The 54,539-nt window shown below is 64.8% G+C and carries 57 protein-coding genes (2 of these 57 running past the window's edge); 21 read left to right on the top strand and 36 right to left on the bottom strand.

The window, feature by feature from the left end; all coding sequences use genetic code 11:
- On the top strand, positions 1 to 159 hold the 3' end of the coding sequence (locus BM118_RS10975) for a hypothetical protein (protein WP_092185079.1). The gene continues 480 nt to the left of window position 1, outside the view; 159 of the gene's 639 nt are visible here — the last part of the coding sequence; its start codon lies off the left edge, out of view; the stop codon is at positions 157 to 159.
- A 6-nt stretch (positions 160 to 165) separates the two neighbouring features.
- Here the strand turns inward: BM118_RS10975 and BM118_RS10970 are convergent, their stop codons facing one another.
- A complete protein-coding gene (locus BM118_RS10970; protein WP_092185077.1) occupies positions 166 to 651 on the bottom strand; it encodes a molecular chaperone DnaJ in 486 nt (161 codons plus the stop codon).
- A 110-nt stretch (positions 652 to 761) separates the two neighbouring features.
- Between BM118_RS10970 and BM118_RS10965 the strand changes: the two genes are divergently transcribed.
- Both BM118_RS10965 and BM118_RS10960 read left to right on the top strand, forming a co-directional pair.
- Positions 762 to 1,529 (top strand): SDR family NAD(P)-dependent oxidoreductase, encoded by a 768-nt coding sequence (locus tag BM118_RS10965; RefSeq protein ID WP_092185076.1) that lies wholly within the window; start codon positions 762 to 764, stop codon positions 1,527 to 1,529.
- Between the two features lie 341 nt (positions 1,530 to 1,870).
- Positions 1,871 to 2,119 carry a helix-turn-helix domain-containing protein gene (locus tag BM118_RS10960; RefSeq protein ID WP_092185075.1) on the top strand — a complete coding sequence of 83 codons (249 nt, stop codon included), beginning with the start codon at positions 1,871 to 1,873 and terminating at the stop codon, positions 2,117 to 2,119.
- A 21-nt stretch (positions 2,120 to 2,140) separates the two neighbouring features.
- Here the strand turns inward: BM118_RS10960 and BM118_RS10955 are convergent, their stop codons facing one another.
- Positions 2,141 to 2,422 (bottom strand): hypothetical protein, encoded by a 282-nt coding sequence (locus BM118_RS10955; RefSeq protein WP_092185074.1) that lies wholly within the window; start codon positions 2,420 to 2,422, stop codon positions 2,141 to 2,143.
- A 158-nt stretch (positions 2,423 to 2,580) separates the two neighbouring features.
- Here BM118_RS10955 and BM118_RS10950 point away from each other — a divergent pair, with 158 nt between their 5' ends.
- Positions 2,581 to 3,099, top strand: a complete 519-nt coding sequence (locus BM118_RS10950; protein ID WP_092185073.1) for a collagen-like domain-containing protein — start codon at positions 2,581 to 2,583, stop codon at positions 3,097 to 3,099.
- A gap of 145 nt (positions 3,100 to 3,244) precedes the next feature.
- On the opposite strand, the gene BM118_RS10945 is transcribed toward BM118_RS10950, so the two are convergent.
- A complete protein-coding gene (locus BM118_RS10945) occupies positions 3,245 to 3,466 on the bottom strand; it encodes a hypothetical protein (RefSeq protein WP_092186130.1) in 222 nt (73 codons plus the stop codon).
- A 96-nt stretch (positions 3,467 to 3,562) separates the two neighbouring features.
- Positions 3,563 to 3,829, bottom strand: coding sequence for a DUF2277 domain-containing protein (locus tag BM118_RS10940; protein WP_092185072.1), 267 nt, complete (start codon positions 3,827 to 3,829; stop codon positions 3,563 to 3,565).
- Between the two features lie 125 nt (positions 3,830 to 3,954).
- Here BM118_RS10940 and BM118_RS10935 point away from each other — a divergent pair, with 125 nt between their 5' ends.
- The 3 genes from BM118_RS10935 to BM118_RS10925 all read left to right on the top strand — a co-directional run bounded on the left by BM118_RS10935 (position 3,955) and on the right by BM118_RS10925 (position 6,224).
- Entirely contained in the window at positions 3,955 to 5,016 is a 1,062-nt protein-coding gene (locus BM118_RS10935) for an alpha/beta fold hydrolase (protein WP_092185071.1), read from the top strand.
- A gap of 174 nt (positions 5,017 to 5,190) precedes the next feature.
- Positions 5,191 to 5,544 carry a hypothetical protein gene (locus BM118_RS41285; protein ID WP_177234195.1) on the top strand — a complete coding sequence of 118 codons (354 nt, stop codon included), beginning with the start codon at positions 5,191 to 5,193 and terminating at the stop codon, positions 5,542 to 5,544.
- 77 nt (positions 5,545 to 5,621) lie between these two features.
- The gene (locus tag BM118_RS10925) at positions 5,622 to 6,224 is read left to right on the top strand and encodes a pyridoxamine 5'-phosphate oxidase family protein (protein WP_092185070.1); all 603 of its coding nucleotides are present in this window, start codon (positions 5,622 to 5,624) and stop codon (positions 6,222 to 6,224) included.
- Positions 6,225 to 6,354: 130 nt separating this feature from the next.
- Here the strand turns inward: BM118_RS10925 and bfr are convergent, their stop codons facing one another.
- The 3 genes from bfr to BM118_RS10910 form a co-directional block, all read right to left on the bottom strand.
- A complete protein-coding gene (gene bfr, locus BM118_RS10920) occupies positions 6,355 to 6,843 on the bottom strand; it encodes a bacterioferritin (RefSeq protein ID WP_011089420.1) in 489 nt (162 codons plus the stop codon).
- Between the two features lie 133 nt (positions 6,844 to 6,976).
- Positions 6,977 to 7,249 carry a (2Fe-2S)-binding protein gene (locus BM118_RS10915; RefSeq protein WP_092185069.1) on the bottom strand — a complete coding sequence of 91 codons (273 nt, stop codon included), beginning with the start codon at positions 7,247 to 7,249 and terminating at the stop codon, positions 6,977 to 6,979.
- A 161-nt stretch (positions 7,250 to 7,410) separates the two neighbouring features.
- Entirely contained in the window at positions 7,411 to 7,719 is a 309-nt protein-coding gene (locus BM118_RS10910) for a hypothetical protein (RefSeq protein WP_177234289.1), read from the bottom strand.
- Between the two features lie 134 nt (positions 7,720 to 7,853).
- On the opposite strand from BM118_RS10910, the gene BM118_RS10905 reads away from it, so the two are divergent.
- Together BM118_RS10905 and BM118_RS10900 are read left to right on the top strand one after the other, a co-directional pair.
- On the top strand, positions 7,854 to 8,189 hold the full coding sequence (locus tag BM118_RS10905) for a hypothetical protein (RefSeq protein WP_177234288.1): 336 nt from the start codon (positions 7,854 to 7,856) through the stop codon (positions 8,187 to 8,189).
- 211 nt (positions 8,190 to 8,400) lie between these two features.
- Entirely contained in the window at positions 8,401 to 8,682 is a 282-nt protein-coding gene (locus BM118_RS10900) for a hypothetical protein (protein ID WP_092185060.1), read from the top strand.
- Positions 8,683 to 8,764: 82 nt separating this feature from the next.
- On the opposite strand, the gene BM118_RS10895 is transcribed toward BM118_RS10900, so the two are convergent.
- Together BM118_RS10895 and ettA are read right to left on the bottom strand one after the other, a co-directional pair.
- Entirely contained in the window at positions 8,765 to 9,991 is a 1,227-nt protein-coding gene (locus BM118_RS10895; protein WP_092185059.1) for a lytic murein transglycosylase, read from the bottom strand.
- 7 nt (positions 9,992 to 9,998) lie between these two features.
- A complete protein-coding gene (gene ettA, locus BM118_RS10890) occupies positions 9,999 to 11,648 on the bottom strand; it encodes an energy-dependent translational throttle protein EttA (protein ID WP_092185058.1) in 1,650 nt (549 codons plus the stop codon).
- A 234-nt stretch (positions 11,649 to 11,882) separates the two neighbouring features.
- Between ettA and BM118_RS10885 the strand changes: the two genes are divergently transcribed.
- Together BM118_RS10885 and BM118_RS10880 are read left to right on the top strand one after the other, a co-directional pair.
- Positions 11,883 to 12,098: a hypothetical protein gene (locus BM118_RS10885; protein ID WP_092185056.1), complete on the top strand. Its 216-nt coding sequence runs from the start codon at positions 11,883 to 11,885 to the stop codon at positions 12,096 to 12,098.
- Between the two features lie 131 nt (positions 12,099 to 12,229).
- Positions 12,230 to 13,192: a D-2-hydroxyacid dehydrogenase family protein gene (locus BM118_RS10880; RefSeq protein ID WP_092185054.1), complete on the top strand. Its 963-nt coding sequence runs from the start codon at positions 12,230 to 12,232 to the stop codon at positions 13,190 to 13,192.
- 57 nt (positions 13,193 to 13,249) lie between these two features.
- Here BM118_RS10880 and BM118_RS10875 read toward each other — a convergent pair whose 3' ends face one another.
- Positions 13,250 to 14,449 (bottom strand): L,D-transpeptidase, encoded by a 1,200-nt coding sequence (locus BM118_RS10875; RefSeq protein WP_177234194.1) that lies wholly within the window; start codon positions 14,447 to 14,449, stop codon positions 13,250 to 13,252.
- 319 nt (positions 14,450 to 14,768) lie between these two features.
- On the opposite strand from BM118_RS10875, the gene BM118_RS10870 reads away from it, so the two are divergent.
- Positions 14,769 to 15,581, top strand: coding sequence for a hypothetical protein (locus BM118_RS10870; protein ID WP_177234193.1), 813 nt, complete (start codon positions 14,769 to 14,771; stop codon positions 15,579 to 15,581).
- Positions 15,582 to 15,810: 229 nt separating this feature from the next.
- Here the strand turns inward: BM118_RS10870 and sseA are convergent, their stop codons facing one another.
- The 3 genes from sseA to BM118_RS10855 all read right to left on the bottom strand — a co-directional run bounded on the left by sseA (position 15,811) and on the right by BM118_RS10855 (position 18,586).
- A complete protein-coding gene (gene sseA / locus BM118_RS10865) occupies positions 15,811 to 16,662 on the bottom strand; it encodes a 3-mercaptopyruvate sulfurtransferase (protein ID WP_092185050.1) in 852 nt (283 codons plus the stop codon).
- 206 nt (positions 16,663 to 16,868) lie between these two features.
- On the bottom strand, positions 16,869 to 17,282 hold the full coding sequence (locus BM118_RS10860) for a rhodanese-like domain-containing protein (RefSeq protein ID WP_092185048.1): 414 nt from the start codon (positions 17,280 to 17,282) through the stop codon (positions 16,869 to 16,871).
- Positions 17,283 to 17,410: 128 nt separating this feature from the next.
- Positions 17,411 to 18,586 carry a vWA domain-containing protein gene (locus tag BM118_RS10855; RefSeq protein ID WP_092185046.1) on the bottom strand — a complete coding sequence of 392 codons (1,176 nt, stop codon included), beginning with the start codon at positions 18,584 to 18,586 and terminating at the stop codon, positions 17,411 to 17,413.
- A gap of 123 nt (positions 18,587 to 18,709) precedes the next feature.
- On the opposite strand from BM118_RS10855, the gene BM118_RS10850 reads away from it, so the two are divergent.
- Entirely contained in the window at positions 18,710 to 18,955 is a 246-nt protein-coding gene (locus BM118_RS10850; protein ID WP_027548317.1) for a GlsB/YeaQ/YmgE family stress response membrane protein, read from the top strand.
- Positions 18,956 to 19,048: 93 nt separating this feature from the next.
- On the top strand, positions 19,049 to 19,891 hold the full coding sequence (locus BM118_RS10845) for an AAA family ATPase (protein WP_092186127.1): 843 nt from the start codon (positions 19,049 to 19,051) through the stop codon (positions 19,889 to 19,891).
- A 1,132-nt stretch (positions 19,892 to 21,023) separates the two neighbouring features.
- Here BM118_RS10845 and BM118_RS10835 read toward each other — a convergent pair.
- From BM118_RS10835 to BM118_RS10815, 5 genes are all read right to left on the bottom strand, one after another.
- Positions 21,024 to 21,305: a hypothetical protein gene (locus tag BM118_RS10835; protein WP_092185044.1), complete on the bottom strand. Its 282-nt coding sequence runs from the start codon at positions 21,303 to 21,305 to the stop codon at positions 21,024 to 21,026.
- A gap of 1 nt (position 21,306) precedes the next feature.
- Entirely contained in the window at positions 21,307 to 22,953 is a 1,647-nt protein-coding gene (locus tag BM118_RS10830) for a GMC family oxidoreductase (protein ID WP_092185042.1), read from the bottom strand.
- Between the two features lie 14 nt (positions 22,954 to 22,967).
- On the bottom strand, positions 22,968 to 23,561 hold the full coding sequence (locus tag BM118_RS10825) for a GNAT family N-acetyltransferase (protein WP_092185040.1): 594 nt from the start codon (positions 23,559 to 23,561) through the stop codon (positions 22,968 to 22,970).
- A 140-nt stretch (positions 23,562 to 23,701) separates the two neighbouring features.
- A complete protein-coding gene (locus BM118_RS10820; RefSeq protein ID WP_092185038.1) occupies positions 23,702 to 24,628 on the bottom strand; it encodes an SMP-30/gluconolactonase/LRE family protein in 927 nt (308 codons plus the stop codon).
- A 243-nt stretch (positions 24,629 to 24,871) separates the two neighbouring features.
- Positions 24,872 to 25,705 (bottom strand): AraC family transcriptional regulator, encoded by an 834-nt coding sequence (locus BM118_RS10815; RefSeq protein WP_177234192.1) that lies wholly within the window; start codon positions 25,703 to 25,705, stop codon positions 24,872 to 24,874.
- Between the two features lie 182 nt (positions 25,706 to 25,887).
- Here BM118_RS10815 and BM118_RS10810 point away from each other — a divergent pair, with 182 nt between their 5' ends.
- Entirely contained in the window at positions 25,888 to 26,991 is a 1,104-nt protein-coding gene (locus BM118_RS10810; protein ID WP_092185033.1) for a mandelate racemase/muconate lactonizing enzyme family protein, read from the top strand.
- Between the two features lie 9 nt (positions 26,992 to 27,000).
- On the opposite strand, the gene BM118_RS10805 is transcribed toward BM118_RS10810, so the two are convergent.
- A complete protein-coding gene (locus tag BM118_RS10805; RefSeq protein WP_092185031.1) occupies positions 27,001 to 27,357 on the bottom strand; it encodes a hypothetical protein in 357 nt (118 codons plus the stop codon).
- A gap of 184 nt (positions 27,358 to 27,541) precedes the next feature.
- Between BM118_RS10805 and BM118_RS10800 the strand changes: the two genes are divergently transcribed.
- Complete coding sequence (locus tag BM118_RS10800; RefSeq protein ID WP_011089440.1) at positions 27,542 to 27,766, top strand: hypothetical protein; 225 nt, start codon at positions 27,542 to 27,544, stop codon at positions 27,764 to 27,766.
- 280 nt (positions 27,767 to 28,046) lie between these two features.
- Here BM118_RS10800 and BM118_RS10795 read toward each other — a convergent pair whose 3' ends face one another.
- The gene (locus BM118_RS10795; RefSeq protein ID WP_092185029.1) at positions 28,047 to 28,703 is read right to left on the bottom strand and encodes a glutathione S-transferase family protein; all 657 of its coding nucleotides are present in this window, start codon (positions 28,701 to 28,703) and stop codon (positions 28,047 to 28,049) included.
- Positions 28,704 to 28,882: 179 nt separating this feature from the next.
- Between BM118_RS10795 and BM118_RS10790 the strand changes: the two genes are divergently transcribed.
- Positions 28,883 to 30,106, top strand: a complete 1,224-nt coding sequence (locus BM118_RS10790) for a polyhydroxyalkanoate depolymerase (protein ID WP_092185027.1) — start codon at positions 28,883 to 28,885, stop codon at positions 30,104 to 30,106.
- 136 nt (positions 30,107 to 30,242) lie between these two features.
- Here BM118_RS10790 and BM118_RS10785 read toward each other — a convergent pair whose 3' ends face one another.
- From BM118_RS10785 to BM118_RS10745, 9 genes are all read right to left on the bottom strand, one after another.
- A complete protein-coding gene (locus BM118_RS10785) occupies positions 30,243 to 33,572 on the bottom strand; it encodes an adenylate/guanylate cyclase domain-containing protein (RefSeq protein ID WP_177234191.1) in 3,330 nt (1,109 codons plus the stop codon).
- A 317-nt stretch (positions 33,573 to 33,889) separates the two neighbouring features.
- Positions 33,890 to 34,405 carry a hypothetical protein gene (locus tag BM118_RS10780; RefSeq protein ID WP_092185023.1) on the bottom strand — a complete coding sequence of 172 codons (516 nt, stop codon included), beginning with the start codon at positions 34,403 to 34,405 and terminating at the stop codon, positions 33,890 to 33,892.
- A gap of 474 nt (positions 34,406 to 34,879) precedes the next feature.
- Positions 34,880 to 35,485 (bottom strand): DUF1989 domain-containing protein, encoded by a 606-nt coding sequence (locus BM118_RS10775; protein ID WP_092185021.1) that lies wholly within the window; start codon positions 35,483 to 35,485, stop codon positions 34,880 to 34,882.
- An 11-nt stretch (positions 35,486 to 35,496) separates the two neighbouring features.
- A complete protein-coding gene (locus tag BM118_RS10770; RefSeq protein ID WP_092185019.1) occupies positions 35,497 to 36,465 on the bottom strand; it encodes an arginase family protein in 969 nt (322 codons plus the stop codon).
- A 4-nt stretch (positions 36,466 to 36,469) separates the two neighbouring features.
- Entirely contained in the window at positions 36,470 to 37,282 is an 813-nt protein-coding gene (locus BM118_RS10765; protein ID WP_092185016.1) for an amino acid ABC transporter ATP-binding protein, read from the bottom strand.
- Positions 37,279 to 38,001, bottom strand: a complete 723-nt coding sequence (locus tag BM118_RS10760) for an amino acid ABC transporter permease (RefSeq protein WP_092185014.1) — start codon at positions 37,999 to 38,001, stop codon at positions 37,279 to 37,281. The genes BM118_RS10765 and BM118_RS10760 overlap by 4 nt, the downstream gene beginning before the upstream one ends.
- Positions 38,002 to 38,005: 4 nt before the next feature.
- On the bottom strand, positions 38,006 to 38,665 hold the full coding sequence (locus tag BM118_RS10755; protein WP_092185012.1) for an amino acid ABC transporter permease: 660 nt from the start codon (positions 38,663 to 38,665) through the stop codon (positions 38,006 to 38,008).
- A 68-nt stretch (positions 38,666 to 38,733) separates the two neighbouring features.
- Positions 38,734 to 39,591 carry a transporter substrate-binding domain-containing protein gene (locus BM118_RS10750; protein ID WP_092185010.1) on the bottom strand — a complete coding sequence of 286 codons (858 nt, stop codon included), beginning with the start codon at positions 39,589 to 39,591 and terminating at the stop codon, positions 38,734 to 38,736.
- Between the two features lie 44 nt (positions 39,592 to 39,635).
- Positions 39,636 to 40,601: an agmatinase gene (locus BM118_RS10745; RefSeq protein WP_092185008.1), complete on the bottom strand. Its 966-nt coding sequence runs from the start codon at positions 40,599 to 40,601 to the stop codon at positions 39,636 to 39,638.
- A gap of 158 nt (positions 40,602 to 40,759) precedes the next feature.
- On the opposite strand from BM118_RS10745, the gene BM118_RS10740 reads away from it, so the two are divergent.
- Entirely contained in the window at positions 40,760 to 41,674 is a 915-nt protein-coding gene (locus BM118_RS10740) for a LysR family transcriptional regulator (RefSeq protein ID WP_092185006.1), read from the top strand.
- 51 nt (positions 41,675 to 41,725) lie between these two features.
- On the opposite strand, the gene BM118_RS10735 is transcribed toward BM118_RS10740, so the two are convergent.
- From BM118_RS10735 to BM118_RS10710, 6 genes are read right to left on the bottom strand one after another with little or no spacing between them, the layout of a single operon-like run.
- Complete coding sequence (locus BM118_RS10735) at positions 41,726 to 43,594, bottom strand: ABC transporter ATP-binding protein (protein WP_092185004.1); 1,869 nt, start codon at positions 43,592 to 43,594, stop codon at positions 41,726 to 41,728.
- Positions 43,595 to 43,603: 9 nt separating this feature from the next.
- Positions 43,604 to 44,530 carry a 2-hydroxyacid dehydrogenase gene (locus tag BM118_RS10730; RefSeq protein WP_092185002.1) on the bottom strand — a complete coding sequence of 309 codons (927 nt, stop codon included), beginning with the start codon at positions 44,528 to 44,530 and terminating at the stop codon, positions 43,604 to 43,606.
- Between the two features lie 13 nt (positions 44,531 to 44,543).
- Positions 44,544 to 45,872 (bottom strand): NAD(P)/FAD-dependent oxidoreductase, encoded by a 1,329-nt coding sequence (locus BM118_RS10725; protein ID WP_092185000.1) that lies wholly within the window; start codon positions 45,870 to 45,872, stop codon positions 44,544 to 44,546.
- Between the two features lie 43 nt (positions 45,873 to 45,915).
- The gene (locus BM118_RS10720) at positions 45,916 to 46,791 is read right to left on the bottom strand and encodes an ABC transporter permease (protein ID WP_092184998.1); all 876 of its coding nucleotides are present in this window, start codon (positions 46,789 to 46,791) and stop codon (positions 45,916 to 45,918) included.
- Positions 46,792 to 46,794: 3 nt separating this feature from the next.
- Positions 46,795 to 47,745 carry an ABC transporter permease gene (locus tag BM118_RS10715; RefSeq protein WP_092184995.1) on the bottom strand — a complete coding sequence of 317 codons (951 nt, stop codon included), beginning with the start codon at positions 47,743 to 47,745 and terminating at the stop codon, positions 46,795 to 46,797.
- A 27-nt stretch (positions 47,746 to 47,772) separates the two neighbouring features.
- Positions 47,773 to 49,464: a peptide ABC transporter substrate-binding protein gene (locus tag BM118_RS10710; protein ID WP_092184993.1), complete on the bottom strand. Its 1,692-nt coding sequence runs from the start codon at positions 49,462 to 49,464 to the stop codon at positions 47,773 to 47,775.
- Between the two features lie 219 nt (positions 49,465 to 49,683).
- Here BM118_RS10710 and BM118_RS10705 point away from each other — a divergent pair, with 219 nt between their 5' ends.
- Positions 49,684 to 50,316: a cupin domain-containing protein gene (locus BM118_RS10705; RefSeq protein WP_092184991.1), complete on the top strand. Its 633-nt coding sequence runs from the start codon at positions 49,684 to 49,686 to the stop codon at positions 50,314 to 50,316.
- Between the two features lie 165 nt (positions 50,317 to 50,481).
- The gene (locus BM118_RS10700) at positions 50,482 to 52,359 is read left to right on the top strand and encodes an ATP-binding protein (RefSeq protein WP_092184989.1); all 1,878 of its coding nucleotides are present in this window, start codon (positions 50,482 to 50,484) and stop codon (positions 52,357 to 52,359) included.
- A 133-nt stretch (positions 52,360 to 52,492) separates the two neighbouring features.
- Here BM118_RS10700 and BM118_RS10695 read toward each other — a convergent pair whose 3' ends face one another.
- Positions 52,493 to 53,674, bottom strand: a complete 1,182-nt coding sequence (locus BM118_RS10695; protein WP_092184986.1) for an MBL fold metallo-hydrolase — start codon at positions 53,672 to 53,674, stop codon at positions 52,493 to 52,495.
- Between the two features lie 318 nt (positions 53,675 to 53,992).
- Between BM118_RS10695 and BM118_RS10690 the strand changes: the two genes are divergently transcribed.
- A protein-coding gene (locus BM118_RS10690) for an IS5 family transposase (RefSeq protein ID WP_092184984.1) crosses the window boundary here: on the top strand, positions 53,993 to 54,539 show its 5' portion. The gene runs 215 nt beyond the window's last position; 547 of the gene's 762 nt are visible here — the first part of the coding sequence; it begins with the start codon at positions 53,993 to 53,995; its stop codon lies beyond the right edge, outside the window.

Below are 54,539 nucleotides of genomic sequence, written 5' to 3'. Positions count from 1 at the left end.
TACACCATCCAATGGGCAGAGCGCGGCCCCGAGAGCGACGAGCCGCCGGTCAACGACGAACGCTGGCAGGCGCGATTGCGCGAGCTCAGCCCGATCGAGCTCTGCCCGATCGTCTCAGGAGAAGCCGCGCCCTATCCGAGCTGCGTGAACAAGAGCTGAGCGCTCTCACGCGTCCTTGTGCGCGCCGGGATGGATCAGGAGGTCGCGCGCGGCGGCGAGGTCGATGAAGGCTTCCGCGCTGCCGCCCCGGTCGGGATGCATGCCCTTGGCGGCGCGGCGATAGGCCTGGTTGATGTCCTCGCAGGTGAGCTGCACCGCAAGCGGCAGGCCGAGCACCTTGCGGGCGCGGTCCTCGCTCGAGAGTTTCTTCGGCATGGCGTTGCGGCGGCCGAAGCGCGGCGCGGCCAGATCGTGAACGACATCGAGGACCACGCCGAGGCGGCGCTGGGCCGCCAGCGTGACGCTGTGATCGTCATTGTCCGCGGCCTGGCGCAGCACCGGAAGCGCCTGCTCGGCGGCCTGTCGCAGCGTGACATCGGAGCTCATCCGCGCGATCTCGGCGACGAGCCGGCCCGCCTCGGCCCAATCGGCCGGCTCCGCCGACCGCAGGCGCTCAAGCGCCAATTTCCAGGATTCAAGCCGTTCCATCATGCGCGCAACGTTTAGCAATGAAGATCAGTATGCCAAGGCCGCCGTTTCCGACCCCTTAATTTCGAGTTAGCCTTTCATGAAACTTAGAAACGAATCCGGGAGAAAATGTCATGGCATTGCTTGCAAACCACATCGCCGTCGTCACGGGCGCCGGTTCCGGCATCGGCCGGGCGATCGCGGCCGGCTACGCGCGCGAAGGCGCGCAAGTGGTGCTGCTCGACGTCAATGCCGACACGGTCGCGGAAGCCGCGCAGGAGATCCGCAAGGCCGGCGGCAGGGCCGAGAGCTTCGCGCTCGACGTGACCAGGCGCGAGGACTGCTTTGCGCTGGCCAAGCAGGTCGCCGACAAGGTCGGGCAGGTCTCGGTCCTCCTCAACAATGCCGGCATCACCCGCCGCAACGCCTTCACCGCGGAAACGGAGACGGTGGCGAAGGACTGGAACGACATCATCTCGCTCAACCTCAACGGCGTCTTCAACATGACGCAGGCCTTCCTCGCCCCCTTGCGCGCAGCCAAGGGCCGGATCGTCAATATCGGCTCGATCCAGTCCTTCGTGCATCTGCGCACGCCGAGCTCGGCGGCCTACACCACCTCGAAACACGGCGTGCTCGGCTTCACCAAGGCGCTTGCGGCCGAGCTCGGCAAGGAAGGCGTGCGCGTCAACGCGATCGGGCCCGGCTTCATCGAGACCAACATCAACGCCAATGTGCGCGCGACCAATCCGACGCTGGTGCAGGCCTTCGTCGATCACACCCCGCTGGCGCGCACCGGCAAGCCCGAGGACATCGTAGGGCCCGCGATCTTCCTCGCCTCGGACCTGTCGGCCTACGTCACGGGAACGATCGTGATGGTGGACGGCGGGTACCGGACCGTGTGAGGGGAACAACGCTCCGTCTACTTGCTCGGTGTCATCGTCCGCGAAAGCGGACGATCCAGTATTCCAGAGGCGGTCGCGGGAAGCGGAGAAGCCGCGGCGTACTGGATGCCCCGCCTTCGCGGGGCATGACAGCGCAAGCGTATCGGAAGATACGTCCGCATCACCACGCATCCCGCACCAATCGCGGCGGCTTCGCGGCATTCCCAAGGTCAATTGGTGCGATCGGCTGCGGTTAACCTTTCGTTAACCAAACGCGCCCACCGTGGATTTACGGCTTGGGGGTCGTTTGTTCTCGATCCGCTTCCAAAGAGGGAAGCGGGCGTTGGTCGGGGAGTGTATTGATGACCACTGTTCATGTCGCCGCGTCCGAACCGGGCGCGCATTTTTTAGCACCCAACCAGATCGTTCCGCTGCTGATCGGTGCGACCGTCGACGAGGTCGAGCGCGAGCTCGTGCTCCAGACGCTCGCCCGCTGCGACGGCAACCGCACACGCGCCGCGCGCGTGCTCGGCCTGTCGGTGCGTACGCTGCGCAACAAGATCAGGCTCTATGCCGCCTCCGGCATCGACGTGCCGGCCTATCAGGATTAGCGCGCGGCTGCGCGAGGTCGATCAGTCGGCCTGCGACGCCCGGCGCGACGATGTGCTGCGAAACAGGCGGCGCAGCTCCTTCTGCAGGTACGCGCCGGCGAGAACCGCGAGCGCGATGGTCGCGACTGCGGCCGCGATCAGCTCGATCGCGCGGAGAACGAAGGCCGTCATGACAGCCCATGACGCCTGCGGCTCTTCGGCGAAAGCGACCGGCACGATATCGGGCACGAACACGCGGGCAAGGCCGAGCGCAATGCCAAAAGTGACTGCAGACAAGCAGAACATTTTCCACGCTTCGCGCATCGGTCGCTCCTCGTGAGGTTGTGGCCGCGCGCCCTTCAATGACACGCCGTCGCCTGCAGCCGGTTGATGTTGATCAAGCGCGGTGCGATGCGCGGACGGAATTGCTGCTGTCGTCAAACGACGCTAAGTAGCTTGCTTCCGGTCAAGGGAGCAGCGGCGTGGCAGACGAACAGAAACGGCAGGGACCTCAGGGTCCGCGCGGACGGCAGGGCGAGCCGGGACGGCCGGGCCCCCAGGGTCATCCGGGCCGGCGGGGCCCGGACGGCGCGCGCGGCAAGCCGGGACCGCAAGGCAAGCCGGGGCCGATCGGAAAGGCTGGGCCGCTGGGCAAGGCCGGGCCGCAAGGCAAGCAGGGCGAGGCCGGCCCGCGTGGCGCTGCCGGAGCACAGGGACCTGTCGGACCGCAAGGGCCGGTGGGGCCGCAGGGCCCGCGCGGCGAGGCCGGCCCGCCTGGCCAACTGCCGTCGATCGAACAGGTGTTGCCCTGGCTCGAACAGCTGTTCGACGCCTGGGACGAGCGCCGCCGCCAGCGCGAGCGCGAAGCCGCCGAGCGCGAGGCGCTGGAAGCCGCCGTGCAGGAAACCGACGAGCCGATCGCAGATGACGCGAGCGACGACGACGAAGGCGACGACCACAAGAAAAAGAAGAAAAAGAAGAAGCACGGCCACAGGGACTAGCGGCGCGCTCGTGCCCCGGACGCAGCGTGGTGCGCTACTGAGCCGCGGCCCATGTCATCGAGACATGCGTGCGCGACTTCTGGGTCCCGCCTCTGCGGTGCAGCGCTGAAGACGCGCTGCGCCGCGTCCGGGACACCGGCCTCGGTCAAGACGCATGAGAGGAATCATCCTTGCGCGGCAGCATGCCCATGCGCTCGAACTGCCAGCGCATGGCGCGATACCAGAGATAGCCGACTGCCGCGCCGCACATCGCCAGGATGACGACGTTCGCGCTCGAGAACGAACCGCTCCACCACATCATCCACGCGGTCCACAGCAGCGTGAAGATGATGGCACCTGCTTTGAGGGGAAGAAGGGGGTGGCTCATGATCGTGCTCCGGGTTGGCAAAACCCCGGCGAACATCATTGCAAGTCGCGGCGCCCCATACCGTGAGCCAGATCACGGAACGGGTCTGCGGATCCGCTAGCCAAAGCGCAACCGCGAGCGCTCCTTGGCCCTTTCCGCCTCGATCTCGCGGTCGCGCGCCGGCGCATGGGTATGCAGCGAGGTGAGGAGCGTTCGCGCCGCCTCCGAGACCTCGGCCACGGCGCGGTCGAACGCCGCCTCATTGGCCTGCGACGGCTTGTTGAAGCCGGACAGCTTGCGCACGAACTGCAAGGCCGAGGCATGGATCTCGTCCTCCGTCGCCGGCGGCTCGAAGTTGAACAGCGTCTTGATGTTGCGGCACATCCAGTCTCTCCCGATGTTTTCCTCAAGGACGATCGGCGGAACCAAAATCCTACATTGTTCCGGAGAGTTTTGCTAAGCTCCGCCGCAACGCGGCCGCCGGATACGAGCCGCATGGGGAGAGAAACATGAAGGCTTCTTGCGCGGCTCTATCAGCCGTTCTGCTGTTCGTCTCGTTGCCTGCCATGGCCGCCGATTATCCTGCGCCAAAGCAGGGCGACTGGATCGCCAGGGATTTCAAGTTCCACACCGGCGAGACCATGCCGGAGCTGCGGCTGCACTACACCACCGTCGGCGAGCCGAGCGGCCAACCGGTGCTGGTGCTGCATGGAACGGGCGGCTCGGGCGCAAGCATGCTGACGCCAGGCTTTGCCGGCGAGCTGTTCGGTGCCGGACAGCCGCTTGATGCCGCCAAATATTACATCATCATTCCCGACGGCATCGGCCACGGCAAATCGTCAAAACCGTCCGACGGCATGAAGACGGGCTTTCCGAAATACGACTACGACGACATGGTCGAGGCGCAGTACCGCCTGGTGACGGAAGGCCTCGGCGTCAAGCATCTGCGGCTCGTCATCGGCAATTCGATGGGCGGCATGCACACCTGGCTGTGGGGCGAGAAATATCCGAAGGCGATGGACGCGCTGATCCCGATGGCCTCGCAGCCGACCGAGATGGCCTCGCGCAACTGGATGCTGCGGCGGATCATGCTCGACACCATCCGCAACGATCCCGACTACAACAGCGGCAACTACACCAGCCAGCCGCGCATGATGAAATACGCCGTCACCGCCTACGGCATCGCGAGCATCGGCGGAACGCTGGCCTATCAATCGCAGGCGCCGACGGCGGCCAAGGCCGACAAGATCGTCGACGAGCGGCTCGCGACGCCGATCACGGCCGACGCCAACGACTTCGTCTACCAGTGGGAAGCCTCGCACGACTACAATGCCGCCGAGAAGCTGGAGGGCATCGAAGCGTCGCTGCTGCTGATCAATTCCGCCGACGACGAGCGCAACCCGCCGGAGACCGGCCTCACGGATGCGGCGATGAAGCGGATCAAGAACGGGCGCCTGTATCTGATCCCCGCCAGCACCGAGACGCGCGGTCACGGCACCACCGGCAATGCAAAGTTCTACAGCGAGCAGGTCAGGCAATTGCTGCAAACCGCGCCGCAACGGACGATGTAACATCGGCGGACTGCAGATCCTCATATCGCAATGCATCATGTGCGGCGCCTCTCGCGCCGCATATTATTTGAGCATGCAATGCGCCGGCAGCTCGGGCTTAATCGCGTCAACGATACGAATCGACGCGCGGGACAATCGCGCGCCACTGGCACGACACGCGATGAGGAGGATCGCATGCGCAGGCTCGCACTGTGCGTTTGGCTGGCTGCGATGACGGCGCTGACGAGCGCGGCGTTTGCGTTCGACAACGGGCAATATGACCACGTCCCGCCCGACATCCGCGCCTGGTTCAAGAGCGTGATCGCGCCGAACGGCGTGCCCTGCTGCGACATCTCCGACGGCCATCGCACCGACTACGACGTGCGCAACGGCGCCTATTGGGTACCGATCGAGGGACAGTGGATGGCCGTGCCCGAGCGCGCCATCATCCGCGACCGCGGCAATCCGGTCGGCCAGGCCGTGGTGTGGTACGTCCACCACCGCGGCATCATCATCATCAGCTGCTTCGTGCCGGCGGATGCGGTCTAGCGCATCGCGATGGATTTCGTTGGCTGGAGTCGGCCCGATCAGGTAGTTTGGCGCCGAGCTGATGCGGAGGCACACCGTTGACCGATCTTTGCGCCGAAGACCTCGCCACCATCTATGCCAAGCCGAGCCCGCGCGTGATCGCGAAGGCGCGTCCCGCGATCGATGCGCATGCGAAGAAATTCATCGAGATGTCGCCGTTCTGCGTGCTCGCGACGTCAGGCGTGGACGGCAGCGTCGACGCCTCGCCGCGCGGTGGCGGCATCGGCTTCGTCCACGTCGCCGGCCCCAATCAGTTGCTGATGCCCGACCGCTCCGGCAACAACCGGATCGACAGTTTTCGCAACGTCGTCGAAGGCTCGGGCTTCGTGCATCTGCTGTTCTTCGTGCCTGGGATCGACGAGACGCTGCGCGTCGGCGGGCGCGGCACGCTGTCGGCCGATCCGGATCTGCTCGCCTCGATGGTGGAATTCGGCAAGCCACCGCGCGCGGTGCTGAACGTCGCGGTCAGCGAAGTCTATTTCCACTGCGGCAAGGCGCTGATGCGCTCGAAGCTGTGGTCGCCGGAGAAAGTGCAGCGCTCGGTGATGCCGAGCATCGTCGAAGTCATTCACGACCAGACGGGCCTGGGCGAACCGGAGAGTCAGGAGATCGTGGAAGAGCGCTACAAGCAGCAGCTGTAGGCTCGCTTTCGTTCCGCAAACAGATCGTCATGCCCGGGCTTGCCCCGGGCATCCACGTCTTCATTGCGCGCTGCACATGGATGGCCGGGTCAAGCCCGGCCATGACGAATGGAGAGAGCGGGGCCGAAGCTTAATGCCCCTCGCCCTCGAGCCCGCCGACGTGCTTCTGGGTGTAGAGCTCGAGGCCGATGCGGCCGATCAGGTCGAGCTGGGTTTCGAGGAAGTCGATGTGGTGCTCCTCGTCGCTCATCAGCTTCTCGAACAGGTCACGCGTGACGTAGTCCTTGACGCCGTGGCAGTAGGTCGCCGCTTCCTGATAGAGCGCCCGCGCGCTCATCTCGGCGGCGAGATCGCACTCGATGATCTCCTTAACGTTCTGGCCGATGCGCAGGGGATCGAGCACCTGCATGTTCGGGAAGCCGTCGAAGAACAGGATGCGCGCGGTGAGCTTGTCGGCGTGCTCCATCTCCTCGATGGATTCCTTGCGCCAGACCTTGGCCATGTCCAGCAGGCCCCAATTGTCGAGGAAGCGGTAGTGCAGCCAGTACTGGTTGATCGCAGTCAGCTCGTGACGCAGTGCCTTGTTGAGGTAGTCGATGACTTTTGCGTCGCCCTGCATGGTTCACTCCAGCTCTTGCAGTCCAAATCGGTCCTAAACCGAGTTTAGAACGCTTCTAAATGAGTTTACGCACGGGGGCAACCGGCTACGGGGACACAGCCGGGGAAAAGCTCAGCCGGCGGTGCGGGAGATTTCAGCAGGCCGCGAGCGCGAACTGGGCGGACTCGGCCGTCGCGTCATTGGCGGCCACGGTGTGGCTGTGCGGGCAGCCGGAGCAGCAGGACTTGGCGCAGGGGCCAAGCGTTTCGTCGATGATGGTCTTGATCGTCCGCGCGCAGCGGCCGCATTCGGCGCTGCAGCCGAGGCAACCATAGACCTGCTTGGCATGGCGCACGGCGTCGTCGGCCTCGGCCACGGCGGCGCGGATGTCGTCATCGCTCAGCACGTTACAGGAACAAACGATCATGGAAGCGGCAGGCCCTTCGGTGATGCGCCATCATCGATATTTAAGGGGCCGGCCGGATGCAAAAGGAAAAACCGGTATTTGAAGCTATTCCAAACTGGCCCGCAAACAGCCTAGAACGGCTCTAAAATAGGGTGTTGCGCTGGATCAAGATTGCGGCCCACCTAGTCGCCGCCACCGCCTCCCCCACCGTCGCCGCCACCACCACAATCGCCGCCTCCGCCGCTATCGCTACTGGAACAGCTGCCGCCATCGGTCGAGTTCCCCGAGCTGTCGCCCGAAAACCAGCTCCCCAGCGAGAAGCCGTCGCTCGTCCCCGAATAGCTGTCTCCGCCCCCACTGCCGCCATCGCTGCCGGCCCCTGCGCGGGAGCGGCGCTGGCCGCGGTTCTGGAGGTGGGTGATCCAGCCGTAGCCGATCGCAAAGACGATCCCGGCAGCAATCAATCCATTGATCAGCGCGTTGCCCATCATCGCCTCCCTGGCGGAGCTGCGGTCCATACCAATTCGTCGCACCCGGCCAAGGTGCCGTTCATTGATCATTCAAACGAAGTATGGAACTTTGTCCCCCAAAGAGTTCCCGCGTGGTTGTGCGAAAGGTCAAACCAATGAAGAAGTCGCTCCTGGCAGTCGCTGCCCTCGCCGCTGTGGCCCTGGCGGCCGGGACGCCAGCCCATGCGCAGCGCGGCGTCGCTGCCGGCGTGGCGGCCGGGATCATCGGCGGCGCCATTGTCGGTGGCGCGCTCGCCTCTCCGTATTATTACGGACCGGGGCCCGGCTACGCCTATGGTCCGGGTTATGAGCCTGGTTATTACCCGCCCCGCTACTACGCGCCGGGTCCGGGGTATGCCGCCGACGACTATTACGGCGGTTGCGTCTGGCAGAGGCAGCGCTTCTGGGACGGCTATGCCTGGCGCGTCCGCCGCGTCAGGGTCTGTGGCTGAGGCGCCAAGAACCGGTTCACTACGGACGCGCCGTTCATCTCGGGGCCCGAAAAAGACCGCTTTTTCTCGTCACAGCTCTGTGTGCGTTTACCGTGGATTGACCATTTGCGCGCTTCCTAGCTGCAAGGCCAATTCCATCAGAGTGTGCGTGAACCTTTGAACCCCGGACGCTTCTAACAAGGGACGTCCATCTCTCAGGAGAGCCAAGAGCATGAAGAAGACTTTAGTTGCCGCCCTCACGGTTGCGACGGTCGCCGGTTCGCTGGTGACCGCCACTCCGTCCGCGAAGGCCCATGACGGCGTCGGCGCGGGCCTCGCGGCCGGCCTGATCGGCGGAGCCATCGTCGGCGGCGCGATCGCGTCGAGCCGTCCGGCCTATGGCGGCCCTGTCTACGTCGCCGAGCCCCCGCCGCCCGCGCCCTGCTACTGGCAGCGCCAGCGTTACTGGGACGGTTACGGCTGGGTCATCCGCCCGGTTCGCGTCTGCTACTGATTTGATCGCTATGGCGCTCATGAGCGCCACGATCGAAGCCCGGCCGAGACCATCGGCCGGGCTTTTTTCTTTTGGTCGCGCGCTATCGCGCCGCCTGGATCGAACGCAGCACCTCTTCACTCGGCCAGCAATCGACCTTGAGGCCCGCCGACTTCTGGTAGGCGCCGAGCGCTGCGCGCGTCTGCATGCCGGCCTTGCCGTCGATCTTGTCCCTGTAGAGCCCGACGCGGGTGAGCCCGCGCTGCATGGTCTCGACGTCCTTGGTGCGCAATTGCTTCGAGGCCGACCACGGCGTCGCGAACGGCAACGGGCTCGTCATGCGGTCGCTGAGATGACCGACGAACAGCACGTAGAGGTCGGAGAAATTGTATTCCTTGATGACGAAGTAGTTCTTCGTGGTCAGGAATGACGGACCGTAGATTCCCTCCGGCTGAAGCAGGGAGGCGGGCTGTGCCTGCTCGGCCGCGCTCAGGCGTTGTCCACGCACCGGCACGAAGCCTTCGCGCAGCCATTGGCTGATCGGCTTCGTCACCTCCGGCACGCCGGTGGTGCAATCGACCTTCGCCGGCGCCTGCACCTCGTAGGCCCAGCGCACACCACTCTGCCAACCCTTGTTGACGAGCTGCTGCGCGGCGGAGGCCAGCGCATCCGGCACCGAATGCCAGATGTCGATGCGGCCGTCGCGGTCGAAGTCGACGCCGTGCTTGTAATATTCGGATGGCAGGAATTGCGTGAGCCCGGTGGCGCCGGCCCAGGACGAGCGCATGTCCTTGCGCGTTACCACGCCCTCGCCGAGGATCTTCAATGCCAGGATGAACTCGTTGCGATAGGTGTCCTTGCGGCGGCCGACATAGGCCTGCGTCGCCAGCACGCGGACGAGATCGTAAGGCAGCGTGTAGCGGCCGTAGTCGGTCTCGCGTCCCCAGATCGCGAGCATGACGGTCGAGGGGACGCCGGAGCTCTTCTCGATCTCGTTGAGCGCGGGACGATATTTTTGCAGCAGCCGCTGCCCCTCGCCCGCAAGGCGCGCGATCGAGGCGTCCCTGACGTAGTCGGCCGGCACCTGCACGAACTCGGCCTGCGACGGCGCGCCGGTCGCGGGCCGTCCCGGCAGGATCAGGTCCGGCAGCTTGTAATCCGGTTCGAGCCCGCGCGTCTCCCGCTCGAACGTCGCGCGCGACACGCCGGCGGCCTGCGCCTCCGGCCAGAGCGATGCGATGAATTGCGTGAAGGCAGCGTCGGCGGCGCGGGCGGACGACCAGCCACAGGTGACGACGATCACCGCAGCGATGAGCGCCCGCCGCATCATGCTCAGGTCACCGCGTCAGCTTCTTGTACTTCACGCGATGCGGAATGACGCTGTCCTGGCCGAGGCGACGCATCTTGTCCTTCTCGTAGTCCTGGAAGTTGCCTTCGAACCATTCGACATGGCTGTCGCCTTCGAAGGCCAGGATGTGGGTCGCGATGCGGTCGAGGAACCAGCGATCATGGCTGATGATGACGGCGCAGCCGGCGAAATCCTCCAGCGCCTCTTCGAGCGCGCGCAGCGTGTCGACGTCGAGGTCGTTGGTCGGTTCGTCGAGCAGCAGGACGTTGGCGCCGGACTTGAGCATCTTGGCGAGATGCACGCGGTTGCGCTCACCGCCCGAGAGTGCACCGACCTTCTTCTGCTGGTCGGCACCCTTGAAGTTGAACGACGAGCAATAGCCGCGCGAGTTCACTTCCTTCTTGCCGAGCAGGATCAGCTCGTTGCCGCCGGAAATCTCCTCCCACACGTTCTTGTTGCCGTCGAGCGCGTCGCGCGACTGGTCGACATAGCCGAGATGCACGGTCTCGCCGACCGTGATCATGCCCTTGTCCGGCGTTTCCTGCTTGGTGATCATCTTGAACAGCGTCGTCTTGCCGGCGCCGTTGGCACCGATCACGCCAACGATGCCGCCGGGCGGCAGCTTGAAGGTGAGATCGTCGATCAGCAGGCGATCGCCATAGCCTTTGCTGAGGCCTTCGAAGTCGACCACGTTGGCGCCGAGCCGCTCGGCGACGGGAATGATGATCTGCGCGGTCTGGGTCTGCTTCTCACTCGCCTGCTTGAGCAGGTCCTCGTAGCGCTGGTAGCGCGCCTTGGACTTGGCCTGACGCGCCTTCGGCGAGGACGCGACCCACTCCTGCTCGCGGGCGAGCGTCTTCTGGTGCGCAGCGTCCTCGCGACCTTCCTGCTCCAGCCGCTTCTGCTTCTGCACCAGCCAGGACGAGTAATTGCCCTCGTAAGGGATCCCCTTGCCGCGATCGAGCTCGAGGATCCAGCCCGTGACGTTGTCGAGGAAGTAGCGATCGTGGGTGACGATCAGGATTGCGCCGGGATAGTTGCGCAGATGACCTTCCAGCCACGACACGGATTCTGCGTCGAGATGGTTGGTCGGCTCGTCCAGCAGCAGAAGCTCGGGCTGGTCGAGCAACAGCTTGCATAGCGCAACACGGCGGCGCTCACCGCCGGAGAGTTTCGTCACGTCGGCATCGTCAGGCGGGCAGCGCAGCGCGTCCATCGCCTGGTCGACCTTGCTGTCGAGATCCCAGAGGCCCTGGGCCTCGATCTCGTCCTGCAGCTTGGTCATCTCGTCGGCGGTCTCCTCGGAGTAGTTCATCGCCAGCTCATTGTAGCGATCGAGGATGGCCTTCTGCTTGGCGACGCCGAGCATGACGTTCTCGCGCACGGTGAGCTTGGGATCGAGGTGCGGCTCCTGTTCGAGATAGCCGACGCGGGCGCCCTGGGCGACCCAGGCCTCGCCATTATACTCCTTGTCGAGGCCGGCCATGATCTTGAGCAGTGTCGACTTGCCCGAGCCGTTGACGCCGAGCACGCCGATCTTGGCGTCCGGGTAGAAGCTCAGATGGATGTTATCGAGCACCTTCCGGGTCGGGTAGCTCTTGGTCAGGCCCTGCATGAAATAGATGAACTGGCGCGCCATCGGTCCCGTGAAACCTTCGATTTGAGGAAATTTGCTTGCCGCCGATGTAACGATCCCGCCCCCAAAGGGCAACGTTTTCCCTCCGTTCACCACGGATGAATACGGGTCGGACACCATCCGGCCGCCAATCCGGACAATTGAAACCATTTTTTAATAAAGCAGGCCAAAGCTCGGTTTCGCGCGGAAACAGCGCCACCCGCTCAGAATGTACGGGGAGCACAGCGAGGCCGCATCATGGCTCTGATCGAGACCCATTCACTTCCTGTTCCGGTAGAAGCCGGCCGCACCTCCGCACTCGTCTCGGAGATCAAGGGCTTCTGGAAGGGCTTCTTCGCCACCGCCTTCAACCCCTACCGGCCCGAGCTGCACTACATGCGCGGCCCCGGCCCCGCCTGGCGCGCCAAGCACGGCATGGATGCGCCAATCCGGCTGAAGCCCCGCGACCTCTGAGCCCTTCCCCGCTATCGGATTTTTGAAGACGCGAGCTGCTTGCGCGCTGATGTGATTGCGCGCAACCATGGCCCGGTTCCGACGATGGCGTCCCGCCTGGCGCCGTCACCTCTCGCCATGGATGAACGCTGATGACGCGGCTGCGCTGTGCAATTCTCGACGACTATTTCAACCTCGCCCTCGACGTCGCCGATTGGAAGAAACTGTCCGACCGTATCGACGTCACCGTGTTCAGCCATCCCTTCGCCTCGGAGCAGGCCGCGGCCAGCGCGCTCGCCGATTTCGAGATCGTCTGCGCGATGCGCGAGCGCACCGCGTTCCCCAAGAGCCTGTTCGATAGCTTGCCGAAGCTGAAGCTGCTGCTGACGTCAGGCATGCGCAACGCCTCGATCGACATGGAGGCCGCGAAGGCGCGTGGCGTGGCCATTGGCGGCACGCAATATTCCCGCGACCCCACCGCCCCGCTGACCATGGGCCTGATCCTGGAGCTGACCCGCGGCATCGGCCGCGAGAATGCGCGCATGCATGCAGGCGAGCCCTGGCAGACCTTTGCCGGCGTCGAGATCGAGGGGCTGACGCTCGGCATCGTCGGGCTCGGCAAGCTCGGCAGCAAGATGGCGGGCATTGCGAAAGCATTCGGCATGAATGTGATCGCCTGGAGCCCGAACCTCACGCCGGAGACGTGCAAGGCGGCCGGCGTCGGCTACGCCACCAAGGAGGAGCTGTTCGCCAAGGCCGACATCGTCACCATCCATGTGGTGCTGAGCGACCGCTCGCGGGGACTGGTCGGCGCTGCGGACCTCGCGCGGATGAAGCCGACGGCCTTCCTCGTCAACACCGCGCGCGGGCCGATCGTGGACGAGCAAGCGCTGCTCGAGGCCTTGCAGCAGAGGAAGATCGCAGGCGCCGGCATCGACGTGTTCTCGGTCGAGCCGCTGCCGGTCGACCATCCCTTCCGCAAGCTCGACAACCTCGTGCTGACGCCGCATCTCGGCTACGCGACCGAGGACGGATTGCGTATCCACTATGGCCAGATGGTCGAGGCGATCGACGCCTGGACCAAAGGCGGCGAGCTGCCGCGGAAGCTGGCCTGAAACGAAGAAGGGCGCGCCGACGGCACGCCCTTCGCAATCTGATTTGTCTCGAAGCGCCTAGCGCACGGTGACCGGCGCGGGCAGCGGCGGCACCACGGTCGGCTGCGTCCCCGGGACGGGACCGGCCTGAGCAGACATTGGAGCCGGCGCACCGGGCGTCGGCGCGGCCGAGGCGGTCGCCGTTCCCGGCGCCGGACCGCCCGGCATCACCACCACGCGGGTGCCGACCTTGACCCGGTCGAACAGGTCGGAGACGTCCTCGTTCAGCATGCCGATGCAGCCGGAGGAGACGAACTTGCCGATCGTCGAGGGCTGGTTGGTGCCGTGGATGCGGTAGACGGTCGAGCCGAGATACATGGCGCGGGCGCCGAGCGGATTGCCCGGGCCGCCGGCCATGAAGCGCGGCAGGTAAGGCTGGCGCTCGATCATCTCGGTCGGCGGATGCCAATCGGGCCACTCGGCCTTGCGGGTGATCTTCTGCACGCCGGTCCAGGTGAAACCGTCGCGGCCGACGCGGACGCCGTAGCGGATCGCACGGCCATTGCCGAGCACGTAATAGAGGTAGGTGTTCGGCGTATCGACCACGAGGGTACCGGCCGGCTCCTTGGTCTGGAACGCGACCTCCTGGCGGCGCAGGTTCTGCGGCAACTGCGCCGGCGCAGCATCGGGCTGCTCCTCGGGCGGCAGCGAGGCGATCGTCATCGGCCGGCCATCGGCGCCAACCGGCGGCTGCCCGGCCTGGACCGTTCCGGTCGCGGCGGGACCACCGACAGCCTCCGGCGGACGCAGGCCGTCGCTGCCGGGTGCCTGCGCCGGACGGTCGGCATAGATCACCGCAGGCGGGCCGGCGGGGCGGCCATAGCGGGGATCGTCGGGCGACATCACCGGACCCTGCGGCGGCGCAGCCGAGTAGACAGGAGCGCCGGCGGGACGGCCATAACGGGGATCATCCGGCGACATCACCGGACCTTGCGGCGGAGCGGCCGAATAGACCGGAGGACCAGCGGGGCGGCCGTAGCGGGGATCGTTGGGCGACATCGGACCGCCCGGGCCGGGCGGCGGCAGCGATGCCTGCGGCAGCGCGTCGTCGTCATCTTCCAGCGCGTCGAAATTCGGCGTGCGGTCGCCGGGGCGGTATTCGGCCGGAGCGCCATAGCTCGGCGCCTGCTGAACCGGATAGCTCTGGGCCTGTGCGAGCGAGGTTCCCGCCGCAGCGACTGTTGCGGCAGCGCATATCGTCAGAAAATGTTTGATCATCATCGCTCTTGTATAGTCCCCAAGCCCTATCGGACCGCTAACGGCCAGATGACCGAAAATAGCGGCACATTCAAGACATTGCAGGCCTATTTGCGCCGGATTTGCCGATTTGTGATCCGCAAGACTACCGTTGCTCCGTTGCATCACGGGGGCTGAAATCGCATCGCGCCGTGGATTGCCGGAGTCATCGCCCCGAATTTAAGGGAACGGCGCGGAGGCGTTGCGATATGTTCGAATCAGCCTGATTCGCCGCCGCTTCGAACTCCGATTCCGCGTGGCGAACGCGGCAACCAGTACCGTCACCGCGTTCAGATGGCTCATGGGCCCTGGCCACCTCGCCGCCGGGGCGGAAATTCGCAATCCCTCGATGCTTCCCGGCTTTCGCTTCCTGCTTGCCGCGATCCTGCTGTCAACCTCCATCCTGGTGTTCGGCTTGGGCGCCGCCGCCCTGCTGCGCGCGAGCCACGAGCAATATGTCAGCAACCCCTCCTGGCGGAACGGCCCGCAGGAGCAGGTGTTCGCGCAGGCGTCCGAGCCTGCCCAGCCGGTGCTCGCGGCCTTGCGCGCGGAGCCGGAGCCGGCCGAGCCCACCGCGCCGTCGCTACGCGACCTGGTCCCGACCATCGCCCTGCCGGCGAGCGAGCCCGAGCAGGTCGCGGCGGTGACGAGCGAGGCTGACGCTCAGTCCCAGGTCGTTGCACCGTCGGCCGATACCTCGGCCGCCGAACCGGCCAAGGCCGAGACGACGACGGAAGCCACGGCACCAGCTCCCACCGACACGCTCACCCCGGCCGACACCACGGCATCGATCCCCGAGGCCAAGCCTGCCCCGACCGCCGGCGCGCCGGCACCGGCTGACCCCAGCCCGGCCCTGGCATCCTCGGCGCTCGATGTCGCCGCGGCCAAGGTGGCCGCGCTGAACGATCCGGCGACGACGGCCTGGAAGGATCCGCCGGCCAAGGCCAAGGCGGACAGCAGCGCCCCGGACAGCAAGGCGACCAAGCCGCAGGCGAAGGCGAAGAAGCGGCACCGCGTGGTGCGGCGCCCGCCGCCTCAGCAGTTGCAGCAGTCGCTTGATCCGTTCGGGCAGCCGCAGCAGACCTTCGCGACGACAACCACGCGCCCGCGCTGATCCCGCTTCACCTCGCCCCGCTTGCGGGGAGAGGTCGGATCGCTCTTGCGATCCGGGTGAGGGGGTACAGGTCCCTCGATAATCTCATCTTGTGGAGAGAGGCCCCTCACCCCGACCCTCTCAGCGCGAGCGAAGCTCGTCGCGCCCCCGCATCCGCCTTCGCCCGAAGGCGGGCTTCGGCGGACAAGAGCGCGGGGCGAGGGAGCGCACCGTCGTCGTAGCTACCGGTTCACGCCGGCCCGGTCGCGACCGGCGGGCCGCCGGCCTGGCCCCATTCCGACCATGAGCCATCATAGAGCGCGGTGTCGGTGACGCCTAAGCGATAGAGCGCGAGCGTCAGCACGCCGGCCGACACGCCCGAGCCGCAGCTCGTCACGATCGGCGCATCGAGCTTGACGCCCGCGCCGGTGAAGGCGGCGCGCAGATCCTCGAGCGGCTTCATCGTTCCGGTCGCGGCATCGAACAGGAGATTGTAGGGCACGTTGCGGGCGCCGGGGATGTGGCCGGAGCGGATGCCCGGCCGCGGCTCCGGCGCGCGGCCCTCGAAACGGTCGGCGGCGCGCGCGTCGATGACCTGCTCATTGCGGCTTTCCACGTTGGCGACGAGTTGCTGCATGCTGCGCACGCGCTTGGCGTCATAGCTCGCCTTGAACGTCGCAGGCTTCGGCTTCACCTCGCCGCTCTCGACGGTGCGCCCCTCGGCGCGCCATTTCTTCAGGCCGCCGTTGAGGATGCGCACATTGCCGTGGCCGAAAGCCAGGAACATCCACCACGCGCGCGGCGCCGCGACCCAGCCGCCGGCGTCGTAGAGCACGACGGTGTCGGCATTGGAGATGCCGAGATTGCCGACGTCACGGCCGAACTGCTCGGCGCTCGGATACATATGCGGCAACGGGTTGGAATGGTCCGACACCGCATCGACGTCGAAGAACACCGCGCCGGGCAGATGCGCGGCGAGATAGTCGTCCTTCGGCAACGGCAAGACGCCCGGCAGCTTGAAGCTGGCGTCGAGCACCCTGACGTTGACGTCGTCGATATGGGCGGCGAGCCATTCGGTGGAGACGAGGGGATCGGTGGTCATGCAGAGTTTTCCTTGTCATTCCGGGGCGTGCGCAGCACGCGCGAGATTGAAGCCGTGCGCATCAAACTCCGCTGTCATCGCCCGGCTCGACCGGGCGATCCAGTATTCCAGAGGCGGTTGTGATTGAGCGGAGAGGCCGCGGCGTACTGGATTCCCCGCCTTCGCGGGGAATGACGCTGGAGATTGGAGCGACAGCGAAGCACCCCTCACCCCTTCTTCTTCGGCTCCCACTGCTCCGTCGGGCCGCCGGCGTCGCGCCAGGCGGCGTAGCCGCCGGCGATGTGGGCGACGGGCTTGAGGCCCATGTCCTGCGCGGTCTTGGCAGCGAGCGCGGAACGCAGGCCGCCGGCGCAGTGGAAGACGAACTTCTTGTCCTCCTGGAACACCGGCTTGGCATACGGGCTCTGCGGATCGATCCAGAATTCCAGCATGCCGCGGGTGCAGGCGAACGCGCCGGGGATGCGGCCGTCGCGCTCGATCTCGCGGGGGTCGCGGATGTCGACGATGACGACGTCGCCGTTTTTCGAGATTTCGATGGCGTCCTTGGCGGTGAGCGTCTCGATCTCGGCATTGGCCTCGTCGATCAGCGCCTTGATGCCGCGGGTGATGGTCTGGGGCATGTGGTTCTCCCTCTTGTTGTCATTCCGGGGCGAGCGTAGCGCGAGCCCGGAATCCGTTTCTCTACCAACGCTGCGGCCCGATGGATTCCGGGTTCGCGACTTTGTCGCGCCCCGGAATGACAACAGAGCTAGTGCGTCAATTCCTTCATCGCACCTTCGAGACCTTCGATGGTGATCGGGTACATCCGGTTGGCGAAGATGCGTTTGATGATGGTGGTGGATTCCGAATAATCCCAGTGTTTCTGCGCGACCGGATTGAGCCACACCGTATGCGGATAGGTGCGGATGATGCGGTCGAGCCAGACCGAGCCCGGCTCCTCGTTGACGTGCTCGACCGAGCCGCCCGGCACCATGATCTCGTAAGGCGACATCGAGGCGTCGCCGACGAACACGACCTTGTAATCGTGCGGGTATTTGTGCAGCACGTCCCAGGTCGGCGTGCGATCGGTGAAGCGGCGCTTGTTCTGCTTCCACACGCCTTCATAGAGGCAGTTGTGGAAGTAGAAATACTCCATGTGCTTGAACTCGCTCTTCGCCGCCGAGAACAGCTCCTCGACCTGCTCGATATGCGAATCCATGGAGCCACCGATGTCGAAGAACACCAGCAGCTTCACCGCATTGCGCCGCTCGGGGCGCATGTGAACGTCGAGATAGCCGTGATTGGCGGTCTCGCGGATGGTGGTGTCGAGATCGAGCTCGTCGGGTGCGCCGGTGCGCGCGAACTTGCGCAGGCGGCGCAGCGCCACCTTGATGTTGCGGATGCCGAGCTCGACATTGCCGTCGAGGTCTTTGAACTCGCGCTTGTCCCACACCTTCACGGCGCGGTTGTTGCGGTTCTTCTCCTGGCCGATGCGGACGCCTTCGGGATTGTAGCCGTAGGCGCCGAACGGCGAGGTGCCGGCGGTGCCGATCCACTTCGAGCCGCCCTGGTGGCGTCCCTTCTGCTCCTCGAGGCGCTTCTTCAGGGTCTCCATGAGCTTGTCCCAGCCCATGGCCTCGATCTGCTTCTTCTCTTCCTCGCTGAGGTACTTCTCGGCGAGCTTCTTCAGCCACTCCTCGGGGATCTCGGCCTTGTCCATGGCCTCGAGCAGGCTCTCCAGGCCCTTGAACACGGTGCCGAAGACGCGGTCGAACTTGTCGAGGTTGCGCTCGTCCTTCACCAGCGAGGCGCGCGACAGGTAGTAGAAATTCTCGACGGTGTAGTCCGCGAGGTCAGCGTCGAGCGCCTCCATCAACGTGAGGTATTCGCGCAGCGTCACGGGGACCTGCGCATCGCGCAGAGAAGTGAAGAATTGCAGGAACATGGATGACAGATTGCCCGTCGGGGGACGAACGTCAAGGGGCGGAAGCCGCAGGCGGGCGCTGGACCGGGCGGCTTTTTGCTCTAGAATTGACCACCTCACGGGGTTGTTTTGGGGACGTTTGCAATGGGAATTCTCGCAGCACTCATCATCGGTGCGATCGCCGGCTGGCTTGCCGGCAAGATTGTCCACGGGGCGGGATTTGGGCTGATCGGCAACATCGTCGTCGGCATCATCGGCGCACTGGTGGCGGGCTGGGTGCTGCCTCAGCTGCACATCCAGCTCGCGACCGGTACCGTCGGCGCGATCGTGGACGCCACCATCGGCGCGGTGATTGTGCTCGTCATCCTTTCGCTGATAAAACGGGTCTGAAAGCCTGACCGAACCAGGAACGGCCGCCATGAGCGGCCGTTCCGTTTGTTGGACCAGGGCGATGCCTGGGACGACGACCAACAAGGACGCGCGATGAAATTTACCGGCACCAAGGACTATGTTGCGACCGACGATCTCAAGGTCGCCGTCAATGCCTCGATTGTGCTGGAGCGCCCGCTCCTCATCAAGGGCGAGCCCGGCACCGGCAAGACGGTGCTGGCGGAGGAAGTGGCGAAGGCGCTGAACGCGCCGCTTTTGACCTGGCACATCAAGTCCACCACCAAGGCGCAGCAGGGCCTCTACGAATACGACGCGGTGTCGCGCCTGCGCGACAGCCAGCTCGGCGATAGCAGGGTCTCCGACATCAGGAACTACATCAAGCGCGGCAAGCTGTGGGAGGCGTTCACCGCCGAGCAGCGCCCGGTGCTGCTGATCGACGAGATCGACAAGGCCGACATCGAGTTTCCGAACGACCTCTTGCTCGAGCTCGACCGCATGGAATTCCATGTCTACGAGACCGGCGAGACGATCAAGGCGAAGCAGCGCCCGATCATGATGATCACCTCCAACAACGAGAAGGAGCTGCCGGACGCTTTTCTCCGCCGCTGCTTCTTCCACTACATCAAATTCCCCGACGCCGACACGATGGGCCGGATCGTCGACGTCCACTTCCCCGGCATCAAGAAGCGCCTAGTGGAAGAAGCGCTGCGCATCTTCTTCGAAGTGCGCGAGGTGCCCGGCCTGAAGAAAAAGCCCTCGACCTCCGAGCTGCTCGACTGGCTGAAGCTGCTGCTCAACGAGGACATGAGCGCCGAGCAGCTCCGCGAACGCGATCCGCGCAAGCTGATCCCGCCGCTGCACGGCGCGCTGCTCAAGAACGAGCAGGACGTGCATTTGTTCGAGCGGCTGGCGTTTTTGAGCAGAAGGGAAGTGTAGGCCACAGCGCTTCCGCATGCTCGCCTCGCACAATTGAAGCACCGTGCAACCCACGGGGTCGTCCTGGCGAAAGCCAGGACCCATACCGCGTGATCTATCGATAAGACTCCGGGGCCAGTACCGCCCACCAAACCCCTCCCTGGGGTAATGGGTCCTGGCTTTCGCCAGGACGACGTTGGGAGGCATTTGCGCGCTTTCTCTCTCCACCTCGTCATTGCGAGCGCAGCGAAGCAATCCAGAACCCCTCCGCGGAAAGACCCTGGATTGCTTCGCTGCGCTCGCAATGACGGAAGGCGAGGTATGGGCTGGTTCTCCAGATGACGCTGTCATTCCCCGCGAAGGCGGGGAATCCAGTACGCCGCAGCCTCTCGGCTCCATCACAACCGCCTCTCGAATACTGGATCGCCCGCCTTCGCGGGCGATGACAACGAGTGTGTGGTCGCAGACACACCTTCGCATCCTCGCGGCGCATTTCGCCCGAGCTTTGCTCTCTCCATCGCCCTCCAGGAAAGAGGGCGCAGGGAAGGCCGGGTGCCGGCTGGCACCCACGGTCCGCTGTGCGTAAGCACACGCAGAAAACTGCACAGCGGCATACAGGTGAAGCCGAACACACGGCCTTCCCTGCGCAGTGGTCGGACGGCTTATGCCGTGCTCTCCCGGGAGCCGAGTTCCTTCTGGCCTCCCTCACCCCAGCGAAAGTCGCCGGCGCCGCGCCGGTTGACGCAACTGCCGCCTCCGCAAGAGCTTGACCGTAGCAACGACGGCCTGGACCACACGGTTTTGCCGTACGCACACAGCGCCGCTCGTCCGCACGAAGTTTTGGGCTCACGGAGAGCAATCCGCCCTGCCCACACCTCTCGTACACGACGCTGCCGCGTCCACCGCAACCCGGCCCGCGTTTCGAACGACTCGCGAACCGCCCCTCTTCGTCAGGCCGGGCTGGCTCGACTTATGCCGCAATTCCGAAATTCGGTAAAGTGGAATATTTTTGTGCGAAGGGGTTGACGACGTGGCGCGGTGTTTTGCCCGACGGGACACGTCACATTCGTAGCCCGGAAGGAGCGCAGCGAAATCCAGGGAATGGCGCGCAGACCGAGGCAATCATCCCGGATTGCGCTTCGCTCCATCCGGGCTACGCCAGATCAGCCTCTGTCCGCCACTTGTCCATCGATTCAAAAATGACAGTTCTGGGCCAGCTTGGATGAGCCTCCTTCTCGCCGGACCACGTCAAGTGAACTTCCGCCACTCTTTTATCCTCCAGTGAGGCAAGGACGTCGTCGCGATCATCCCGCCTGGCGAGCACCTTGATCTCCAAACCGACAAGCGGGTGCAGGTCGCCAATCTCCTTCCTCAACTCCTCTTCGAGAAGAAGGCGCTCGCGTTCATCGATGACTTGACGCCAGGCCCCACGCATCTCACGCCATCGCGGCGTCCGGAAGCCGCACGGATTCCATCGGAGCCTTGCCGCGGATCAGGTCCGAGGCACGATCCGCGATCATCATCGTGGATGCGTTGAGGTTCGCCGAGATCATGCGCGGCATCACCGAAGCATCGATCACGCGGAGCCCCTCCAGGCCATGGACGCGGAGCTGGTCGTCGACCACCGCCCAGGTGGAATCCGCCGGGCCCATGCGGCAGGTGCAGCCGGGGTGGAAGGTGGTGGTGCCGCGCTCGGTGGCGGCGGCGAGGAATTCGTCGTCGGTGTTGATGTTGGGGCCGGGGAAATCCTCGTAGGCGTAATAGGGCGACAGCGGCGCGGACTTCAGGAGGTTTCGCGCGAGCTTCATGCCGCCGACGATGACGCGGCGGTCGAGCTCGGCGTCGAGATAGTTGGTCTGGATGATCGGTGGCGCAAACGGATCGGCCGAGCGGATGCGGACATAGCCCCGGCTTTCGGGGCGCTGCTGCCAGGACGCGACCGTCATGCCGGGCTCGTCCTCGAGCTGACCCTGCACGCCTTCCTTGTAGCTTGCGGGGGTGAAGGTGAGCTGCAGGTCGGAGCTCTCCGCGCTCTCGCCGGAGTGCCAGAAGCAATAGACCATGGTCGGCGACAGCGAGAGCAGGCCGCGGCGCGCGGTCGCCCATTTCAGCGCCTCGATCCACAGCGAGAGGCCGCGGCGGAGCTCGTTGATGGTCTTGATGTCTTTTACGCGCGCCACCGTGCGCGGGGCATAATGGTCTTGCAGGCCCTCGCCGACCGGCAACGCGTGGCGAACCGCGATGCCGTGAGCACCGAGCAAATCGGGCGAGCCGACGCCGGAGAGCTGGAGCAGCTGCGGCGAATTATAGGTGCCGCCGGACAGGATCACTTCCTTGTTGGCGCGCACCTCCACCGGCGTGCCGCCGCGGCCGCCCTTGGTGTAGCGCACGCCGACGGCGCGCTTGCCCTCGAAGATGATCTCGGTCGCGTGCGCGTGGGTGTGCACATGCACGTTCGGCCGCTTCATCGCGGGCTTCAGGAACGCGGTCGAGCCGGAGACGCGCAGGCCGTTGTTGATGGTGCGCTGGCAGTAGGAGACGCCTTCCTGCTTCGCGCCGTTGTAATCGGGGTTGCGCGGGATGCCGAGCGAGACCGCGCCCTCCATGAAGGCCTCGCAGAGCGGATCGCGCCAGTCCATGGTGGTGACGATGAGGTTGCCGTCGCGTCCGCGATAGGTGTCCTCGCCCTCACCGACGCGCTTCTCCAGCCGCTTGAAGTAAGGCAGCACGTCGGCATAGCCCCAGCCGCGATTGCCCATCTGCGCCCAGGTGTCGAAATCCATGCGCTGGCCGCGATTGTAGATGTGGCCGTTGATCGAGGACGAGCCGCCGAGCGTCTTGCCGCGCGGCGCGTAGATGCTGCGCCCGCCGGTGTAAGGCCCCGGCTCCTGCTGGTAGGCCCAGTTGATGCTCTTCATGTGGAAGGTCTTGATGAAACCCGCCGGCAGATGGATGTACGGGTGCCAGTCGCTCGGGCCCGCCTCCAGCACGCATACGCTCGTATTCGGATCTTCGCTGAGCCGATTGGCAAGCACGCAGCCGGCGGAGCCCGCGCCGACGATCACATAATCAAATCTGTCCATGGTGCCTCGGCCGCTCAGCGCGGCTTGTCGTTGAGTTGAAATTCGAGATGCGCCTGCACCGTCGGCCATTCGGCGGCAGTGATGCTGTAGACCACGGTGTCGCGCAGCGTGCCGTTCGGCGCGATCTGATGGCTGCGCAGAATGCCGTCCTGCTTGGCGCCCAGGCGCTCGATGGCGCGGCGGCTCTGGTGGTTGAAGAAGTGCGTGCGGAATTCGACCGCGATGCAGTTCAGCGCCTCGAAGGCGTGCCGGAGCAGCAGCAGCTTGCACTGCGTGTTGAGCGGGCCGCGCTGCGCGCTCTTGCCATACCAGGTCGAGCCGATCTCGACGCGGCGGTTGGTGGCATCGATGTTCATGTAGGTCGTCATGCCGACGATGTTGCCGCCGGCATCGAACACGGTGAACGGCAGCATCGAGCCCGCGGCCTGCAAGGCCAGGCGGCGGTCGATCTCCTTGCCCATGTTCTCCGGCAGGGGAATCGCGGTGTACCAGAGCTTCGACAGCTCGCCGTCCTTCACGGCCTCCACCAGCCCCTCGATATGCTGGTGCGACAGCGGCTCGAGACGGGCGTGCTGTCCACGCAGGGTGATGGGATCAGGCCAGGGCATTCTATCGTTCCTCATGAATGTCATTCCGGGGCGGTCCGCAGGACCGAACTATGGTGCGCAATTGCGCACCTGAGAATCTCGAGATCCCGGGTTCTATGCTCCGCATAGCCCCGGGATGACAATCGCGTTTTACGCGATTGTCACTTGTTCAAAAAGTTCAACGGCAAACCGCCGCGCGGCCAGTCCATGGCGATCAGCTCGCCCTTGCCTGACAGCGTGATGTAGGCGGTCTTCAGCCCGGGGCCGCCGAAGGCGATGTTGGTGGTGACGCGGTCGCCGGTCGGGACCTGCTCGACGAGGGTCCCATCCGGCGCGATCACCGAGATGCAGCCGGAGACGAGGGTGGCGACGCAGACATTGCCGTTCGCCTCCACCGCGAGCGAGTCGAACATCTGGTAGCCGCCGAGGCCGCAGATCGGCTTGCCCCGTTCGCCGCGGTAGATCGGCTCGCGCGGCTTGAGCGTGCCGGGGGCGGAGAGCTCGTAGGCCCAGAGCCGCCCCGTCGGCGTTTCCGCGATGTAGACCGTGTTTTCGTCCGGCGAGAGCCCGATGCCGTTGGCCGGCAGCACGCCGTGCACGACCTCCACGATCTCGGTCATGCCGGGCTTGAGGTAGTACATGCCGCCGACGTCCATCTCGCGCGCGCGGCGCTTGCCGAGATCGGAGAACCAGAGGCCGCCGTGCCTGTCGAACACCAGATCGTTCGGTCCGCGCAGATCGTGCTCGCCGCATTTGGTCACGACGGTCTCGACCTTGCCCGATTGCAGATCGACGCGCTGGATCGAGCCGCCGAGATAGCCGTCCGGCTGCGGGCCCGGCATGATCATCTTGCCGGTCGGAATCCAGGAGAAGCCGCCATTGTTGCAGATGTAGATCTTGCCGTCGGGGCCGAGGGCCGCGCCATTCGGTCCGCCCGGCACCTTGGCGACGATCTCCTTGCGGCCGTCGGGATGGACGCGGGTCAGGCGCTGGCCGCGGATCTCCACCAGCACCACCGAGCCGTCCGGCATCACGACCGGCCCTTCGGGAAATTCGAGGTCGGTGGCGAGAACGCGGACGTCAGACATTTGAGACCCTCCCGGCTGCTTGTTATGGCTTGCACGGGATGTCCGGCACGGGCCCCCACACGCAAGATTTGCCCGTGGTTATGACAAAGTCACCGGGGCTTGCCAAGCAAGCGGGACGGTATGCCAGCGTTGCGCCGCAAGGCGCGACAAGGGCCATCGCGCCTTGCGTTGTCGTTGAGCATGATCTCTTCGGAAAACCGCTTCGCACTTTGCGCCAACGCGGCCTTTCGGGTCCGGATCATGCTACTGCCGCACCGGCACCCATATCTCGAAACCGCCATTGCCGGTCGCAGGATCGAACTTTTCGTCGTAGCGCTCGAAGCTCGGCGCGTCCGCGGCCTTCAGGCCGGAGGCGGGCAGCCACTGATTCCAGATCGTGTTGACGGTGCGCCGGATCGAGGCGACGTGGTCGGTGTGGGTGAACACCGCATAGCGCTGCTCGGGGATGCGGATGCGGCCGAAGCGGCGCGGCAGGTCGGAATAATCGCTGACCTCGACACCGGCGATGTAGTCGAAATTGCCGGCATCATCACCGTTGCAGCAGACGCCATAGGCGACGTTGCCGACACGCGCCGGAATGTCGGCGACCTCCTGGTGGAAGCGGTGCCACATCCCCGGGATGATGGCGCCGTTGTCGCAGGAGATGCGTTCACTGATGCCGGCGACGAGGAAGGCCTTTGCGGTCTCGAAACGCGGCGGGGCTAGAGTGTCTGACAGGGTGGAGTCCATGAGGATCGGCTCCTGAAGCTTGAGATGGCCGGTGCACGTCGCGGCCCGCACCGCTTCGGGTGTGGTGCCGAACTGGTCGCGGAACGCGCGGGTGAATGCTTCGTGCGAGCCGTAATCCGCCTCCAGCGCCAGCGACAGAATGTCCGGCGCGCCGTTCGCAAGACTGCGCGCCGCCTCGGTCAGCCGCCGCGCGCGCACGTAACGCATCACCGGCAGGCCGGTGGCTGCGGCGAACGCGCGCACGATGTGGAACCGCGACACACCCGATATCGCAGCGATCTCGTCGAGCGTCATCGGCTCGGCCAGATGGCTCTCGATATACCAGAGCGCGCGCTGGGCTGGATTCATGGTGGTTCGGGCTCTCATTCGAAGCGCGACCATGATGCACGGAACGCCGCGGGCTTCGCTTGATCGGCGTTGCGGTCCCGCAAGAGGATAACGCCGGAACAGCCACTGGCAACGCCCGGGCGTTCATGGCTACACTCGGGACGTCCTTGAAACGCTCACAAGAAAGCAGGAGGAACCGCGTCATGAAGATCACCGATGTGCGGGCGCACCATATCCGCATCCCCTATGACGCCGGTGTCGCGAGCTTCCGCCAGGGCGCCTCCGCCATCACCGCGCTGGACATGGTGATCGTCGAGGTCACGACCGACGCCGGGCTGACCGGCTGGGGCGATGCCTTCGCCTATGTCTGTCCCCGCACCGCGCGCAGCGCCGTCGAGGAGATGATCGCACCGCAGGCCCGTGGCCTGGAGGTTCCCGACGCCGCCGGCATTCCCGCGGTGATGGAGCAGATCCAGCGCAATCTGCATCTGTTCGGCCGCTACGGCATCACCATGTTCGCAATCTCCGGGCTCGACATCGCGCTGTGGGACCTCGCCGCCAAGATCAAGGGCGTGCCGGTGCACCGCCTGCTCGGCGAGACCAGGCGCCCGGCCATTCCGGCCTATGCGAGCCTGTTGCGGATCGGCTCGCCCGACAACATCGCCAGCGAATGCAGGAAGGCGCTCGCGCTCGGTTATGGCGCGATCAAGCTGCACGAGACCACGGCGCCGGCGGTCTTTGCCGCGCGCGAGGCGATCGGCCCGGGCATTCCGCTGATGGTGGACATGAACTGCCCGCTGTCGGGTGAGCAGGCGATCGCGTTCGCCGGGACATGCCGGGACGCGCAGCCGATGTTCCTGGAGGAGCCGGTCTGGCCGCCGGAGGATTTTACTGCGCTCGCCGAGGTCCGCCGCAAGGGCGGGCTCGGCATCGCCGCCGGCGAGAACGCCTGCACGGAATATCAATTCCGCCAGATGATGAATGCGGGCGCGGTGAGCCATGCCCAGCCGTCGGTGACCAAGGTCGGCGGCATCACGGAATTTCTGAAGGTCGCGGCGCTCGCAGATGGGCTCGGCGTCAAGATCGTCCCGCACTCCCCGTATTTCGGCCCGGGCCTGCTGGCGACCTTGCATCTGTTGGCCGTGCGCGACGACGGGTTCGTCGAGATGTTTTACCTGAAGCGCGAGGCCTGCCTCTGGGGCGGCCGCGCCGATGTCGATGCCACGGGCCATGTCGGGGTGCCGACTGGACCTGGGCTCGGCTATGAGCCCGACCGCGGCGTGATGGAGCGATATCGCGTCGCGTGAGCGCGGCGCCTATTTCGCCGCGTCCTTGGCCGGCGGCGTGTCCTGCTTCTTCTTCAAATCCTCCGCGATCTTCGTCTGCGCGGCCTGGAGATCGCCGAGCGTCTTCTGCAAGCCGGCGAGGCTCGTCTTCAACGCGTCGATCTGGCGATTGGCGGCATCCAGCTTCTGCTGGTGATCGAGGTTGAGCTTGGTGATCGTCTTCTGGAGGAAATCGACGTTGCTCTGGAGGCAGCTCGTGCGCCGCTCCATGGTCTTCTCGACGGTGCAGATCTCGATGCCGGGCACGTCCTGTGCGCGGAGCGGCGCGATCGCCAGCGTGGCGAGCAGCAACATCACGACACAAACGCCGACGCTTCGAAACGGCATGCAGGTTCCTCATCAAATCGATCACGGCAATGTGCGCTTTTTGCGCACAGCCGTCGGACGCTACCACACTCGTACCGCATTCTCGCGTTGAGCTTGGCTTGTTCCCTAGGGACAGGGAGCAGTGAACCGCACGCGGGAGAAATGGGCGCTCTTTCCGCGGCTTTGATTAGGGGAGATTTTTGGAATGGCAACGCGCGATAGACGTCTGGCGGAATTCGACGGCGCTGGAGAGCCGCCACCTGGCTTGCCGGTCGAAGTGCTGTGCGAGGATCACAGCGGAACGTATCAACTGCCGTTCGCCTGCCGCTATGTCGAGGGACGCTGGCAGAACCACGAGGCCGGCATCGCGGTCGAAGCGACCGTGATCGGCTGGCGCCTGCCACGCGTGAAGCACTCCGGCGTCGCCTGACGGCGGCTTTTGTTCCAAAATGCAACGGGGCCGCGCTCCGCCTTAACCTTCGGAACGCGGTTCGAACGAATCGCGTCCGAATCAGTCGTAGAGCCTTGTCCACACCTGTTCACGGCTAGATGTCGATGCAGGTCTGTTCTCGCGCACAATATCTGCGAGACCGGCGGGCGGGCTCGGGCATCGAGCCGGCGCCAAAGGTTAACGGCGGACGAGGCGCGGCCCGCACCACGGCCCCAGGCGATCCCCGCCCCCGAAACAGGCAGGGCCGAGCCGGGCCTGCCTAATATTCGACCTCGAGCTCCTCGATCTCGGCCGGCTCTTCCTTTGCCGCCGCGATCCATTCCTTCATCTCGGGCATGGCCATGATGGTATCGGCATAAGCCTTCAGCCTCGGCTCGAGCTTGACGTCATAGGTCACGAAGCGTGTCACCACGGGCGCGTACATCGCATCCGCCATGGTGCGCCTCTCGCCGAACAGGAACGGGCCGCCCGATTTCTCCAGGCAGTCGCGCCAGATGAACCAGACGCGGTCGATGTCGGCCTGCGCGCGCGACCAGATCTTGAAGCCGGGGAAGTGCCCCTTCAGATTGACCGGCAGCGAGGCGCGTAGCGTGGTGAAGCCGGAATGGATTTCGCCGCAGATCGAGCGGCAATGGGCGCGCTGGACGCGGTCATCCGGCAGCAGCCCGGCATCCGGCATCACCTCGTTGAGATATTCGGCGATCGCCAGCGTGTCCCAGACGGTGGCGCCCTCGTGCCGCAGGCACGGCACCAGGATCGACGACGACAGCAGGAGAATTTCGGCGCGCGCGGAGGCGTCGTCGGGCGCGGTCACGATCTCCTCGAAATCGAGCCCGGAAAATTTCGTCAGCAGCCAGCCACGCAGCGACCAGGACGAGTAGTTCTTGCTGCTGATGGTCAGTGTCGCTTTCGCCATATGGCCCTTCCCTCACGCCTGAGACCGGCACCCCGCCCGGCCCGCCGGCGTGCCCACTACCTGTGCTTCCATGTGTACACCCCGCTTGAAGAGCAAGCGATGTGCCAGTTTTCCGGGCGATTTGACTCAAGTCTGGCTTCGATATTGCATGGCAACATGGGACAGGTGGGCACTTCAGTATGATGTCGATGTATTATCAAGCCTTTCAGAACCAGATGGACCTGACGGCGCCGTGGCGGGCGGGCGCCTCGTCTGCGCTCAAATTCCTCAATCTGGTGCCGCAGGGCCTATCGGACCAGGTGGTCGGCCGGCTCTCGGCGGCGCTTGAGCTGATCTCGCGCTCCACCCTCACCTATCACCGTCCGGCCTATGGCATCGACAGCGTCATGGTGGGCAATCGCGAGGTCGCCGTCACCGAGGAGATCGCCTACGCGACCCCGTTCGGCTCGCTGCTGCATTTCAAGAAGCACGACGTGCCCGAGCAGCCACGCATGCTGCTGGTGGCGCCGATGTCCGGCCATTTCGCGACGCTGCTGCGCGGCACCGTGAAGACGCTGCTCCAGGATCACGACGTCTACATCACCGACTGGCACAATCCGCGCGACATTCCCCGCAGCGAAGGCCGCTTCGGGCTCGACGACTACACCGATCACCTCATCGACTTCCTCGGCCAGCTCGGCCCGCGCCCGCATATGGTGGCGATCTGCCAGCCGTCGGTCTCGGCGCTCGCGGCCGCCGCCGTCATGTGCGAGGGCAACCATCCCTCGCGGCCGGCGACGCTGACGCTGATGGCAGGCCCGATCGACACACGGATCCAGCCGACCCGGGTCAACGAGTTCGCCAAGAGCAGGCCGATCGACTGGTTCGAGCAGAACCTGATCAACTACGTGCCGGTGCAGTGCCGCGGCGCGCTGCGCAAAGTGTATCCGGGCTTCGTGCAGCTCACCGCCTTCGTCTCGATGAACCTCGAGCGGCACATCAAGCAGCACATGGATCTCGCCAACCACATCGCCAAGGGCGAGAAGGACAAGGCGGCGACCATCAAGACCTTCTACGACGAGTATTTCGCCGTGATGGATCTGCCGGCCGAGTTCTACATCGAGACCGTGCGCGACGTGTTCCAGGAGCATCTGCTGCCGCAGGGCAAGCTGATGCATCGGGGACGGCCGGTGAACACCAAGGCCGTCAGCCGCATGGGGCTGATGACGATCGAGGGCGAGAAGGACGACATCTGCTCGATCGGCCAGACGCTCGCCGCGCAAGACCTCTGCACCAGCGTGCGCGCCTATCGCCGGGTGCACCACATGCAGGCCGGCGTCGGCCATTACGGCGTGTTCTCCGGCAAGCGCTGGAACAACGAGATCTATCCGCTGCTGCGCGATTTCGTCCACGTCAATTCGTAACCCGTCATCCCCTGACCCGTACGTCACGTGCGAACCTCATTGCGCTGTTGCGCATTGAGGCGATCGGAGATTGCCCGGGGGCATATCAAGGCGCCTCCGTTGACCCCAGACGGCCAGCCAGGGAAACGGCCCGTGCCTAATGCTCGTGCTTGAGCAGCTCTTTCGCTTCTTCGACTTCGGGAAGATTTCGCTCCGCGTCGAATTCAGCGAGGACGGGAGCGAGCAGTTCGAAAACCGCGCCCGCTCGGCCATTTGTCTTGTGCAGGCGCGCAAGTCCGAGGGCGCTGCGCAGCTCGAAAGTCTTCGCCTGCTGGTGTCGTGCGATTTCCAGCGCTCGGTTGAAGGCATTTTCGGCCCCGTGACCGTCCGGAGGGTCATGACGCGACAAAAGCTCGCCCTGGACGCGATGCAGCTCGGCATCAAGCCAATGCTGACCGGATTGTCCCGCCCATGCGATCAGTTCGCCCAAGATTTCCAGCCCGGTTTCGAGTTGGCCCACCTCTGCATCCGCCATCGCGACCTGCATCCCCCAAAACGGTTCACAGAGGTAGCAGTCATTCTCGCGCAGCATGGTCCATCCGCGACGCATTTCCGTCAGTCCGTCCATTCGGTCGCCGGCACGCCACTTGGCAAGGCCATTCAGGTAGGTACCGGCGGCCACATATAGCGGCATCGTATGGTCGCGCGCGAGACCGAGCGCCAGGATGGTATCCGTTTGCTGCAACATGCCCCCGCATAGTCCGTCGAACACAGCGCGATGAACAAGCGCATTGGCCCGCGAAAGCGCCCGTTTTTCTCCTGAAGCGCTCACCGCTTCCGCGGCGAGCCGGCGCGCGCGAGCGATGCTGCCAAGCGGCCAAAGCACCAGAGCGAGAAACCTCATGATCACGAACGGGAGATCCAGCGCCGAGGACCTGAACGTCGCGGGATCCGGCTCGGCACCATAGATCGCCAGTGCCTGCTCAAGATGCGTTCTCGCGTTCAAATAGTCGCCCCCGAACCAGCAGGTGACGCCGCCCGTCCAATGCGCGACGACGGCGGCCACCGGTGCGTCCGGTCGTCGCTCCGCGACACTCATAATGGCGTCTGCCAGCTCCCTCATCGGAGCAAGTTCGCCGTGTGTCAGGCAGGCATTGAAGAGGCCGGAATGGATCGGCGCAAGTTCAACCGGATCATTGATGTCGGCTGCGAACTGTCGGGCGCGCGTCCATGCGGCTACCGTTTCGGGGGCGCTGTGCCCGAGGCCGCCCCGTAACGCACGGCCATATGCGATTTGAAGATGCAACCTGCTCATCATCCGGCGGGGCTCATCAGGCAGCTCATCGGCAATGGCAATCGCCTTGCCGAGATGTGCGATTGCCTCGGAATAGGCCGAGCGCTTCAGCGCCTGCTGGCCCGCCTTGTGCCACCACTCGAGGGCGACCTCGTTCAGCCCAGCCTCTGTGAAGTGGTGCGCCAGCACTTCCGGCTCAGTCTCGGCGACGACTGGAAACTTTTCACGCAGGACATCACCGATGCGCGTGTGAAGCACCTGCCGTTTGCTCTTGAGCAGGCTCTCGTAGGCCGCCTCCTGAACGAGAGCGTGCTTGAAACTATAGTTTGCTTCGGGCGGAGCCCCGCGACACACCAGCAGTTCGGCCTCTTCGAGTTGCCCCAGCGCAGCGCTCAGCGTCAGATCATCGCGTCCCGCCACATATCTCAGCAGCGCGTACGAGAAGTCGCGGCCGATGGCGGCGCCAATCTGCGCCACCTCCTTGACCGGAGCCAGCCGGTCGAGCCGCGCCATCAGCGAATCCTGCAGCGTCGCGGGAATGGCCAGCGGCGGGAGCGGACTTTCGAGGCGATAGCGCCCGGCACCTTCGACGAGCCATCCGGACTCCAGCACCATCTTGGTCAATTCCTCGACGAATAGCGGGACGCCATCCGTCCTGTCGATGATCTGCTTCATCATCTCGCGTGGCAGCTGGCGACCGACAGTCACCTGCTCGACCAGCGCCCGCGTGTCCTGCCGATCGAGCCGGTCGAGCCGCAACAGACTGACGTTGGCAAGGCCCGACCAGGAGGGCTCGAACTCCGGCCGGGATGTCATGAGCACGAGTATCGGCAGTCGCCTGATCCGGTCGACCGTGAGATCGAACAATTCGAGTGTCGTGGCATCGGCCCAATGCATATCCTCGCAGATAATCAGCAGAGGCTGCTCTCGCGCCAATCCCTCAAGCTGATCGAGAAGGGTGGCAAAGGTCTGTCGCCGCTGCTGCGCCGGGCTCAGACCGAGCGGCGGATAACGGTCGCCGGTTGGGATCGAAAGCAGTGCCGCAATGAGCGCTGTCGCCCGGGCGACCTGCTGCGTTCCAAGCGCCAGCATTGCCTCGAGCTTGTCGAGCTTTTGCCCGGGCGTGTCGTGCGAGCAAATGCCGGCTGCGCGCTCGAGCTGCGCGACAAAGGGGTGAAGCGCACTGTTGGTGTGGTAGGGCGAGCACTGATATCGCACCCGGCGGTGCACTCCCAACGCCGGGCTTTCGGACAGCGTTGCGACCATGCGCGACTTGCCGATGCCCGCTTCGCCGGAAATCAACACCATCTGGCCCTGTCCCTGCCATGCCAATCGCTGGCGCGAGAGCGCGAGTTCGATCTCCTCCTTGCGGCCGACAAAGCCGATCGAGCGCGCCGCGTGGACCGCCTCGAAGCGACTCTCCGATGCGGACGCTCCCTCGACCGCCCAGACCGCGATGGGTTCGGATATCCCCTTGACCTCGCGGCGGCCGAGGTTGCGGAAAGTGAAGAGATCACCGAGCAGCCGGCGCGTCGACGAGGCAACGACGACCGCTCCCGGTTCCGCCAGGCTCTGGAGCCGGGCAGCGAGGTTTGGTGTATCGCCGACCGTTGCGTGCTCCTCTGACGCATCTCCGCTGATGAGGTCGCCGACCACCACAAGCCCGGTCGCGATTGCGATCCGCAGCTCAACCCGTTCGTCGCCGCTCGTTTTGAGCTGTCTCATCGCAGAGATGGCGTCGAGGCCCGCGCGCACTGCGCGCTCCGCGTCATCCTCGTGGGCGCGCGGATAGCCGAAATAGACGAGTATTCCGTCGCCGACGAACCTGGCTATGCTGCCGTCATAGGCTGAGACGACCTTCGCGCAGGCGGCGCGATAGGCCCGGATCACTTCCCACATATCCTCGGGATCAAGACGCGCCGAGAGTGCGGTGGAACCGACCAGATCGCAAAACATGACGGTGAGGTGGCGCCGCTCGGCGTCGTGAGGAGGCGCCGGCGATGCGATCAACGCGGCGGGATCGAGGTCGGCAATGGCACGCAGCATTTTACGTCGATGGCCGAGCAGGACTCCGAGCTTATCGAAGTCCTCGTCCATCAGCTCGGGAAGGACGCCCACGTCGATCCCATTTTGGGCAAAACGCTCTGCGTATTGCCCAAGCCCCAATTTCTCGAGCCACTCCGCAATCTGCATTGGCTCCACCGATCGTGTGGTTGGCGGTTAGCAGAATTTTGGACCACGGCGCGGGGACGATATCCCAACATCGCCATGATGGCACGTCTTGTTTGTTGCGCGATAATTTAGGTTGCTCAGTACCGACACGGCTTCCAGGCGAGGTCGCGGCCCGATGCGAACGTCTGCGCTACCAAAAATCGTCTGCACGCAGCGTTGGACGACAGAGGTTGCGATGAGCCGTCACGACTTACTCCAGACCTGACGCCGAATCCAACGCTGCGGCCTGTGCTCACGTCACGACGCCAGGCAGACGTTTTTCCGTGAGCACAGGTCTTTCATTGCTTGTCCATGCGCGCTTCGTAGTTGCGGGCCATCGTGCCCGCCGCAACCTGAAGCGAAGAACCGACCACCCAACAGCCGGCAACAAAGGCGATCAGGCCATTGGCGGGGTTTTGATCAAGGACAAGGATGCTGACGGACAGGGCCGCGGCAATCGCGGCGCCGAACGTTCCGGCCGCACTCATGATCTCAGCCGGCTCGAAACCGTTCCACTCTTCCGAGATGCTCGAAATCGACTTCCGTGCGACACTGCTGGACAGATCAATTCCGACATAATAGCTGAGAGCTCCGTAGAGCATCGTTATCAGCACGATCCAGCCGCTTTCAAACAGTCCGCCTTTCTCACGCAACAGGGTCGCCCCCACATAGAGGCCGCAAGAGGCCCCAACGGCTGCGAGCCCAATTCTTTCAAGAAGATGGGCCGACCTGATCAGACTGGAACGAGCGATCCGAAGATTGCCGGCGCCCCTTGTTAGGGAAAATGCGCTGGAAACTGCATTGCTTATCTTCATTGGGGTCTCCTTAGGTAAGTAGCGGCCTACCGGCCGCCCCCGAATAGAGGCTGCCTGGTGGGCCCGCTTTGCGATTCCCTTGATTCCAATTTCTGAAAAATCTGTGCTGAGTGATGGGGCTGGCTTGCTCGTGAGCAAGACGAGAGCCAATCCAAAGCTGCGAGCACGCGGCTGCGCAGGTATTGCATCTCACCCGTGTCTGTCAGTTAGCTCCGGGTGCGGCAATTTCTTACGGGATTGGTAGCTCGAGAAGAGAGTGAGGGAATATGAGATCGTTCACATTCCGCAGTTCTCTGTCGCTCGATCCGGTCACAATTTCCGGAGGTCGGGTCTGCATCGTCGCATACCAGTGAGCGCGCGAGCGGGAGCCGAAAGGCGCGGTCAGCCAGCAAGCTGCCGGGCGTTTCGCCGACATCCGATCTATCCACTCTTGCCGTGTTTCATGCACGTCAATTCGTGAGGCGCAGCGTCATATTAAGCGGCCATCAGCCGGATATGCGCTTCTGTCGGCTTGCGCCCGGCGCCATTGATCGGCGTGACATCCTGCGGGCAGGCCGAGAAGACGACGTAACAATCCCGGACAGCTCGCAGCACCACATAGTCCCCAGGCCTGCTGACGGGCTCACCCTGCGTCAGGCTGAGGTCGCCGTTGACCGGAATGTTCATGAACAGATTCAGCGGCTGCGGCACATGGCTCGTCTTCAGGCCGATTTCATCCAAGGCCTCGACCATGTTGTCGGCGCAGTTGCGATGGTAGTGCGTGCAACCCAGATGCTCATAGCGCCAGCGGTCGCATGCCGCCATCAGGGTGTCGTGGATGCCGGGTGATGTGTCCTGCTCCAGCACCAGGAGCGGCTCACGCCTGTTGGTGAAGAGCGTCTGGCCGGCGGCGGGCATCAACCGGCCGTTCTCGACCCTTGTATGCTCCATCGACATGTGGTGTCCGAGATCCTCAATGCAGAACGCCCAGGTGTCCACGACCTGAGAGCCATGGGTGTTGATGACCTGAACGGCCTGCCCCCTGCGCAGCCGAACGGCCTTGCCGCGCGTGGCCGGAATGACGTCGAGTGTTCCATGCATGGTGCCCTCCTTCAAGCGGCGCGGCGGGCACTGCGGCGCGCGCCCCAGCGCGGCTGGGCGCAGATGTGGCCGAGGAATTCGATGACGGTCAGCGCGCCGAGATAGGCAGTGACGCCGGTGCCGACATCGAGCGGCGGGTTGACCTCGACGAAGTCGAAGCCTGCGATGTCGAGCCTCTCGGCGATCGCCTTCAGGCTGTCGCGCAGTTCGACATAGCTCATTCCGTTGGGCTCGGCGGAGACGCAGCCCGGAACCAGCGACATGTCCATGGCGTCCACGTCGATGCTGACATAGACGCGGGAATTGGCCGGCAGCAGAGCGGCGATCCCCTCCGGGCCGATCCGCCTGAATTCGCCCATCGGGATGATCCGGTTGCCACCGGCGATGACATCCTCGACCTGCGCCGGCGAATGACGCAGGCTGCGGATGCCCACTTGCGTCAGGCTGAGCATGTTGTCCATGCCGGCGATATGGCGAAAGGCATGGCTGTTGGTGATGGTCAGATCGTTCTCGAACGGCGCGTAATCGGTATGCGCGTCGAAATGGATGACGTGCAGCTTCTCCTCGAAGGCTCGAAACACAGGATAGGTGATCGAATGATCGCCGCCGAGTACCACGGGAAGCGCCCCGCGATCGAGAATCCCGCGCACCATGGCAGTGATGTTCTCGAAGGTGCGAGGCGCATTGGCCGGATGAATATCGACATCGCCGACGTCGGCGATCAGGCCCTTCGACATTTCCTCGACCAGATATTCGCGCCGGGTCTCCGGATCGTAATAGCCCTTGCCGCTGCCGTAGAAGCGCAGCGAGTGCTCGCGCAGCGCGCGGGGCGCTAGGCGGCTGCCCGGCAGAAACGGCGAGCCCTCATCGAAGGGCACGCCGAGCACGGCAATGGCCGCATCCAGCGTGGACACATCCTCGCATATCCGCGAGCGCAGGAAGGACGGGATCCCGACATAGGGTCGGTTGATGCGAGACATGGCATTACTCCGTGGGGTTGGCTGCTGTCCTGGTCATGCGATGGTCCGGCCGCACCAGGTCGAAAAAGTTGCGCAGGCGCGGCTCTTTCGGCGCGGCCATGATGTCACGCGCCGGCCCCTCCTCCAGGATTCGGCCATGGTCCATGAACGCAATGCGGTCGGCGAGGCTCGCCGCGAAGCCGATTTCGTGCGTGACGACCAGCATGGTCATGCCGATGTCGGCGAGCGAGCGCAGCACCGTGAGCACCTCGCCCACCAGCTCCGGATCGAGCGCCGAGGTCGGCTCGTCGAACAACATCAAGGCCGGATCCATGGCCAGGGCGCGGGCGATGGCGACCCGCTGCTTCTGCCCTCCCGAGAGCGCGTGCGGATGGCGGTCCATCCGGTCTGCAAGACCGAGCCGCGTCAGCAACTCCGAACCGCGCCGCGTCGCCTCGGGCCGCGAGCGGCCGAGCACCACGGTCTGCGGCCGCACCACGTTTTCGAGTGCCGTCATGTGCGGCCAGAGATGGAATTGCTGGAAGACGATGCCGACTTGCGGGCGCAGGGCGTCGATCTGCCGGCGGCTCTGGCGGCGCACCACGCCGCCCGACATCAATTCGCGCCCCAATGGCTTGCCCGCCACCTCGATGAAGCCATCGTCAGGCTGCTCGAGCCAGGTCAGGCAGCGCAACAGGGTGCTCTTGCCGCACCCGCTCGGACCGATCAGCGCAACGATCTGGCCGGCATGCACATCAAGATACACCTGATCGAGCGCCGTGACGCCGTGAAAGCGCTTGGTCAGCGCCGAAACGCGGAGGACGGGCGCACTACTCATCGCGTCCTCCCGGCAACCAGCGAGAGATAACGGTCGGCGATCCGGTTGCGGCTGACGGCCTCGGCCTGCACGGCTCCAACCCTGCGTTCCAGCCGCCTGGATGCTTCGGCGATGACGACCGCGATCAGCCAGTAGATCGACGCAACTGCTGCGAAAACCTCGAAGGGAGCGAAGGTGTTTCCCTGCACCACGAGGCTCTGGTAGGTGAGCTCCGGCACCGTGATGGAGGAAAGGACGGCCGACTCCTTCATCATGGTCAGCGTCATATTGGTGGACGGCGGAACCAGGGTGCGCAGGATCTGCGGCGCCACCACATGCCACATCGCATTCATCGGCGACATGCCGATGGCGCGCGCGCTTTCGAACTGGCCACGCGGCAATGCGAGAATCGCGGCACGCACGATCTCGGCATAATAGGCGCTGGCAAACAGCGCGAGTGCTGCGGTCCCGACCAAGGTTGCGGGCAGCCGGATGCCCCAAAACGGCAATCCGTAGTAGACGACGAAGAGAATGATGATGAAGGGAATGTTGCGCAGGGTTTCGACATAGAAACCGGCGACGAGTCCCGGCAGCCAACCCGGCACGAGCGCGATCAAGGCAACCGCAATCCCCGCGGCATAGCCCATCACGAGCGCCGCAACCGAGACCTGGAGCGTCAGCCAGGCACCTTGCAGGAGCAGCGGCCAGTAGTCGACCAGGACGGCGGGATCGAAATGCATCGCTCTAGGCCCGCGCCGCAGCGAAGCGACTCTCCGCCACCCTGCCGGATAGGCTGATGACGAGATTGATGACGAGGAACACGAGCGCCGAGCCGATCATGGTCTCGAACGGCCGATAGCTGGCGCTGGCGATCTGCTGCGCCGTGCGCAGCACGTCGACGACGGTGATGACCGACAGAAGCGCAGTGCCTTTCACCACGATCGTCGCCTCGTTGATCAGCACCGGCACGATGCGCCGGAACAGTTGGGGCAGCACTACCTTGAGCCAGATGGCATGCGGCGGGAGCCCGAGCGCCGTCGAAGCCTCGATTTGACCAGTATCGATGGTGGCGAGACCGCCGCGCATGCTCTCGCTGACGAATACCATGCTGTTGAAGGCGATGGCCGAAACGCCAGCGACCTCCGGCGAGAGGTCGAGACCGACCGCAGGAAGCACGTAAAAGGCGATGAAGATCTGGATCAGGAGCGGCGTGCCGCGCACGAAGCTGATGACGACGGCGATGCAGGCGTTGACGGCGGCGATCTTCAGCGAGCGGACGATGGTCAACGCGGTGCCGAGCGCAAGCGCGAGCAGCATGATGATGACGGCCAGCCGGATGTTCACGGCCGCCGCACCGATCAGACGGGGCAGGATCGACAGCAGGTAGTCGAGCTTGAAGCCCATGACCCGGGCCTTTCATGTCGGAAGATGCCTGGTCTCGCCGTTACCCCTTGGTCGCCACGTCGAGCGGCTTACATTGCACCGGGCGGCAGGTAGCCTTGATCCGGGATCGTCATTTCGAAACCGAACCATTTCTTCTGGAGGGCTGCGAGGCGGCCGTCGTCACGCATCTTGCGGATCACCGCCGAAACGGCGTCGCGCAGATCCTTGTCGTCGGGCCGCGTCACCCAGGCAAGATAGGGGAAGCCGCCTTCCTGGGGCGTCGGCGCCAGCAGCTCGAAGACGTCCGGCTTGTCCTTGACCAGCGCGGCGAGGCTCGGCAGCGACTGGATCACGGCGTCGACCTCGCCGCTGGCGAGCGCCACGTAACTCTCGGGAAAAGCGGTGAAGAGCTTCAGCTCCTTGAAGCCCGTTCCGCCCGTGGCCTTCAGCTTGGCATCGAGCGCACGCGCGACCGGTTCGGTCGACGACGCAAGCTGGGTTGCGACCACCTTGCCGTTGAGATCCTCCACCTTGGTGAGCTTGTCGCCCTTGCGCTTCATGGCATAGGGCACGCCGTCGGCGATCGGCATGGTGTAGGCGTAGCGCTTGGCACGTTCCGCGTTGATGCCGACCGTGGTGGCGACAAAATCAAACTTGCCGGCCAGCACGCCTGGCAAAATGCCCTGCCAGGGCAGGTCGAGCTGGTTCAGCTTCTTGACGCCGAGCTCCTTGACCACTTCGGCCAGAATGTCCGAGCCGTAACCGACGATCTTGCCATCCTTGACGAATTCGAAGGGAGGATAGGCCGCTTCGGTGCCGACTGTCAGCTCGCCGGTCCGCTTGATCTTGTCCAGCGTCGTCTCGGCGCAGGCCTGCTGGCTCGCGACGAGCGCGAGGCAGACGCTGCCGGCCAGAACGCCGAATATCGTGCGAGTGGTCTTCCGCATGGCTGGTCCCTTCGTTGTCGATGTCCGCAAAGGTTGCCGCTGCCTCAGGCAGGCGGCGCGTCGAAATAGTTCGCCCTCACCGCCGCGCCGATCAGGTTCACGATCAGGCGGCCGGCCGTGATGCAGGTGATCATGTTGACGTCGATGGCCGGCGTGATCTCCACGATGTCCATGCCGACCACCCGCCCCTTGCGCACCAGACCGTGGATGAGCTTGCGGACCTGATGGAAGGTGAGCCCGCCCGGCGCCGGGCCCTCGACGGCAGGCATGACGGTCGGATCGAGGCCGTCGGCATCGATCGTGATGTAGTACTGACCGCCCTCCGGAATCCGATCGAGCACCGAATCGATGCCCTTGTCGTGCACCTCGAAGGCCGGAATGATGTTGGAGCCGTAGGCAGCCGCCGCCTCGACCTCTTCGGTCCGTGCACTGCCCGATGAGCGGATACCGATCTGAAAGATCTCGCCGATGTGAGGCATCTCGGAGGCTCGCCGGATCGGGCTCGACAGGCCATCGCGAACGCCGTTCACCTCGTCGCGCCAGTCGATATGGGCATCGACCTGGATCAGCGTGATCGGACCATGGCCCTTGAAGGCGCGCAGGATCGGGATCGGAATGCCGTGGTCGCCGCCAATGGTGATGGGCATGGCGCCTGCGGCAAGGATCTTGCTTACCGCTTGTTCAGCGCGGACGGAATGACTGCGGAGATCGGTCATGTCGGCAGGCACGTTGCCGACATCGACCACTTTCAAGGCACGCCCGCCGTAGATCGGACCACCGACGTCGAAATCGTAGCGCTCCAGGCCGCGACAGATGCGATCGGTGACCGAACGGACAGCATCGGGTGCCCTCGACTGATCGTTGGTGATCGCGGCGGCATGATAGGCGCTGCCAAACGGAATGCCGAGGATGGCAATGTGCGCGTCGAGAGCGTCGAGATCGGTGCAAATTGGCGACCAGAGTAGGCTCTGGTGCTTGAGCGAAGGCGGCACCGTCAGGGGCAGAACCATAGGTCCTCCAGGTCACAGCAGGTTGGTCTTGCCGAACAATTCGGCATCTGGCCGCCACGCGACTGGACCGCGCATCGTCCGGATGTTCAGCAACGGTAACGCGGAGCAGGCATCCCCGGAATGACGTTTCCCGAAACCATGCTTGTAGGAACCGCAACATGAAGCACGTCCCGCCAGTACCCGTTCCGCAGCTCACGGAGAGCGATCTCAGGTTGCTGCGTATCTTTCGCGCCGTCGCCGAGGCCGGCGGCCTAACCGCGGCAGAAGCCCAGCTCGGGATGGAGCGATCGACCATCAGCCGGCATCTACTCGCGTTGGAAACGCGCCTCGGCAGCCGGCTCTGCTTTCGCGGTCCGTCCGGGTTCGAGCTGACCGATTTCGGCCGCAAGGCTCTACAGGCCAGCATCGCGGCCTGTGATGCGCTTGAGATCGTGCATCACGAGCTCAATCTGGCCCGCAACATCCTTTCGGGCGAACTTAAGATCGGCATCGCCGACAATTGCCTGTCCAACCCGCATTGCCGGTTGGCGGACACGGTGGCCCGGTTTCGCGCGGCCGCGCCCAATGTCACCCTGAACGTTGCGATCGGCCTGCCGACTACGCTCGTCGAGGACGTACTGGAGCGACGACTGCATCTCGCCATCAGCGGCCAGCCTGCCGTCAACAGCAAGCTCGAATACGTCTCGCTGTTCGCCGAGGAGTTCAGGCTCTACACGGCGGCCGCCAGGCCGCTTGCGCTCGAGTCCCTGCGCAGTGACGGTGTGGTTCTGGTGACGCGAACAAACGATCGGCGCACGCAAAATCTCGCCCGGCGGCTCCATATCAAGCAGCACGCTATCGCCTTCGGTCTGGAGGCGGTCGCCACGATGCTGGTCGGCGGCGGCTTTGTCGGCTTCCTACCGACACATTATGTGGAGATGCTGAGACCGATCCATCAACTGGAGGAAGTCTCGGGCGCCGAGGCGTTTCGCTACATAACCCAGTTCTCGTTGATCTCGGCCGTCAATCGACCGCTGCCACCGAGTGGCCGACTGCTGAGCAAACTGCTGACCGATCCAGAGAGCGCGACCTGAGCCAGGTCTCGGACACACGCAAATCGCTGCGCGTCTCCTTGCATCTCTTTCTCACGACCAGCTTCCTTCATCCCACACCTGGACGACGTGACCGGGCGAGACCTCGCGATATTGCCGCACTGGCGGCTGGTAGTCTGGCGCGCGCACCGGGCTTCTGATCTCGTCGTTTGCGACCTCGCGCTTCGTGCCGCGGCGCGCGGGGTCGGGCACCGGCACGGCCGCCATCAGCTTCCTGGTGTAGGGATGCTGAGGATTGCCGAACAATGCCGCGCGCGGGCCGATCTCGACGATCTCGCCGAGATACATCACCGCGACGCGATGGCTCATGCGCTCGACCACCGCGATGTCGTGGGAAATGAAGAGATAGGCAAGGCCCATGCTGGCCTGAAGGTCGAGCATCAGATTGACGACCTGCGCTTTCACCGAGACATCGAGCGCGGACACGGCCTCGTCGGCAACGATCAGCTTCGGCCCGAGCGTGAGCGCGCGCGCAATGCAGATGCGCTGGCGCTGGCCGCCTGAGAACTCGTGCGGAAAACGCGCGGCCATGTCGGCGGTCAGGCCGACGCGCACGAGCAGGTCGGCGACCTTGTCGCGCGCCTGCGACGCCGAGGCGAGGCCGTTGGCCAGCAGCGGTGCTGCGATCGACGTCCCCACCGACATGCGCGGGTTGAGGCTCGCGAACGGATCCTGGAACACGATCTGCATCTGCTTGCGACAGTCGCGCAAGGTGCGGCCGTTCATGCCGAGCACGTCCCGGCCGTCGAGCAGAACCGTCCCGCCGTCCGGCTCGACCAGCTTGAGGATGGAGCGACCGGTCGTCGACTTGCCGCAGCCGGACTCGCCGACCAGCGCCAGCGTCTCGCCGGCGTGCAAGGTGAAGGAGACGTTCTCGACCGCGTGGACGCGGCCGGAGACCTTGCCGAACAATCCGGAGCGGATCGGAAAGCGCGTGGTGAGATTGGCGACTTCGAGCAGCGGACGCTCGGCGATCGAGACCGTATCAGGGGTCTCCGTCGGCTCGTCCGAGGTGCCGGTCACCTTGTCGACGATCGGAAAGCGCATCGGCCGCTTGCGTCCGTCCATCGAGCCGAGGCGCGGCACCGCCGCAAGCAGCGCACGGGTGTAGGGATGCGCGGGCGCCGCGAAGATGCGCGAGGTCGCATCAAGCTCCACCGCCTGCCCGCCATACATCACCACGGTGCGGTCCGCGATCTCGGCGACCACCCCCATGTCGTGGGTGATGAAGAGGATCGACATCCCCTCTTCCTGCTGGAGCTCTTTCAACAGCTCCAGGATCTGGGCCTGGATGGTGACGTCGAGCGCGGTGGTCGGCTCGTCGGCGATCAGGAGTTTCGGCTTGCAGGCGAGCGCCATCGCGATCATCACGCGCTGGCGCATGCCGCCGGAGAAGCGATGCGGGTGTTCGTGGAAGCGCGACTTCGCGGCGGGGATGCGGACGCGGTCGAGCAGGCGCACGGTCTCGGCCTCGGCGGCCGCCCGCGACAGGCCGCGATGCTGGATCAGCGCTTCCGCGATCTGGAAGCCGATGGTGAGCACCGGGTTGAGGCTCGTCATCGGCTCCTGGAAGATCATGGCAACGTCGTTGCCGCGGATATCCTTCATGCTCGCTTCGGGCAGCGCGAGGAGATCGCGGCCGGTGAGCGTGACACGCCCCTCGATGCGGCCGCTCTCCTTCGGAACGAGCCGCATGATCGACAGCGCGGTGACGCTCTTGCCCGAACCGGATTCGCCGACGATCGCCACGGTTTCGCGCGGCGCGACGTCGAACGACACGTTGCGGACCACGGGGATCCATTGCCGCTCGCGCATGAAGGACGTGGTGAGGCCCGCGACCGACAGCACGGGCGCCTGTGCCTCGGCGATCACTTGGTCAGGTTTGCTTGCGCCGATGCTCATGCGAGTGTCCTAGTAGCCGCGCGAACGATCGACGAGCCCCGGCAGATCCTCGCCGCGGCGGTGACGTGCGATGACGTCGAGCACATAGTCGACGGCCGTATCAGGCGTGGTCATGCTGGCATTGTGCGGCGTCAGCAGGATGCGCGGATGGCTCCAGAATGGATGGCCCGCCGGCAGCGGCTCGGGATCGGTGACGTCGAGGACAGCGCCCGAGAGCACGCCGCTGTCGAGAGCCGCGAGGACATCGGCCTCGACGAGATGCGGGCCACGCCCGACATTGACCAGGGAGGCGCCGCGCGGCAGGCGCGCGAGCAGGTCCGCGTTCAGAATGCCGCGGGTCTCCTCGGTCAGAGGCAGCAGGCAGACGAGAATGTCGGTCTGCGCGAGGAAATCGGGCAAAGTGTCGATGCCCGCATAACAGGTGACGCCCTCGATCTCGCGCGGCGAGCGGTTCCAGCCGAGACGCGGAAAGCCGAACGCCTCGAGGCGTTCGAGCACGGCCTGGCCGAGCTGGCCGAGCCCCATCACGCCGACACGCCGCCGCTTCGCTGGCGTGATCCGGATCTCGCGCCAGACCTGTTGCTTCTGCTGGCTTATGAAGTGCAGGAGATCGCGATGCAGGGCGAGCACGGCCATGGTGACGTATTCCACCATGGTCTCGGCAATACCGGGCTCCAGCATGCGCACCAGCGGGATCTGCGGTGGAAGTTTGGTGGCGTCGAACTGATCGACGCCGGCGCCGACCGAGAAGACCAGCTCGAGGTTTGGAAAGGTCGCCGCGATGTCATCAGGCGGCACCCACGCCACGAGATAGCGCACCTCGGCGGGATCGCCGATGTCGGGCCAGAGCCGGAACGGCAGATGCGGCGCGCGCTCCGCGAAGAAGCGCGCCCACTCCGCACCGCGCACCATGTTGGCCTTGTAGAGAACCGTCATGCGGCCAAGGCCCTCAGAACGGACTGACCGGCGCGAGCCGGCGGCCGTCGATCATGCGCTTGTGGCTGTAGGCCGCCGGATCGACCAGCGGCGTCGAGCCGGTCACGATGTCGGCGGCGAGCTTGCCGGCCGCGGGGCCGATGCCAAAGCCGTGGCCGGAGAAGCCGGTGGCGAGGAAGAAGCCCGGCAGCGCATCGACCGGCGAGATCACCGGGATCGTATCGGGCGTGCAGTCGATCGTGCCGCCCCAGGCTTCCGCGATCTCGATGTCCTTCAATTCGGGGTTGGACTTGATCAGCGACGCAAGCGCCGCATTGACCAGCGACATGTCGGGCGCGGGATCGCGCACGCGCTCGGTTTCGAACGGCGACGGCTTGTCGAAGCTCCAGCTGGTGCCGCGCATGAGCTGGTCGAAGAACGACTTGCCGAACGACATTTTCAGTCCGTTGCGGCGATGCAGATAGGTCGGCCAGAAGGTGCGGGCATAGCGGAACAGATCGGGCGACAGCTCGACCGTGCCGCGATTGCGCAGCGCCAGCGTGAACCCGCCGTCGAGGCGGCGGCGGATGCAGAAGAAGTCGGTGCCGAGCGCACCCGACGTGATCTCCGGCCCCGGCGTGGTCCGGCAGGCAGTGGCGTTGACGAGACCGATCGGCAGCTCGATGCCGTGACGGCGGCAGAACAGCGACGACCAGGCGCCGCCCGACAGCAGCACGGATTGCGTGCGGATGGTGCCCTTCTCGGTGACGACGGCGCTGACCCGCCCGCCGGTCGTCTCCAGCCCGCGCGCGGCGCAGCCCTGATGGATGGTGACGCCGTGCTTTCGCGCGGCGGTCGCGAGCGCAGGCACCGCCATCGACGGCTCGGCGCGTCCGTCGCTCGGCGTGTGCAGGCCGCCGACCCATTTGTCGGAATTGCCGGGCAGACGCTCGGCGACCTCGGCCGGCGTCAGGACGGTGGAGTGAACCTGCTGCTCGCGCGCGATCGCGGCCCAGCGCTCCCAGCCGGCGAGCTCGTCCTTGCTCTTGGTCAGGAACAGCACGCCGGTGCGGCGGAAGCCGGCATCGACGCCGGCGTCGCTCTGCATGTCCTCCCACAGCCGCAGCGCCTCACGCGCCAGTGGAATCTCCTCACGCGCGCGGCCCTGCTGGCGGCACCAGCCCCAATTGCGGCTCGACTGCTCGCCACCGACATGCCCCTTCTCGACGAGGGCGACGGAAAGCCCCTTCTTCGCCAGATGATAGGCTGCGGACACACCGATCACGCCGCCGCCGATGACGACGACATCCACCTGCGCCGGCAGGCGTTCGTCGCTGTTTATACGGTTGAGCGGCGGGGACATGGGGCACTCCTGGTATTCAGTTCGATCGAAGCTCGTCGGCTCGTCATGGGATGTTCATCCTGGGATCGAGCGCGTCGCGCAGGCCGTCGCCGAGGAAGTTGAAGCTCGTCACCGCGAGCGTGATGGCAAGGCCCGGTGCAATCGCGAGCCACGGCGCGCTGGTGAGATAGATCTGCGCGTTGTTGAGCATGTTGCCCCAGCTCGCGGCCGGCGGCTGGATGCCGTAGCCGAGATAGCTGACATAGGATTCGAGCAGGATCGCCTTGGCGACGTTCAGCGTCGCCGCGACCACGATCGGCGCGATCGCGTTGGGCACGAGCTCGCGGAACATGATCCGCAGGTTCGACGAGCCGAAGGCCAGCGCCGCCACCGCGAATTCGCGCTCGCGCAGCGAACGCACCTGGGCCTCGACGACACGGGCGACCGCCATCCAGGCCGTCGCCGCGATCAGCACGGTGGTGGTGACGAGGCCGGGCTCGGTGAGCGCGGCCAGTGCGAGCAGAAGGAAGATGGTCGGAAAGCACAGCACGGCGTCGACGAGCCGCATCAGGACCGCACCGACCACCCCGCCATAGAAGCCGGCGAAGGCGCCGACGGCGATGCCGACCGCCATCGCGATCACCATCGCGACGATGCCGATCGAGAGCGACACCCGTCCGCCCATCATCAGCCGCGCCAGCACGTCGCGGCCGAGCTCATCCGTGCCGAGGATGTGCGCGCCCGAGAACGGCGGCGCGAACCGCTTCATGATGTCGATATAGGTGTCGTCGAACGGGAGGAGATATGGACCCAGTGCCGAACCGAGGACGAGGACGAGAATGATCACGGCGCCTGCAAGCGCGAGCCGGTGCCGGCGAAAGCGCCGCCAGGCGGCCTGGCCGGGCGCGAGCTGGTCGGTGGAGAGAACCGCGCTCGTCATCGCCTAGCCCACCCGGATGCGCGGATCGACGACGGCATAGAAGATGTCGGCGAGCAGCGAGCCGATCAGCACCATGGTCGCCGAGAACATCAGGATGCCCATCACCACGGGATAGTCGCGATAGCCGATGGAATCGAGGAACAGGCGCCCCATGCCGGGCCAGGTGAACACGGTCTCGGCGACCAGCGCGCCGCCGAGCAGCGTCGGAAACTGGAGGCCGGCCACCGTGATCATCGGAAGCAGCGCATTACGAAGCGCGTGCACGGTGAGGATCCGCCATTCCGGCATGCCCTTGGCGCGCGCGGTGCGGATGTAATCCTGGTTGATGACCTCGAGCATCGAGGAGCGCATGAAGCGGCCCCACATCGCGGTCTCGACCAGCGCCAGCACCAGGGCCGGCGCGATCAGATGATGCAGCAGGTCGAGGAAGGAGCCGTCGCCGACGGTCTCGCGATTGCCGGCCGGCAGCCAGCCGAGCTTCACCGAGAAGATGTAGATGGTGACGAGGCCGAACCAGAAGGTCGGGATCGACAGCGCGATCATGGCGCCGACGGTTGCCAGCGTATCGAACAGCGAGTAGCGGCGCAGCGCGCCGAGCACGCCGATCCAGCAGCCGAGCAGGACCGCGATGATGGTCGCCGTCGCCATCAGCTCCAAGGTGGCGCCGAGATGCGACGAGATCACGGACAGCACCGCCTCGCCGTCGCGATAGGAGCGGCCCCAATCGCCCTTGAGCATGCGACCGAACCAGTCGAGATACTGGATCGGCAACGGCCGATCGAGGCCGAGCTGCTTGGTGACGCGGTCGAGATCCTCCTGCGTCATCTGCGCGGAGGCGGCAAACTGCGAGAGCGGACCGCCCGGCGCCAGATGCAGGACGGCGAAGCCGATCGCCGAGACGATCACAAGCAGCATGATCGCCTGCGCCAGGCGATTGGCGACGTAACGGGCCATCTCAGGCGATCCAGCGAGCCGGATACATCAGGCCCAGTACCATTCGCGCATGTTCCAGCTGTTGATCGACATGTTGATGTTGGGACGGAAGCCTTGCAGCCCCTCCTTCACGCCCTCGGCGATGAAGCTCTGGAACAGCGGCAGGATGGCGAGGTCGTTGCGGATGAGCTTTTGCAGCTCGCCATAGGTCGCCTTGCGCTGCGCCAGATCGAATTGCTGGGCGCCTTGAGAAAGCAGCCGGTCGGCCTCCGCGTTCTGATATTGATAAGTGTTGTAGCCGCGGCCGCCCTTGGCGGGAATTGCACCGGAGCCGAAGCGCGGCGTCACGTCGGGGTCGCTGCCCAGCATGAAGTTCACGCCGACGATCACCGAATTGAACTTCGATTGCTGCCAGAAGTCGCCCCAGATCACAGCCGCCGGCATGTTGTTGACGCGCATCGACGCACCGATGGCCCGCCAGTCCTGGATCAGGAGCTGCTGGCACTGCTCGCGCACGGCGCTGCCCGCCGTCGTCGAGTTGGTGAATTCGAGCTTGACGCCGCCCTTCTCGCGAATGCCGCTGGAGCCGCGGACCCAGCCCGCAGCGTCGAGCAGCGCGTTGGCCTTGGCGGGATCGTATTTATGCTGCGGCAGCCCTTGCTGGAACGACCAGGCCTGCTGCGGCACGAAGCTCTCGGTCTGCGTCGGCAGGCCGTAATAGAGCGCATCGATGATCGCCTGCTTGTTGATGCCGAGATAGAGCGCCTCGCGCACGGCGCGGTCGGCGAAGGGACCGAATTCCAGGTTGGGCGCGATATGCTCCACCGAGGAGGTCGAGGAGACGAAGATCTTGCGGCCCTTCAGCGTCTTCGCTTCCTGCACGAAGTTCGGCAGGATGCCCGCGAGGCCCGTATAGTCGACCTGGCCGGTGCGGAACTGCGTGTAGAGCACGGTGAGGTCGGGAATGTATTTGAAGACCACGCGTTCGACGTACGGCCCCTTGCCGTGATAGCCGGTGTGGGCATTCAACTGGATATGATCGCCGGGCACGCGCTCGCCCCAGCGGAACGGGCCGGTCCCGACCGGCGCATTGTGGAACGGCGAGGCGTTCGGATCGGACACCTTCTCCAGGATGTGCTTGGGCACGATGAAGGTGAACGACGCCAGGATCGACATATAGGGCGAATAGGGCGCTTCCATCCGCCAATGGATCTCGTCGGGCGCCACGACGGTGATGTCCTTGACGAGGCTATGGCCGACCCGGCTGCGCGCGCGGAAACCGGGATTGTTGATCAGCTCGATGGAGAATTTGACGTCCTCCGCCGTGAACGGCGTGCCGTCGTGCCACTTCACGTCGCTGCGCAGCTTGATCTTCCAGGTCAACCCGTCGGCCGACAGGCCGCCATTCTCGAGGGTCGGGACTTCGCGGGCGAGGTCGGGAACGAAATTCCCGTCGGGATCGATGTACCAGAGCGGCGAAAACACCTGCCAGCAGATGCCCTGATCGACCTCGATGTTTGGCATCAGCGGATGGAAGACGGTCGGCTCCTGCGACAGCGCCGCGATCACCTGCCCGCGCGGCTTGTCCGGCGGATTGGTCGGGCGCTCGCTCTGCGCGAAGGCGTTGCCTGCAAGACTCCATCCCGCCGCGGCGCCGGCCCCGAGCTGGAAGAATTGACGGCGATTCGGGATGCCCAGATGCACTGCCCCAACGCCGAACTTGCCGGTGTCGCTTGCCATGACCCACTCTCCGTTGTCGCACACGGCACCGTCTCCCGCGCCCCCAGACCCCGGCAAAGGGACAGGAGTGGGCTTTAGTGCTTCTAAATTTTTCGATCAAAAGTTCATCATGACTAAATACAGCTGTCAATGACATTGCTAGGATGCGCGACCTTTTCACTCCGACTGAAGCTTCGGACCGATGCGGTCCAAGGCTGAGATGATGCATGGGAGAGCGACATGGATGGTCGCGGCGATACCAACGGCCCGAAGGACGCTCCAACGATCGAGGCCGACGATGCCGTCGACCAGCGCCTCGGTGAAACCGTCCGGCTGCTGCGCCAGCGCGCCGGCCTCTCGATCCAGGACGTCGCCAACAAGACCGGCCTGTCCAACGGCATGATCAGCCAGCTCGAACGCGCGCGCGCCATGCCCTCGATCCGCACGCTGCGCCTGCTCAGCATCGCGCTCGACGTCCCGATCTCCTATTTCTTCGAGACCACCGATCCCGGCGACGTGCAGCGCTACATCGTGCGCAAGACCAGCCGTCGCCTGCTGCGCCTCACCGCCAGCGGCGTCGTCAAGGAAGCCCTCACCCCCGATGGCGAGGGCCAGCTCGAACTCTACGAGCTCACGCTCAATCCCGGCGCCTCGTCGGGCACCGATTTCCTCCAGCACACCGGCGAGAAGGCCGGCTACATCCTGTCCGGCAGCCTGCGGCTGTGGCTCGACAACCAGGCCCATGTGCTCGAGGCCGGCGACAGTTTTCGTTTCCCGAGCATCGTGCCGCACATGTTCGACAACCCGACCCAGCAGGTGGCGCGCGTGATCTGGGTGACGACGCTGCGCCAGACCGATTCGCCTTCGGGTTGACGCGCGAGGCAGGCCGGGCCCCGCTTCCGCGGACCGCCGGCCGCCCGGCGCCACCTGAAATTGCCCCTCGACGGAAACGCACGGAGTCTGTAGCTCACATGAAGCCGGCCCCCTCGACAGGGCGGGGCCGGGACGGTCCGCGGCTGGCGTCTTTGGTGTGAGACCATGAAACTCAGGGGGCTTGTGACATTTGCGATGGCCGCCCAGGTCGTCGTGACCGCCGCACTCCTTCTCGCCTCCTATGCCGTGACCGGCACCGCCGGCCCGCGGGGGTTCGGCATGGCCCAGCTCATCGCCCTGACGGCGAGCGGCGGCGTTGCGGTGCTGCTTGCGCATCTCTGCACGCGCGCGATCGAGACGTCGCAGGCCAAGCGGGCCGCCGCGCAACTGGCCGATCGGGCGAAGGCCATCGCCGAGGGCGCACAGATGGCGCAAGCCGTCATCAAGACCGCGCTCGACGCCTTCATTCAGACCGATGAACGCGGCATCGTCCTGGAGTGGAGCTTTCAGGCCGAAGCCCTGACCGGCTGGTCGCGGCAGGAGGCCATCGGCGCCGACGTCGTCGACCTCCTCGTCGCCGAGCCGCTCCGCGCCGGCTTCAGGCAGCGCATGATGCGGCTGTTGCCCGAACTGTCGGATACGCCGATCGGCATTCGCTTCGAAGTGAGCCTGCTGCACAGGAACGGCGATGCGATCCTGATCGAGGCGTCGAGCACGGCACTCCTGCTCGGCGGGCGCACCATCATCAACAATTTCGTCAAGGACATCACCCAGAAGCGCGCTGCCGAGGAGCAGCTGATCCAGGCCCAGAAGATGGAGGCGGTCGGCCAGCTCACCGGCGGCATCGCGCACGAATTCAACAACATGCTCACCGTGATCACCGGCACGATCGAGATCCTTGCCGACGCCGTGAAGGACAATCCGCCGCTTGCGACCATCACCAAGCTGATCAGCGAAGCCGCCGATCGCGGCGCCGCGCTGACCTCGAGCCTGCTGTCCTTTGCAAGGAAGCAGGCGCTGCAGCCGACGGAGATCGACGTCAACGAGCTGCTCGAAGAGCTCGCGAAACTGCTGCTGGCGACGTTCGACAAGAAGATCGAGATCACGACGAAGCTCGATGGCAAGGTCTGGCTCGCCTTCGCCGACCGCGGCCAGTTGAGCTCGGCGCTGCTCAATCTTGCCATCAACGCCCGTGACGCGATGCTGGACGGCGGCAGGCTGACGCTGACGACGCGCAACGTGGTGTTCGGCGTGCGCGAGGCCCTGGCAGTCGGCGCCGGCTATGCCGGCGACTATGTCGAGATCGAGATTGCCGACACCGGCACGGGCATTCCGCAGGCCATCCTGGAGCGGATCTTCGATCCCTTCTTCTCGACCAAGGAGGTCGGCAAGGGCACCGGGCTCGGGCTCAGCATGGTATTCGGCTTCGCCAAGCAGTCCGGCGGCGGCATCAAGGTCGCATCCCAAGAAGGAAGCGGCACGGTCTTCACGATCTACCTGCCGAAGGCGGAGGCCAGCACCCTTCGCCCGGCCGGCTTTGACGATCGCAAGGTCGTGGGCGGGCGGGAAACCATCCTTTGCGTCGAGGACGACCACGACGTCCGCCACTACGTCACGGTCCAGCTCGAGAGCCTCGGCTACAAGGTCATCCCTGCCGCCAATGCGACCGAAGCCCTCGCCATTTCGGCCGAAGGCACCCCGTTCGATCTGCTCTTCACCGACATCGTGATGACCGGCGGCATGAACGGACGAGAGCTCGCCGAGCAGATGGTCGCCGCGCGGCCGTCCTTGCGGGTCCTGTTCACCTCCGGCTACGCCTACGATTCCCTGCATGCGCAGGGACGCGCCACGATGGGCGCGCCGCTTCTGAGAAAGCCCTATCGCAAGGCCGAGCTCGCGCGCATGCTGCGCCGCTCTCTCGACACCGCCGTCGATGCCGTGGGCGACCCGATCCCGACGCCCTACTCGGTGCAGGCCGATGTCGAGGGTTTTCTGCGCAGGCAGGCGGCTGAAGACGACGGCACGACGCGGTCGCGAAAGTAGGTCTCTCGCGCTAGGCGCGTACTCGTAAATCTTCGTCGATGTCCGGTTCGCCCCGACACCGACCGCCCTTGTGCAACCGCAGGAAATGTCGCGATGGGCCAGAAGCGGACATTCACGCACAGCGAGGCTCCGCTCACGCCTCGAAAACCAAGCGAGTTCCGGTATATGCGCGAAGGACTTTCGCCGGCATCGCAGCACGCGCGATTTCGTAGAAGGGTTCGCCCGTACAATGCAACGGAACCACGTAAGTCGGATCGATTTCCTGGAGCGCCTTGACCGTTTCTCGAACGTAGTCCTCTGGATACGGCGCGAGATGAAAGCCCCCGATCACCGCATGAATTTTCTCCACGCCGGAGGCGGCTTGAACTTGCTTGATCGCATTGACCACGCCGCGATGGCTACACGACGTCAGAACGATGAGCCCGCGCCCCTTCAGATTGAAGGCGGTGGCGATTTCGTGCTGAAATTGATCTGGCACAATAGCCGCACTGCGTTCCGCCTCGCTGAGGCGCTCGGGGTAACAGCCGACGCCTCGGTCGAAGCCAATGGTCATTGCGCTCGGTGACAGCACCTTCTCAAAGCTCCTCTGGCTGATTTGCCCCGTAGTCAAGCCGTGATCGGCAACGAGGGCAGGCCTCTCGGTGGAGGTTACGACCACGTCGGCCTCCTCGAGCGCTTTGCGATCAATTACGCCGAAGTTGCCGCGCACCGGAGGCGCAGTCCACTGACGCGCACAAAAACATCCTTCGCCGCCGACAAACAATGGCAGTTTGCGCTTTAGCTTGCCGCTGTGCGCCTGCAGGAAACCGACGAGACCGCCAAAGTGATCCTGGTGCCCGTGGCTGAGCACAAGTGCATCGATCGCTGCAGGATCAATGCCAAGCAGGCCGGTATTGTTGCGAAGTGCTTCCGGCGTGAACCCGAAATCGACCAGGATATTCCGCGTCTCGTTGCCGCGTCGTGACTCGACCTGCATCGCAAGGCCGAATTCGCTGACCAACGTTCTGCCCGGCGGCTTGTCGCTGAGACCCCAGCCAAAATGCTGGATATCGAGATTGGGCAGCTTCCTGCTCGGAGCGACAGCGAACTGATAGCTATCGGTCACGATCCGAACCGCGATGCGGTCAAGCTCAGGCGCCGATCCGGTGACGGCCTCGGCTCTAGCCGGTTTCGAGCCAGCAAGGAGCGTGGCAAGTATCACACTCAGGATGCCGGCGCCTCCGCCGCAGACAAATTGCCGACGCCCAACCTCATCGCAGAAAAACTGCCGTCGAGAAGGGCGCAAAGATGACGGTGAGCTATGTTCGACTGCCATTGCTACCTCCCATTCCTGCCAACAAACGTGGGCCACAAACAGAAGGCGCGGGACCGCTCAGATCTTCATCCGGAGGGTCGGGCGTCCTAGGTTAGATACAATTCTACCAACTTGCTGTTACGTCAAGTAATCCCGGCATGAGCTTTGACCAGTCGCAGCGCGGCAGGTCCGAGTTGGGTCATTTTCGACGGATTCATCAGGGATTGTCGGCAGGTTGAGGTCCGCTTCTGCCCGTAAGCGCCGAACCGGGGCCGAGCCAGAAGCGTTGCGTTTGGCCGGACTCCCGTGATTCAAAGTCCCAAACTGGGGGCTCGAATCATGCGCTACGAACTCGCCGACTATGAATGGACTGCCATAAGGCCGATGCTGCCGAACAAGCCGCGTGGCGTTCCTCGGGTGAACGACCGACGTGTCCTCAATGGCATCTTCTGGGTCCTCCGATCAGGAGCACCCTGGCGTGATCTGCCGACGGCGTTTGGCCCATACACCACTTGCTACAACCGGTTCGTCCGCTGGCGGCGGGCTGGTGTCTGGGGCCGCATCATAGACGCACTTGCCGCTGCCCATGATGCCGCGGTCCAGATGATCGACACCTCGATTGTTCGCGTGCATCAGCACGGGGCCTGTATCACAAGGAACCAGCGCCAATCGATGGGAAGGTCACGCGGTGGCCTGACGAGCAAAATACACGCGGTGGTCGATAGCAATGGCTTACCGGTATGGCTTGCGTTGAGCCCCGGCGAGGCGCACGACGTTCGACTTGCCGAAAAATTGCTTTCTCGCCTGAGGTCCGGGTCAATGCTGCTCGCCGACCGTGGCTATGACGCCGACTGGATAAGAGCGCTTGCCATGAAAAAGGGCGCGT

This window comes from Bradyrhizobium sp. cf659 (assembly GCF_900113725.1).
Classification (GTDB): Bacteria; Pseudomonadota; Alphaproteobacteria; order Rhizobiales; family Xanthobacteraceae; genus Bradyrhizobium.
This window is presented reverse-complemented; position numbering and strand designations above follow the sequence as displayed.

Coding starts and splice junctions, on each gene's coding strand:
- BM118_RS10970 (WP_092185077.1), bottom strand. CDS start 651: ATGATGGAACGGCTTGAATCCTGGAAATTGGCGCTTGAGCGCCTGCGG.
- BM118_RS10965 (WP_092185076.1), top strand. CDS start 762: ATGGCATTGCTTGCAAACCACATCGCCGTCGTCACGGGCGCCGGTTCC.
- BM118_RS10960 (WP_092185075.1), top strand. CDS start 1,871: ATGACCACTGTTCATGTCGCCGCGTCCGAACCGGGCGCGCATTTTTTA.
- BM118_RS10955 (WP_092185074.1), bottom strand. CDS start 2,422: ATGCGCGAAGCGTGGAAAATGTTCTGCTTGTCTGCAGTCACTTTTGGC.
- BM118_RS10945 (WP_092186130.1), bottom strand. CDS start 3,466: ATGAGCCACCCCCTTCTTCCCCTCAAAGCAGGTGCCATCATCTTCACG.
- BM118_RS10940 (WP_092185072.1), bottom strand. CDS start 3,829: ATGTGCCGCAACATCAAGACGCTGTTCAACTTCGAGCCGCCGGCGACG.
- BM118_RS10935 (WP_092185071.1), top strand. CDS start 3,955: ATGAAGGCTTCTTGCGCGGCTCTATCAGCCGTTCTGCTGTTCGTCTCG.
- BM118_RS41285 (WP_177234195.1), top strand. CDS start 5,191: ATGCGCAGGCTCGCACTGTGCGTTTGGCTGGCTGCGATGACGGCGCTG.
- bfr (WP_011089420.1), bottom strand. CDS start 6,843: ATGCAGGGCGACGCAAAAGTCATCGACTACCTCAACAAGGCACTGCGT.
- BM118_RS10915 (WP_092185069.1), bottom strand. CDS start 7,249: ATGATCGTTTGTTCCTGTAACGTGCTGAGCGATGACGACATCCGCGCC.
- BM118_RS10910 (WP_177234289.1), bottom strand. CDS start 7,719: ATGATGGGCAACGCGCTGATCAATGGATTGATTGCTGCCGGGATCGTC.
- BM118_RS10905 (WP_177234288.1), top strand. CDS start 7,854: ATGAAGAAGTCGCTCCTGGCAGTCGCTGCCCTCGCCGCTGTGGCCCTG.
- BM118_RS10900 (WP_092185060.1), top strand. CDS start 8,401: ATGAAGAAGACTTTAGTTGCCGCCCTCACGGTTGCGACGGTCGCCGGT.
- BM118_RS10895 (WP_092185059.1), bottom strand. CDS start 9,991: ATGATGCGGCGGGCGCTCATCGCTGCGGTGATCGTCGTCACCTGTGGC.
- ettA (WP_092185058.1), bottom strand. CDS start 11,648: ATGGCGCGCCAGTTCATCTATTTCATGCAGGGCCTGACCAAGAGCTAC.
- BM118_RS10885 (WP_092185056.1), top strand. CDS start 11,883: ATGGCTCTGATCGAGACCCATTCACTTCCTGTTCCGGTAGAAGCCGGC.
- BM118_RS10880 (WP_092185054.1), top strand. CDS start 12,230: ATGACGCGGCTGCGCTGTGCAATTCTCGACGACTATTTCAACCTCGCC.
- BM118_RS10875 (WP_177234194.1), bottom strand. CDS start 14,449: ATGATCAAACATTTTCTGACGATATGCGCTGCCGCAACAGTCGCTGCG.
- BM118_RS10870 (WP_177234193.1), top strand. CDS start 14,769: ATGGGCCCTGGCCACCTCGCCGCCGGGGCGGAAATTCGCAATCCCTCG.
- sseA (WP_092185050.1), bottom strand. CDS start 16,662: ATGACCACCGATCCCCTCGTCTCCACCGAATGGCTCGCCGCCCATATC.
- BM118_RS10860 (WP_092185048.1), bottom strand. CDS start 17,282: ATGCCCCAGACCATCACCCGCGGCATCAAGGCGCTGATCGACGAGGCC.
- BM118_RS10855 (WP_092185046.1), bottom strand. CDS start 18,586: ATGTTCCTGCAATTCTTCACTTCTCTGCGCGATGCGCAGGTCCCCGTG.
- BM118_RS10850 (WP_027548317.1), top strand. CDS start 18,710: ATGGGAATTCTCGCAGCACTCATCATCGGTGCGATCGCCGGCTGGCTT.
- BM118_RS10845 (WP_092186127.1), top strand. CDS start 19,049: ATGAAATTTACCGGCACCAAGGACTATGTTGCGACCGACGATCTCAAG.
- BM118_RS10835 (WP_092185044.1), bottom strand. CDS start 21,305: ATGCGTGGGGCCTGGCGTCAAGTCATCGATGAACGCGAGCGCCTTCTT.
- BM118_RS10830 (WP_092185042.1), bottom strand. CDS start 22,953: ATGGACAGATTTGATTATGTGATCGTCGGCGCGGGCTCCGCCGGCTGC.
- BM118_RS10825 (WP_092185040.1), bottom strand. CDS start 23,561: ATGCCCTGGCCTGATCCCATCACCCTGCGTGGACAGCACGCCCGTCTC.
- BM118_RS10820 (WP_092185038.1), bottom strand. CDS start 24,628: ATGTCTGACGTCCGCGTTCTCGCCACCGACCTCGAATTTCCCGAAGGG.
- BM118_RS10815 (WP_177234192.1), bottom strand. CDS start 25,705: ATGAATCCAGCCCAGCGCGCGCTCTGGTATATCGAGAGCCATCTGGCC.
- BM118_RS10810 (WP_092185033.1), top strand. CDS start 25,888: ATGAAGATCACCGATGTGCGGGCGCACCATATCCGCATCCCCTATGAC.
- BM118_RS10805 (WP_092185031.1), bottom strand. CDS start 27,357: ATGCCGTTTCGAAGCGTCGGCGTTTGTGTCGTGATGTTGCTGCTCGCC.
- BM118_RS10800 (WP_011089440.1), top strand. CDS start 27,542: ATGGCAACGCGCGATAGACGTCTGGCGGAATTCGACGGCGCTGGAGAG.
- BM118_RS10795 (WP_092185029.1), bottom strand. CDS start 28,703: ATGGCGAAAGCGACACTGACCATCAGCAGCAAGAACTACTCGTCCTGG.
- BM118_RS10790 (WP_092185027.1), top strand. CDS start 28,883: ATGATGTCGATGTATTATCAAGCCTTTCAGAACCAGATGGACCTGACG.
- BM118_RS10785 (WP_177234191.1), bottom strand. CDS start 33,572: ATGCAGATTGCGGAGTGGCTCGAGAAATTGGGGCTTGGGCAATACGCA.
- BM118_RS10780 (WP_092185023.1), bottom strand. CDS start 34,405: ATGAAGATAAGCAATGCAGTTTCCAGCGCATTTTCCCTAACAAGGGGC.
- BM118_RS10775 (WP_092185021.1), bottom strand. CDS start 35,485: ATGCATGGAACACTCGACGTCATTCCGGCCACGCGCGGCAAGGCCGTT.
- BM118_RS10770 (WP_092185019.1), bottom strand. CDS start 36,465: ATGTCTCGCATCAACCGACCCTATGTCGGGATCCCGTCCTTCCTGCGC.
- BM118_RS10765 (WP_092185016.1), bottom strand. CDS start 37,282: ATGAGTAGTGCGCCCGTCCTCCGCGTTTCGGCGCTGACCAAGCGCTTT.
- BM118_RS10760 (WP_092185014.1), bottom strand. CDS start 38,001: ATGCATTTCGATCCCGCCGTCCTGGTCGACTACTGGCCGCTGCTCCTG.
- BM118_RS10755 (WP_092185012.1), bottom strand. CDS start 38,665: ATGGGCTTCAAGCTCGACTACCTGCTGTCGATCCTGCCCCGTCTGATC.
- BM118_RS10750 (WP_092185010.1), bottom strand. CDS start 39,591: ATGCGGAAGACCACTCGCACGATATTCGGCGTTCTGGCCGGCAGCGTC.
- BM118_RS10745 (WP_092185008.1), bottom strand. CDS start 40,601: ATGGTTCTGCCCCTGACGGTGCCGCCTTCGCTCAAGCACCAGAGCCTA.
- BM118_RS10740 (WP_092185006.1), top strand. CDS start 40,760: ATGAAGCACGTCCCGCCAGTACCCGTTCCGCAGCTCACGGAGAGCGAT.
- BM118_RS10735 (WP_092185004.1), bottom strand. CDS start 43,594: ATGAGCATCGGCGCAAGCAAACCTGACCAAGTGATCGCCGAGGCACAG.
- BM118_RS10730 (WP_092185002.1), bottom strand. CDS start 44,530: ATGACGGTTCTCTACAAGGCCAACATGGTGCGCGGTGCGGAGTGGGCG.
- BM118_RS10725 (WP_092185000.1), bottom strand. CDS start 45,872: ATGTCCCCGCCGCTCAACCGTATAAACAGCGACGAACGCCTGCCGGCG.
- BM118_RS10720 (WP_092184998.1), bottom strand. CDS start 46,791: ATGACGAGCGCGGTTCTCTCCACCGACCAGCTCGCGCCCGGCCAGGCC.
- BM118_RS10715 (WP_092184995.1), bottom strand. CDS start 47,745: ATGGCCCGTTACGTCGCCAATCGCCTGGCGCAGGCGATCATGCTGCTT.
- BM118_RS10710 (WP_092184993.1), bottom strand. CDS start 49,464: ATGGCAAGCGACACCGGCAAGTTCGGCGTTGGGGCAGTGCATCTGGGC.
- BM118_RS10705 (WP_092184991.1), top strand. CDS start 49,684: ATGGATGGTCGCGGCGATACCAACGGCCCGAAGGACGCTCCAACGATC.
- BM118_RS10700 (WP_092184989.1), top strand. CDS start 50,482: ATGAAACTCAGGGGGCTTGTGACATTTGCGATGGCCGCCCAGGTCGTC.
- BM118_RS10695 (WP_092184986.1), bottom strand. CDS start 53,674: ATGGCAGTCGAACATAGCTCACCGTCATCTTTGCGCCCTTCTCGACGG.